The organism is Streptomyces sp. NPDC088553 (assembly GCF_044752965.1).
GTDB lineage: Bacteria > Actinomycetota > Actinomycetes > Streptomycetales > Streptomycetaceae > Streptomyces.
Genome location: NZ_JBIVMG010000008.1, coordinates 201,706 through 257,351, shown reverse-complemented (window position 1 = coordinate 257,351; position 55,646 = coordinate 201,706). Strand labels below are relative to the sequence as shown.

General features: G+C 73.2%; 50 protein-coding genes and 2 pseudogenes (1 of these 52 running past the window's edge). 19 read left to right on the top strand and 33 right to left on the bottom strand.

Annotation, left to right across the window (positions count from 1 at the left end):
- Nucleotides 1-336, bottom strand: partial view of a glycerophosphodiester phosphodiesterase gene (locus ACIP8Z_RS27510; RefSeq protein ID WP_402087973.1) — the 5' portion only. The gene continues 864 nt to the left of window position 1, outside the view; only the first 336 of its 1,200 coding nucleotides appear in the window; it begins with the start codon at nt 334-336; its stop codon lies off the left edge, out of view.
- 219 nt (nt 337-555) lie between these two features.
- Between ACIP8Z_RS27510 and ACIP8Z_RS27505 the strand changes: the two genes are divergently transcribed.
- Nucleotides 556-1,227 carry a lysophospholipid acyltransferase family protein gene (locus ACIP8Z_RS27505; RefSeq protein WP_402087970.1) on the top strand — a complete coding sequence of 224 codons (672 nt, stop codon included), beginning with the start codon at nt 556-558 and terminating at the stop codon, nt 1,225-1,227.
- Nucleotides 1,228-1,357: 130 nt separating this feature from the next.
- Here ACIP8Z_RS27505 and ACIP8Z_RS27500 read toward each other — a convergent pair whose 3' ends face one another.
- Nucleotides 1,358-2,902, bottom strand: coding sequence for an MFS transporter (locus ACIP8Z_RS27500; protein ID WP_402087967.1), 1,545 nt, complete (start codon nt 2,900-2,902; stop codon nt 1,358-1,360).
- On the bottom strand, nt 2,899-3,450 hold the full coding sequence (locus ACIP8Z_RS27495; protein ID WP_402087965.1) for a TetR/AcrR family transcriptional regulator: 552 nt from the start codon (nt 3,448-3,450) through the stop codon (nt 2,899-2,901). The genes ACIP8Z_RS27500 and ACIP8Z_RS27495 overlap by 4 nt, the downstream gene beginning before the upstream one ends.
- Nucleotides 3,451-3,534: 84 nt before the next feature.
- Between ACIP8Z_RS27495 and ACIP8Z_RS27490 the strand changes: the two are divergent.
- Nucleotides 3,535-4,044, top strand: a pseudogene (locus ACIP8Z_RS27490) (HAD domain-containing protein).
- A gap of 27 nt (nt 4,045-4,071) precedes the next feature.
- On the opposite strand, the gene argH reads toward ACIP8Z_RS27490, so the two are convergent.
- Complete coding sequence (gene argH / locus ACIP8Z_RS27485; protein ID WP_402087964.1) at nt 4,072-5,499, bottom strand: argininosuccinate lyase; 1,428 nt, start codon at nt 5,497-5,499, stop codon at nt 4,072-4,074.
- A gap of 298 nt (nt 5,500-5,797) precedes the next feature.
- Here argH and ACIP8Z_RS27480 point away from each other — a divergent pair, with 298 nt between their 5' ends.
- Together ACIP8Z_RS27480 and ACIP8Z_RS27475 are read left to right on the top strand one after the other, a co-directional pair.
- A complete protein-coding gene (locus ACIP8Z_RS27480; protein ID WP_402087961.1) occupies nt 5,798-6,403 on the top strand; it encodes a pyridoxamine 5'-phosphate oxidase family protein in 606 nt (201 codons plus the stop codon).
- A gap of 72 nt (nt 6,404-6,475) precedes the next feature.
- A pseudogene (locus ACIP8Z_RS27475) lies at nt 6,476-6,961 on the top strand (L,D-transpeptidase family protein); the annotation flags it as partial.
- Between the two features lie 7 nt (nt 6,962-6,968).
- On the opposite strand, the gene ACIP8Z_RS27470 reads toward ACIP8Z_RS27475, so the two are convergent.
- The 5 genes from ACIP8Z_RS27470 to argC form a co-directional block, all read right to left on the bottom strand.
- Nucleotides 6,969-7,499, bottom strand: coding sequence for an arginine repressor (locus ACIP8Z_RS27470; protein ID WP_030316147.1), 531 nt, complete (start codon nt 7,497-7,499; stop codon nt 6,969-6,971).
- 7 nt (nt 7,500-7,506) lie between these two features.
- A complete protein-coding gene (locus ACIP8Z_RS27465; RefSeq protein WP_402087959.1) occupies nt 7,507-8,721 on the bottom strand; it encodes an acetylornithine transaminase in 1,215 nt (404 codons plus the stop codon).
- Complete coding sequence (argB, locus tag ACIP8Z_RS27460; RefSeq protein WP_402087957.1) at nt 8,721-9,659, bottom strand: acetylglutamate kinase; 939 nt, start codon at nt 9,657-9,659, stop codon at nt 8,721-8,723. Before argB ends, ACIP8Z_RS27465 begins: the two co-directional genes overlap by 1 nt.
- Nucleotides 9,656-10,834, bottom strand: a complete 1,179-nt coding sequence (gene argJ, locus ACIP8Z_RS27455) for a bifunctional glutamate N-acetyltransferase/amino-acid acetyltransferase ArgJ (protein ID WP_402087955.1) — start codon at nt 10,832-10,834, stop codon at nt 9,656-9,658. Before argJ ends, argB begins: the two co-directional genes overlap by 4 nt.
- 88 nt (nt 10,835-10,922) lie before the next feature.
- Nucleotides 10,923-11,951 (bottom strand): N-acetyl-gamma-glutamyl-phosphate reductase, encoded by a 1,029-nt coding sequence (argC, locus tag ACIP8Z_RS27450; protein WP_402087952.1) that lies wholly within the window; start codon nt 11,949-11,951, stop codon nt 10,923-10,925.
- Between the two features lie 117 nt (nt 11,952-12,068).
- Between argC and ACIP8Z_RS27445 the strand changes: the two genes are divergently transcribed.
- The 5 genes from ACIP8Z_RS27445 (at nt 12,069) to ACIP8Z_RS27425 (ending at nt 16,663) form a co-directional block, all read left to right on the top strand.
- Nucleotides 12,069-12,983, top strand: coding sequence for a metalloregulator ArsR/SmtB family transcription factor (locus ACIP8Z_RS27445; RefSeq protein WP_402087950.1), 915 nt, complete (start codon nt 12,069-12,071; stop codon nt 12,981-12,983).
- Nucleotides 12,980-13,579 (top strand): dihydrofolate reductase family protein, encoded by a 600-nt coding sequence (locus tag ACIP8Z_RS27440; protein ID WP_402087948.1) that lies wholly within the window; start codon nt 12,980-12,982, stop codon nt 13,577-13,579. The genes ACIP8Z_RS27445 and ACIP8Z_RS27440 overlap by 4 nt, the downstream gene beginning before the upstream one ends.
- A gap of 110 nt (nt 13,580-13,689) precedes the next feature.
- A complete protein-coding gene (argG, locus tag ACIP8Z_RS27435; protein WP_319318188.1) occupies nt 13,690-15,144 on the top strand; it encodes an argininosuccinate synthase in 1,455 nt (484 codons plus the stop codon).
- A 191-nt stretch (nt 15,145-15,335) separates the two neighbouring features.
- Entirely contained in the window at nt 15,336-16,169 is an 834-nt protein-coding gene (locus ACIP8Z_RS27430; RefSeq protein WP_402087945.1) for a sigma factor-like helix-turn-helix DNA-binding protein, read from the top strand.
- A gap of 89 nt (nt 16,170-16,258) precedes the next feature.
- On the top strand, nt 16,259-16,663 hold the full coding sequence (locus tag ACIP8Z_RS27425) for a VOC family protein (protein ID WP_402087942.1): 405 nt from the start codon (nt 16,259-16,261) through the stop codon (nt 16,661-16,663).
- A gap of 52 nt (nt 16,664-16,715) precedes the next feature.
- Here the strand turns inward: ACIP8Z_RS27425 and ACIP8Z_RS27420 are convergent, their stop codons facing one another.
- The 4 genes from ACIP8Z_RS27420 to ACIP8Z_RS27405 all read right to left on the bottom strand — a co-directional run bounded on the left by ACIP8Z_RS27420 (nt 16,716) and on the right by ACIP8Z_RS27405 (nt 20,662).
- Complete coding sequence (locus ACIP8Z_RS27420) at nt 16,716-17,879, bottom strand: methyltransferase (protein ID WP_402087939.1); 1,164 nt, start codon at nt 17,877-17,879, stop codon at nt 16,716-16,718.
- 135 nt (nt 17,880-18,014) lie between these two features.
- Nucleotides 18,015-18,590 (bottom strand): histidine phosphatase family protein, encoded by a 576-nt coding sequence (locus ACIP8Z_RS27415; protein ID WP_402087936.1) that lies wholly within the window; start codon nt 18,588-18,590, stop codon nt 18,015-18,017.
- 69 nt (nt 18,591-18,659) lie between these two features.
- Complete coding sequence (locus ACIP8Z_RS27410; protein WP_402087934.1) at nt 18,660-19,112, bottom strand: GNAT family N-acetyltransferase; 453 nt, start codon at nt 19,110-19,112, stop codon at nt 18,660-18,662.
- 113 nt (nt 19,113-19,225) lie between these two features.
- On the bottom strand, nt 19,226-20,662 hold the full coding sequence (locus ACIP8Z_RS27405) for a PLP-dependent aminotransferase family protein (RefSeq protein WP_402087931.1): 1,437 nt from the start codon (nt 20,660-20,662) through the stop codon (nt 19,226-19,228).
- Here ACIP8Z_RS27405 and ACIP8Z_RS27400 point away from each other — a divergent pair.
- Nucleotides 20,661-21,734: a DMT family transporter gene (locus tag ACIP8Z_RS27400; RefSeq protein ID WP_402087928.1), complete on the top strand. Its 1,074-nt coding sequence runs from the start codon at nt 20,661-20,663 to the stop codon at nt 21,732-21,734. The genes ACIP8Z_RS27405 and ACIP8Z_RS27400 overlap by 2 nt on opposite strands.
- A gap of 83 nt (nt 21,735-21,817) precedes the next feature.
- Nucleotides 21,818-22,021 (top strand): DUF1918 domain-containing protein, encoded by a 204-nt coding sequence (locus ACIP8Z_RS27395; protein WP_383870642.1) that lies wholly within the window; start codon nt 21,818-21,820, stop codon nt 22,019-22,021.
- Between the two features lie 13 nt (nt 22,022-22,034).
- On the opposite strand, the gene ACIP8Z_RS27390 is transcribed toward ACIP8Z_RS27395, so the two are convergent.
- Nucleotides 22,035-23,327 carry a glycoside hydrolase family 10 protein gene (locus ACIP8Z_RS27390; RefSeq protein WP_402087925.1) on the bottom strand — a complete coding sequence of 431 codons (1,293 nt, stop codon included), beginning with the start codon at nt 23,325-23,327 and terminating at the stop codon, nt 22,035-22,037.
- A 196-nt stretch (nt 23,328-23,523) separates the two neighbouring features.
- On the opposite strand from ACIP8Z_RS27390, the gene ACIP8Z_RS27385 reads away from it, so the two are divergent.
- A complete protein-coding gene (locus tag ACIP8Z_RS27385; RefSeq protein ID WP_073915461.1) occupies nt 23,524-24,384 on the top strand; it encodes a 3-hydroxybutyryl-CoA dehydrogenase in 861 nt (286 codons plus the stop codon).
- A 99-nt stretch (nt 24,385-24,483) separates the two neighbouring features.
- Here ACIP8Z_RS27385 and ACIP8Z_RS27380 read toward each other — a convergent pair whose 3' ends face one another.
- The 10 genes from ACIP8Z_RS27380 to infC form a co-directional block, all read right to left on the bottom strand.
- A complete protein-coding gene (locus ACIP8Z_RS27380) occupies nt 24,484-25,014 on the bottom strand; it encodes an NUDIX domain-containing protein (RefSeq protein ID WP_402087922.1) in 531 nt (176 codons plus the stop codon).
- 62 nt (nt 25,015-25,076) lie between these two features.
- Nucleotides 25,077-26,417 carry a transcriptional regulator gene (locus ACIP8Z_RS27375; protein WP_402087920.1) on the bottom strand — a complete coding sequence of 447 codons (1,341 nt, stop codon included), beginning with the start codon at nt 26,415-26,417 and terminating at the stop codon, nt 25,077-25,079.
- A 357-nt stretch (nt 26,418-26,774) separates the two neighbouring features.
- Nucleotides 26,775-27,842 (bottom strand): PP2C family protein-serine/threonine phosphatase, encoded by a 1,068-nt coding sequence (locus ACIP8Z_RS27370; protein WP_402087917.1) that lies wholly within the window; start codon nt 27,840-27,842, stop codon nt 26,775-26,777.
- Between the two features lie 288 nt (nt 27,843-28,130).
- Nucleotides 28,131-30,659, bottom strand: coding sequence for a phenylalanine--tRNA ligase subunit beta (pheT, locus tag ACIP8Z_RS27365; protein ID WP_402087914.1), 2,529 nt, complete (start codon nt 30,657-30,659; stop codon nt 28,131-28,133).
- The gene (gene pheS, locus ACIP8Z_RS27360) at nt 30,659-31,786 is read right to left on the bottom strand and encodes a phenylalanine--tRNA ligase subunit alpha (RefSeq protein ID WP_189832412.1); all 1,128 of its coding nucleotides are present in this window, start codon (nt 31,784-31,786) and stop codon (nt 30,659-30,661) included. The genes pheT and pheS overlap by 1 nt, the downstream gene beginning before the upstream one ends.
- A 177-nt stretch (nt 31,787-31,963) precedes the next feature.
- The gene (locus ACIP8Z_RS27355) at nt 31,964-33,133 is read right to left on the bottom strand and encodes an ATP-binding protein (RefSeq protein ID WP_402087911.1); all 1,170 of its coding nucleotides are present in this window, start codon (nt 33,131-33,133) and stop codon (nt 31,964-31,966) included.
- An 81-nt stretch (nt 33,134-33,214) separates the two neighbouring features.
- Complete coding sequence (locus ACIP8Z_RS27350; protein WP_030316091.1) at nt 33,215-34,054, bottom strand: RNA methyltransferase; 840 nt, start codon at nt 34,052-34,054, stop codon at nt 33,215-33,217.
- Between the two features lie 311 nt (nt 34,055-34,365).
- Nucleotides 34,366-34,752, bottom strand: a complete 387-nt coding sequence (rplT, locus tag ACIP8Z_RS27345) for a 50S ribosomal protein L20 (protein ID WP_015032398.1) — start codon at nt 34,750-34,752, stop codon at nt 34,366-34,368.
- Between the two features lie 107 nt (nt 34,753-34,859).
- Nucleotides 34,860-35,054 carry a 50S ribosomal protein L35 gene (gene rpmI / locus ACIP8Z_RS27340; RefSeq protein ID WP_030316087.1) on the bottom strand — a complete coding sequence of 65 codons (195 nt, stop codon included), beginning with the start codon at nt 35,052-35,054 and terminating at the stop codon, nt 34,860-34,862.
- Between the two features lie 124 nt (nt 35,055-35,178).
- Entirely contained in the window at nt 35,179-35,943 is a 765-nt protein-coding gene (gene infC, locus ACIP8Z_RS27335) for a translation initiation factor IF-3 (protein ID WP_383870665.1), read from the bottom strand.
- 272 nt (nt 35,944-36,215) lie between these two features.
- Between infC and ACIP8Z_RS27330 the strand changes: the two genes are divergently transcribed.
- The gene (locus ACIP8Z_RS27330) at nt 36,216-36,602 is read left to right on the top strand and encodes a DUF1844 domain-containing protein (protein ID WP_318206869.1); all 387 of its coding nucleotides are present in this window, start codon (nt 36,216-36,218) and stop codon (nt 36,600-36,602) included.
- A 34-nt stretch (nt 36,603-36,636) separates the two neighbouring features.
- Here ACIP8Z_RS27330 and ACIP8Z_RS27325 read toward each other — a convergent pair whose 3' ends face one another.
- From ACIP8Z_RS27325 to ACIP8Z_RS27315, 3 genes are all read right to left on the bottom strand, one after another.
- Entirely contained in the window at nt 36,637-37,368 is a 732-nt protein-coding gene (locus tag ACIP8Z_RS27325) for an SseB family protein (protein WP_402087909.1), read from the bottom strand.
- A 66-nt stretch (nt 37,369-37,434) separates the two neighbouring features.
- On the bottom strand, nt 37,435-38,601 hold the full coding sequence (gene mycP / locus ACIP8Z_RS27320) for a type VII secretion-associated serine protease mycosin (protein ID WP_402087906.1): 1,167 nt from the start codon (nt 38,599-38,601) through the stop codon (nt 37,435-37,437).
- Nucleotides 38,598-39,929, bottom strand: coding sequence for a hypothetical protein (locus ACIP8Z_RS27315; RefSeq protein ID WP_402087903.1), 1,332 nt, complete (start codon nt 39,927-39,929; stop codon nt 38,598-38,600). Before ACIP8Z_RS27315 ends, mycP begins: the two co-directional genes overlap by 4 nt.
- A 796-nt stretch (nt 39,930-40,725) precedes the next feature.
- Here ACIP8Z_RS27315 and ACIP8Z_RS27310 point away from each other — a divergent pair.
- Entirely contained in the window at nt 40,726-41,928 is a 1,203-nt protein-coding gene (locus ACIP8Z_RS27310; protein ID WP_402087901.1) for an amino acid deaminase/aldolase, read from the top strand.
- 35 nt (nt 41,929-41,963) lie between these two features.
- Here the strand turns inward: ACIP8Z_RS27310 and ACIP8Z_RS27305 are convergent, their stop codons facing one another.
- From ACIP8Z_RS27305 to ACIP8Z_RS27290, 4 genes are all read right to left on the bottom strand, one after another.
- Entirely contained in the window at nt 41,964-43,244 is a 1,281-nt protein-coding gene (locus ACIP8Z_RS27305; protein WP_402087898.1) for an HAD family hydrolase, read from the bottom strand.
- 104 nt (nt 43,245-43,348) lie between these two features.
- On the bottom strand, nt 43,349-44,143 hold the full coding sequence (locus ACIP8Z_RS27300) for a 3-oxoacyl-ACP reductase (RefSeq protein WP_319318260.1): 795 nt from the start codon (nt 44,141-44,143) through the stop codon (nt 43,349-43,351).
- 6 nt (nt 44,144-44,149) lie between these two features.
- The gene (locus ACIP8Z_RS27295; protein ID WP_402087895.1) at nt 44,150-45,550 is read right to left on the bottom strand and encodes an aldehyde dehydrogenase family protein; all 1,401 of its coding nucleotides are present in this window, start codon (nt 45,548-45,550) and stop codon (nt 44,150-44,152) included.
- A 16-nt stretch (nt 45,551-45,566) separates the two neighbouring features.
- Nucleotides 45,567-46,931 carry a glutamine synthetase family protein gene (locus ACIP8Z_RS27290; protein WP_402087892.1) on the bottom strand — a complete coding sequence of 455 codons (1,365 nt, stop codon included), beginning with the start codon at nt 46,929-46,931 and terminating at the stop codon, nt 45,567-45,569.
- An 89-nt stretch (nt 46,932-47,020) separates the two neighbouring features.
- Here ACIP8Z_RS27290 and ACIP8Z_RS27285 point away from each other — a divergent pair, with 89 nt between their 5' ends.
- The 3 genes from ACIP8Z_RS27285 to ACIP8Z_RS27275 all read left to right on the top strand — a co-directional run bounded on the left by ACIP8Z_RS27285 (nt 47,021) and on the right by ACIP8Z_RS27275 (nt 50,094).
- On the top strand, nt 47,021-47,749 hold the full coding sequence (locus ACIP8Z_RS27285; protein WP_073914967.1) for a FadR/GntR family transcriptional regulator: 729 nt from the start codon (nt 47,021-47,023) through the stop codon (nt 47,747-47,749).
- A 117-nt stretch (nt 47,750-47,866) separates the two neighbouring features.
- Nucleotides 47,867-49,321, top strand: a complete 1,455-nt coding sequence (gene eat, locus ACIP8Z_RS27280) for an ethanolamine permease (protein WP_402087890.1) — start codon at nt 47,867-47,869, stop codon at nt 49,319-49,321.
- A gap of 83 nt (nt 49,322-49,404) precedes the next feature.
- Nucleotides 49,405-50,094, top strand: a complete 690-nt coding sequence (locus tag ACIP8Z_RS27275) for a gamma-glutamyl-gamma-aminobutyrate hydrolase family protein (protein WP_402087888.1) — start codon at nt 49,405-49,407, stop codon at nt 50,092-50,094.
- Nucleotides 50,095-50,152: 58 nt separating this feature from the next.
- Here the strand turns inward: ACIP8Z_RS27275 and ACIP8Z_RS27270 are convergent, their stop codons facing one another.
- Nucleotides 50,153-51,385 (bottom strand): C45 family autoproteolytic acyltransferase/hydolase, encoded by a 1,233-nt coding sequence (locus ACIP8Z_RS27270; RefSeq protein ID WP_402087886.1) that lies wholly within the window; start codon nt 51,383-51,385, stop codon nt 50,153-50,155.
- Complete coding sequence (locus ACIP8Z_RS27265) at nt 51,382-52,836, bottom strand: purine-cytosine permease family protein (RefSeq protein WP_402087883.1); 1,455 nt, start codon at nt 52,834-52,836, stop codon at nt 51,382-51,384. Before ACIP8Z_RS27265 ends, ACIP8Z_RS27270 begins: the two co-directional genes overlap by 4 nt.
- Nucleotides 52,837-52,905: 69 nt before the next feature.
- Between ACIP8Z_RS27265 and ACIP8Z_RS27260 the strand changes: the two genes are divergently transcribed.
- Together ACIP8Z_RS27260 and ACIP8Z_RS27255 are read left to right on the top strand one after the other, a co-directional pair.
- On the top strand, nt 52,906-53,556 hold the full coding sequence (locus tag ACIP8Z_RS27260; RefSeq protein WP_402087881.1) for a TetR/AcrR family transcriptional regulator: 651 nt from the start codon (nt 52,906-52,908) through the stop codon (nt 53,554-53,556).
- A gap of 255 nt (nt 53,557-53,811) precedes the next feature.
- Nucleotides 53,812-55,440, top strand: coding sequence for an amidohydrolase (locus ACIP8Z_RS27255; protein WP_402087878.1), 1,629 nt, complete (start codon nt 53,812-53,814; stop codon nt 55,438-55,440).
- The last annotated feature ends 206 nt before the right edge of the window (nt 55,441-55,646 follow it).

The following is a 55,646-nucleotide window of genomic DNA, read 5'->3' as shown; positions in this document are numbered from 1 at the left end:
ACGGCAGACCAGGTGCCCGTCCTTGGTGGGGACGAGGTCCTGCTCGATGACGTGGGCGCCGAGGTCCAGGGCGTGCCGGTAGGAGCCGAGGGTGTGCTCGGGGCGGTAGCCGCTGGCGCCCCGGTGGGCGATGACGGTGGGGACGGGGAGGGAGCGGTAGCCGCGGCCGTGACCGCGGCTCCGGCCCGCCGCGGGGGACGGGACCTCGGCGGTGCCCGACGCCGCCTGCGCCGCTCCGCTGCCGGCGGCGAGGGCCGTGGAGGCGCCGAGGACGGTGGCGCCCGCCGCTCCGAGAACCGTGCGCCGGGCCGGGATCCGGCGTTCGCCCTGGGTCATGTGGTGTCCTCCTGTGTCATGTCCCGCTCCTGTCGACGGGTGCCCCCGACGCTAGGCATCGGGGCCCTACGGGCGGCAGACCTACGCCGAACATGGCGGAAACACACGTCAACACTGCGTATCCACTCGGTGAACCCGATGTGCGCACGGACGTGACCCGCGAGTATCGTCGCCAGCTGCACCGTCAGCTCGGCTGACCCGCATCCCACCGGAGGAACCTTGTCCCGTCTCGCGATCATCAAGGCAGTGCTCGGGCCGGTCATGCGCCTGATGTTCCGCCCCCGCGTGGAGGGCGCCGAGAACATCCCGGGGACCGGTCCCGTCATCCTCGCGGGCAATCACCTGACCTTCATCGACTCGATGATCATGCCGATCTGCCTGGACCGTCCGGTCTACTTCATCGGCAAGGACGAGTACGTGAAGGGCAAGGGCGTCAAGGGCCGGGCGATGGCCTGGTTCTTCACCAGCGTCGGCATGATCCCGGTGGACCGGGACGGCGGCCGCGGTGGTGTGGCGGCCCTGATGACCGGCCGCAGGGTCCTGGAGGAGGGCAAGATCTTCTCGATCTACCCGGAGGGCACCCGCTCCCCCGACGGCCGTCTGTACCGGGGCCGTACGGGCATCGCGCGACTGACCCTGATGACGGGCGCGCCGGTGATCCCGTTCGCGATGATCGGCACCGACAAGATCCAGCCGGGTGGCGCGGGCTTCCCGCGTCCGGGCCGGGTGACGGTCCGCTTCGGCGAGGCGATGGAGTTCTCGCGGTACGACGGGATGGACCGCGACCGCTATGTGCTGCGGGCGGTGACGGACTCGGTGATGGCCGAGGTCATGCGGCTGTCGGGGCAGGAGTACGTGGACATGTACGCCACGAAGGCGAAGGCCGCGTAGCCCGCTTTCCGGGCGGCGACGCTCCTGGGGTCGCGTGGTCCCGGAGACAGCCGCCCGGTCCCCACGGACATGTGACGGTGCCCCCGTACGGCCAGGAGGCCGTACGGGGGCACCGTCGTTTCCGCGGGCGTCAGTGCTCGACGCCGTCCTCCAGCTTCTGGCCCTTGAGCAGGAACCAGGCCGCGACCGCCGTCGCGAGGAGGACCGCCGCGCCGACGCCGGCCGCGATCCGCAGACCGTCGACGAAGGCTTCCTGGGCGGCCGACACCAGGGCCGTCGCCGTGTCCGGGGCGAGGGCGCCGGAGGCCTCGACCGCGCCGCCGAGCGACTCGTGGGCGGCGGACGCGACGTCCGAGGGGACATCGGCCGGGGTGGCGAAGCCGCGGTAGACGCCGGTCACGATCGAGCCGAGGACGGCGATGCCGAGCGCGGCGCCCAGTTCGTACGCGGTCTCGGAGACCGCGGAGGCGGAGCCGGCCTGGTCCTTCGGGACGCTGGACAGGATCACGTCGGCGGTGACGGTGAAGGCGAATCCGGCGCCCACACCGACCACCAGCAGGGCGGCGCCGAGCAGCGGGTAGCCGGTGTGCTGGTCGAGCGTCGTCAGCACCGCGAGCGAGAGGCCGACCGCCGCGAGACCGCCTGCCACCACGGACCGCACGGAGAAGCGACGGGCCACCAGACCCGCGATCAGACCGGCCGTGACCGCGCCGACCGCCGCCGGGAGTTCGGCGAGTCCGGCCTCCAGGGGCTGCCTGCCCTGGACCAGCTGGAAGAACTGGGACAGGAAGAACACCAGGCCGGAGAGGCCGAGGATGGTCAGCAGGTCGGCGAGGACGGCGCCCGAGAAGCCGCGGTGGCGGAAGAGCCGCATGTCCAGGAGCGGCGCGGGCAGGGTCAGCTGCCGACGGACGAACCAGGTCAGGGCACCGGCACCGATCAGTGCGGCGACGCCCGCGTCCGGGGAGAGCCCGTGCGAGGCCAGTTCCTTGATCGCGTAGACGACGCCGATCAGGCCGACGAGGGAGAGCGCGACGCTGGGCAGGTCCCAGGGACCCGGGGCGGGGTTCTTGGACTCGGGGATCAGCTTGATGCCGACGAGGACGAGGACCGCCATGACGGGCAGGTTGATCAGGAAGACCGAGCCCCACCAGAAGTGCTCCAGGAGGAAGCCTCCGACGACCGGTCCGACGGCGGCGCCGGCCGAGGCCATGGCACCCCAGATGCCGATGGCGAGGCTGCGCTCGCGCGGGTCGTGGAAGAGGTTCCGGATGAGCGCCAGGGTGGACGGCATCAGGGTCGCGCCGGCGACGCCGAGCAGGGCGCGCGCCACGATCATCATCTCGGGGCTGGTCGCGTAGGCGTTCAGCACGGAGACGGCGCCGAAGGCGGTGGCACCGATCAGGAGCAGCTTCTTGCGCCCGATGCGGTCGCCGAGGCTGCCCATGGAGACCAGGAGTCCGGCGATGACGAAGGAGTAGACGTCGCCGATCCAGAGGAGCTGGGTGCCGGAGGGCTTCAGGTCCTCGGAGAGGAACGGGGTGGCGAGTCCCAGCACCGTGGCGTCGACCGCCACGAGGAGGACGGCCAGGACGAGAACGGAGAGGGCGAGCCACCGGCCGGGGCGGCGCACGCCCTCGGTATGGTCCGTGGTGCTGAGGGTGCTGACGGTCACTTCTCCACGCTCCTGCGCGCTCCGCCGAGCAGCAGCTCGGCGATCATGTACTGAAAGTCCTTGGCGGCGACCCGGCCGTCCTGTACGGCCCAGGCGCCGGAACCGACGAGCCCGTAGAAGGCCTCGGTGAGCCAGGCGGGGGTCAGATCGATCCGGAAGACGCCGCTCTCCTGTCCGCGCCGGAAGAGCGCCGAGACGCGGGCGTCGGCGTGGGCCCAGCCCTCGTGCTGCTGCTCGCCCTCGAAGAGCTGGTTCTCGGTGACGAGGAACGACAGCAGGGGGGCGACGCGCTCGACCTCGGCGATGAGCCGGCGTACGACCTCGTCCTCGGGCCCGTCGTCGAGCCCGGCCCGGTCGAGCGCCGCCTCCATCTCCTGGAGCCCGAGCTCCTCGAGCGCCCGCACCAGGGCGTCCCGTCCGGCGAAGTGCCGGTGCAGCGTGGCCCGGCCGATCCCGGCGGACCGGGCGACCTCGTCCATCGTGGCGGTCGCCTTGCGGGAGAGCAGGGCGGCGGCTGCGTGGAGCACCTGGGTGCGATCGACTGACATGAGACGACCATACACCGAATGAGACATCAATGTCTCATTTGATAATTCGACGCCTCACGGGGGCGGGAACGGAATGCTGCGATCATGACGAAGCCACTGCTGCTCATCGACGTCGACGGGCCGCTGAATCCGTACGCGGCGCAGCGCGAGCGACGCCCGGAGGGATACACGACCCACCGGATGCGGCCGGGCGGCTGGTTCGAGACGAAGCCGCTGCGGGTCTGGCTGAACCCCGCGCACGGGGGTGAGCTGCTCGCGCTGGCGGAGTCGTAGGAGCTGGTCTGGGCGACGACCTGGAAGGGCGAGGCGAACGACTGGATCGGGCCGCATCTCGGGCTGCCCGAGCTGCCGTTCATCGACTGGCCCCAGATGCACGGAAGGGCCCCTCGCGGGACCTTCTGGAAGACGCAGTACATCCTGGAGTACGCGGAGGGGCGGCCGTTCGCCTGGGTCGACGACGACATCACCGCGTACGACCACGAGTACGTGGCGCAGAAACACCTCGCCGCCGCCCTGTTGCTGCACGCCGACCCCCGGCTCGGACTGCTCCGGCCGGACTTCGACGCGCTCGCGGACTGGGCGGCGGCGCTGTGACGCTCTGAGGACCGTGGGGCGCGGGGGCTACTTCTTGGCCTCGGCCCAGGCGTGCTGGATCACCAGGTCGGCCTTGACCTCGACGAGCTGGACGGCGACCGCCGACGGGGCGGTGCCACCCCGGCCGTTGCGGGAGGCGAGGGCGCCGGGGACGTTGAGGACCGTGCGGACCTCGGGGGTGAGGTGCTCGGAGATCTTGGCGAACTGCTCGTCCGTCAGCCCGTCCAGCTCCTTGCCCTCGGACTCGGCGACCTTCACGCACTCGCCGGCCACCTCGTGCGCCACCCGGAACGGCACACCCTGCTTGACCAGCCACTCCGCGATGTCCGTCGCGAGCGAGAAGCCGGCCGGGGCCAGCTCCTCCATGCGCTCCCGGTTGACGGTGAGCGTGGCCATCATGCCGGTGAAGGCGGGCAGCAGGACCTCGAGCTGGTCGCAGGAGTCGAAGACCGGCTCCTTGTCCTCCTGGAGGTCACGGTTGTAGGCGAGCGGCAGCGCCTTGAGCGTGGCCAGGAGGCCGGTGAGGTTGCCGATGAGACGGCCGGACTTGCCCCGGGCGAGCTCGGCGATGTCCGGGTTCTTCTTCTGCGGCATGATCGACGAGCCGGTGGAGAAGGCGTCGTGGAGGGTCACGAAGGAGAACTCCTTCGTGTTCCAGATGATGATCTCCTCCGCGATCCGCGACAGGTTGATGCCGATCATCGCGGTGATGAAGGCGAACTCGGCGACGAAGTCGCGGGAGGCCGTGCCGTCGATCGAGTTGCCGACCGAACCGCGCTCGAAGCCCAGGTCCTTGGCGACCGCCTCCGGGTCGAGCCCGAGGGAGGAGCCGGCGAGGGCGCCGGAGCCGTACGGGGAGACGGCCGTCCGGGTGTCCCACTGCCGCAGCCGCTCGGCGTCCCGGGAGAGGGACTGGGCGTGGGCCAGGACGTGGTGGGCGAAGAGCACCGGCTGGGCGTGCTGGAGGTGCGTACGGCCGGGCATGGCGACGTCCGGGTGCGCCTCTGCGAGGCCGACGAGGGCGTCCTGGAGGTCGGCGACGAGGCCGCCGATGATCCGGGCGTGGTCGCGCAGGTACATCCGGAAGAGGGTGGCGACCTGGTCGTTGCGGGACCGGCCGGCGCGCAGCTTGCCGCCGAGGTCCGGGCCGACGCGCTCCAGGAGTCCGCGCTCCAGGGCGGTGTGGACGTCCTCGTCGGCGATGGTGCCGACGAGGGTGCCGTCGGCGACGTCCGCCTCCAGTCGGTCGAGACCGGCGAGCATGCGGGTCAGCTCGTCCTCGGTGAGCAGGCCGGCCTTGTGCAGCACGCGCGCGTGGGCGCGGGAACCGGCGATGTCGTACGGCGCGAGGCGCCAGTCGAAGTGGACCGACGCGGACAACTTCGCCAGGGCCTCGGCGGGCCCGTCGGCGAACCGTCCGCCCCAGAGCCGGACGTCACCGTTGTTGCTGCTCACAGCTGCTGCTCCTCGGGAGAATGGGTACTGCCGCCACCGCCTCGCCCACGATCGGGGACGGGCGGCGACCTGTTCAACGGGGGCGGGTCACGCCAGGGTCGGCGGCGGGGCCGACGGCATCCTGCCGTAGGCATAACTATGCAATGCACCGTATGCTTTGTCAACGCGCTGCTCCGGCGCCTCCTCTCCGGTGGCGGCGCCGCTGGACCGCCACCGCGAGAGCGGTCGACCGGCCCCGGCCGCCCGCGACGCGAGACGCGCCCGCCGCGGGCAGGGCGGACGGAGCAGTATGGGCGGCATGGGAAAAACGTATGAGCGTATCGACAGACGACTCCGTGCCTTCATCGAGGACCAGCCCGTCTTCTTCACGGCGACCGCTCCCCTCGCCGGCGACGGACACGTCAATCTCAGCCCCAAGGGACGCCGGGGCACCCTCGTGGTGCTCGACGAACTGACCCTCGCCTACGTCGACTTCGGGGGCAGCGGCGCCGAGACCGTCGCTCATCTGCGGGAGCCGGGGAACGGGCGGATCACCCTCATGTGGACCGCGTTCTCGGGGCCGCCGACCGTCGTGCGGGTGCACGGCACCGGCGAGGCCGTGCTGCGGGACGATCCGCGCTGGGGCGAGCTGTTCGCGCGGTTCCCGGCCGAGGCCGTCGAGGGCCAGGGCAGCGCGCGGGCGATCGTCCTCGTCCACGCGCGACGGATCAGCGACGCCTGCGGGTACGCCGTACCGCTGATGGAGTACCAGGAGGACCGGGGCCTGCACGCCGAGTACTTCAACCGGAAGACGGACGACGAGTTCAACGCGTACTGCGCGCGCAAGGACCACATCGCGACCAGCCTCGACGGGCTGCCCGCGCTGCCGCTCCCCCTGCCGCCCCTGCCGCAGGCCGCCGACTAGCCGCGCCCCGCGCGCGTGGCGCGGCCGGCGCCCCTAGGGGGCGTCTTGCCGATCAGGCCGGATCAGCCGCGAGCCCGGTTCGGGGCGAAGGGGCTGGCCGAGGGCGCGCGACGGCGGCAGGGCACGAACACCACGCCCACCGGGCTCTACCGGCTGCCGTACGACTTCGGGATCGAGCCCGCGCCCGCGGGGACCTCGTACCGCTACGCGCGCGTGACCCGGCGGTCCTGGTGGTGCCAGGACAACGACTCCCGCTCGTACAACCGCCGGGTCGAGGGCCTGCCCCGGGACTGCCGGGCGGCCCGGGCCGAGCACATGGTCACGTACCGCCGCCAGTACGCCCACGGGCTCGTCATCGGCTTCAACTACGACCGGCCGGTGCGCGGGCGCGGGGCCGGGATCTTCCTGCACGTCAACGGGAGCGGGGCGACCGCCGGTTGTGTCTCCGTCCCCGCGGACGCGATGCGCGCGGTGCTCGCCTGGGCCGATCCCGCGCGCCGACCGCACATCGCCGTCGGCACCCGGGGCGGCGGGCCGACGGCGATCACGCGCTCCTGAGACGCGGCTACTTCTGCGCCAGCTTCAGCAGGTGGTCCGCGAGCGCCTGGCCGCCCGCCGGGTCGCGGCTGATGAGCAGCAGGGTGTCGTCACCCGCGATCGTGCCGAGGATCGCGTGGAGTTCGGCCTGGTCGATGGCCGACGCGAGGAACTGGGCGGCGCCCGGCGGGGTCCGCAGGACCACCAGGTTGGCGGACGCCTCGGCGGAGATCAGCAGTTCGCCGGAGAGGCGCCGCATGCGCTCCTCCTTCGCGGACTCGCCGAGCGGGGCCTGCGGGGTGCGGAAACCGCCCTCGCTGGGCACCGCGTAGATCAGCTCGCCGCCGGTGTTGCGGATCTTCACCGCGCCCAGCTCGTCGAGGTCGCGGGAGAGCGTCGCCTGGGTGACGCTCAGCCCGTCGTCCGCGAGGAGCTTGGCGAGCTGGCTCTGCGAGCGCACCGGCTGCCGGTTGAGGATGTCGACGATCCTGCGGTGGCGAGCGGTGCGGGTCTGCGGAACCGACGGCCCTCCGTGCTCGTTCTCCTGCGCGTCGGTCATCGTCGTCTCATTCTCCGGTTCGTCCTTGCCCGTTCGCCACGTCGAGGACTCCGGGCAGGGCCTGGAGGAAGGCGTCCGCCTCGGCGTCGGTGAGGACCAGCGGAGGCATGATCCGTACGACATCGGGGGCGGGCGCGTTCACCAGGAGGCCGGCGTCCTGAGCCGCCTGCTGCACCTGAGGTGCGAGGGACTCCGTGAGCACGATACCCAGCAGGAGGCCCGCACCACGGACGTGGGAGACCAGCGGGTGCCCGAGACCTTCGATTCCCTGCCTCAGCCGCTCCCCGACCGCCTTCACGTGGTCGAGGGCCGCGTCGGCGCCCAGGGTGTCGAGAACGGCGATTCCGGCGGCGCAGGCCACCGGGTTGCCGCCGAAGGTGGTGCCGTGGTGACCGGGCCCGAAGAGGTCCGCGGCGGGACCGAAGGCGACGGTCGCACCGAGCGGGAGGCCGCCGCCGAGGCCCTTGGCGAGGGTCACGACATCGGGCTCGACGCCCTCGTGCGCCTGGTACTCGAACCAGTGGCCGCAGCGGCCGACGCCGGTCTGCACCTCGTCGAGGACGAGGAGGGTTCCGGTGGCGCGGGTGATCTCCCGGGCCGCCTCGAGGTAGCCGGGGGGCGGGACGACGACGCCGTTCTCGCCCTGGATGGGCTCGATGATCACGAGGGCGGTGTCCTCGGTGACGGCGGCGCGGAGTGCCTCGACGTCCCCGTAGGGCACATGTGTCACGTCGCCGGGCAGCGGCAGGAACGGGGTCTGCTTGGCGGGCTGGCCGGTGAGCGCGAGGGAGCCCATGGTCCGGCCGTGGAAACCGCCCTGGGTGGCGACCATGTGGGACCGGCCGGTGAGCCGGCCGATCTTGAAGGCGCCTTCGACGGCCTCGGCGCCCGAGTTGCAGAAGAAGACCTTGCCGGGCCGGCCGAAGAGCGCGAGGAGCTTCTCGGCGAGGGCGACGGGCGGTTCGGCGACGAACAGGTTGGAGACGTGGCCGAGGGTCCGGATCTGCCGGGTGACGGCCTCCACGATCGCCGGGTGGCCGTGGCCGAGGGCGTTCACCGCGATGCCGCCGACGAAGTCCAGGTACTCGTTGCCGTCGGCGTCCCAGACCTTCGCGCCCTCACCGCGGACGAGGGGCAGCCGGGGGGTGCCGTAGTTGTTCATCAGCGAGTCCTGCCACCGCTGGGTCAGCCGCTCGTTGCCGGGCTGCGTGGTGCCGCTCATCAGTCCCCCTGTCCGTCCGGCACGACCATCGTGCCGATGCCCTCGTCGGTGAAGATCTCCAGCAGGATCGAGTGCTGGACCCGGCCGTCGATCACACGGGCCGTGGTGACCCCGTTCCGTACGGCGTGCAGGCAGCCCTCCATCTTGGGGACCATGCCGCTGGAGAGCTCGGGCAGCAGCTTCTCCAGCTGGCTCGCGGTGAGCCGGCTGATGACCTCGTCGCTGTGCGGCCAGTCCTCGTAGAGGCCCTCGACGTCGGTCAGGACCATCAGCGTCTCGGCGCCCAGCGCCGCAGCGAGTGCCGCAGCCGCCGTATCAGCATTGACGTTGTAGACATGTCCGTCGTCCTGGGAGCGGGCGATGGAGGAGATGACCGGGATCCGGCCGTCCTCCAGGAGCGCCTGGATGGCGCCGGTGTCGATGGCGGTGATCTCACCGACCCGGCCGATGTCGATCTGCTCGCCGCCCACGACCGGCCGGTGCCGGGTGGCGGTGATGGTGTGGGCGTCCTCGCCGGTGAGACCGACGGCGAGCGGACCGTGCTGGTTGAGCAGCCCGACGAGCTCGCGCTGGACCTGGCCGGCGAGGACCATCCGTACGACGTCCATGGCGTCCTCGGTGGTGACCCGCAGGCCCGCCTTGAACTCGCTGACGATGCCGTGGCGGTCGAGGGCGGCGCTGATCTGGGGGCCGCCGCCGTGCACGACGACCGGCTTGAGACCGGCCTGGCGCAGGAAGACGACGTCCTGGGCGAAGGCGGCCTTCAGGTCCTCGTCGATCATGGCGTTGCCGCCGAACTTGATGACGACCGTCTTGCCGTTGTGCCGCGTGAGCCAGGGCAGGGCCTCGATGAGGATCTGGGCCTTGGGGAGCGCGGTGTGCTTCCGGGTCGTGCTCTCGGGGTTCTCGGGGTTCTGGGGGGCCTGGGGGTCGCTCATGACGAGTACGCGCTGTTCTCGTGGACGTAGTCGGCGGTGAGGTCGTTCGCCCAGATGACGGCGGACTCGGTGCCGGCGGCGAGGTCGGCGGTGATGGTGACCTCCCGGTAGCGCATGTCGACCAGGTCGCGGTCCTCGCCGACGGAGCCGTTCTTGCAGACCCAGACGCCGTTGATGGCGACGTTGAGCTCGTCGGGCTCGAAGGCCGCCGCCGTCGTGCCGATGGCGGAGAGCACCCGGCCCCAGTTGGGGTCCTCACCGTGGATGGCGCACTTGAGGAGGTTGTTACGGGCGATGGACCGGCCCACCTCGACGGCGTCGTCCTCGGTGGCGGCGTTGATCACCTCGATGCGGATGTCCTTGCTGGCGCCCTCGGCGTCGCCGATGAGCTGGCGGGCGAGGTCGTCGCAGACCTCCCGTACGGCCCCGGTGAACGCGTCCTGCTCCGGCGTCACGCCGGAGGAGCCGGAGGCGAGGAGGAGGACGGTGTCGTTGGTGGACATGCAGCCGTCGGAGTCGACGCGGTCGAAGGTGACGCGGGTGGCACCCCGCAGGGCGCTGTCCAGGCCCGCGCTGTCGACGTCGGCGTCGGTGGTGAGGACGACGAGCATGGTGGCGAGGCCGGGGGCCAGCATCCCGGCGCCCTTGGCCATGCCGCCGACCGTCCAGCTGCCGCCGGGGCCGTCCTTCGTCACCACGGAGGTCTTGTGGACGGTGTCGGTGGTCTTGATGGCGATGGCGGCCTTCTCGCCGCCGTGCTCGGACAGCTCGGCCGCGGCCTTCTCGACGCCGGGGAGGAGCTTGTCCATGGGGAGCAGGATGCCGATGAGGCCGGTGGAGGCGACGGCGATCTCGCCCGCGCCGACGTCGGCGCCCTTGGCGCTGAGGACCTCGGCGACCTTCTCGGCGGTGGCGTGGGTGTCCTGGAAGCCCTGGGGGCCGGTGCAGGCGTTGGCGCCGCCGGAGTTGAGGACGACGGCGGTCAGCTCGCCGTCGGCGAGGACCTGCTGGGACCAGACGACGGGGGCGGCCTTGACGCGGTTGGAGGTGAAGACTCCCGCGGCGGCGCGGCGGGGCCCGGTGTTGACCACGAGGGCCAGGTCCGGGTTGCCGTTCGTCTTGATCCCGGCGGCGATGCCCGCCGCCGTGAATCCCTTCGCTGCGGTGACACTCACTGTGTTTCTCCGTTCGCTTCTCCGCCCGCGCAGCGCAGAGGTGCGGGCTTCGTCGTCGTCTGCGGACCGGTGGCTGCGCACGCGTCGCTCACGGAGCCACTCCGATCGTGGAAAGTCCGGTGCTCTCGGGGTACCCGAGGGCGATGTTCATGCTCTGGACCGCGCCGCCGGCGGTGCCCTTGGTGAGATTGTCGATGGCGCTGATCGCGATGATCCGGTTCGCCGCCGCGTCGTACGCGACCTGCACCTGAACGGCGTTGGAACCGTAGACGGACGCCGTCGCCGGCCACTGTCCCTCGGGGAGCAGATGGACGAAGGGCTCGTCCGCGAAGGCCTTCTCGTAAGCGGCCCGTACGGTCTCGGCGGTGACGCCCGGCTTCGCGGTGGCGGTGCAGGTGGCGAGGATGCCGCGGGGCATCGGTGCCAGGGTCGGCGTGAAGGAGACGGTGACCCGCTCCCCCGCCGGTCCGCTGAGGTTCTGGATCATCTCGGGGGTGTGCCGGTGGCCGCCGCCGACGCCGTACGGCGACATGCTGCCCATGACCTCGCTGCCGAGCAGGTGCGGCTTGGCCGCCTTGCCGGCGCCGGAGGTGCCGGAGGCCGCGACGATCACGGCCTCGGGCTCGGCGATCCCGTTCTCGTACGCGGGGAAGAGCGCGAGCGAGACGGCGGTCGGGTAGCAGCCGGGCACGGCGACCCGCTTGGACCCCTGGAGGGCGGCGCGGGCCCCCGGCAGTTCGGGGAGGCCGTACGGCCAGGTGCCGGCGTGCGGGGAGCCGTAGTACGTCTCCCAGTCGGCGGGCTCCTTGAGCCGGAAGTCGGCGCCCATGTCGACGACGAGGACGTCCGGGCCGAGCTGCTCGGCGACGGCGGCGGACTGCCCGTGCGGCAGGGCCAGGAAGACGACGTCGTGGCCGGCGAGCTCGTCGGCCGTGGTGGGCACGAGGACGCGGTCGGCGAGCGGCAGCAGATGGGGCTGAAGGGCCCCGAGTCGCTGGCCGGCGTTGGAGTGGCCGGTCAGGGCGCCGATCTCCACGTGGGGGTGGGCGAGAAGGAGGCGCAGGAGCTCTCCGCCCGCGTATCCGCTCGCACCCGCCACTGCTACTCGTACCGTCATCGAAACCCTCCTCATGGATGGCATGACTATACGTATCTCAGCAGGTTTATGCAACGACACTCCGGACACCGGCATATTCCTTGACGAGAATATTCTCGACGGAGAATACTCGCCCTCATGGACGACGCAGACCCGCTCCTCACCGCACTGGCCGACCCGGCCCGCTGGCGCCTCGTGCGCCTGCTGGCCGAGCGGCCCCGCCCCGTCGGTGTCCTCGCCCAGCTCGCCGAGGCGCGGCAGCCGCAGACGACCAAGCACCTGCAGACGCTCGAACGGGCCGGGGTCGTCACCTCCCAGCGCTCGGGACAGCGCCGGGTCTACGCCCTGCGGCCCGGCCCGCTGCGGGATCTGGCGGCCACGCTCGGGCGGCTCGCCGACACCGCGGACCGGGCCGGCGGGTCGCGCGAGACGTACGACCGTCACGGGCGCGGCCTCGCGAGCGAGCGGCTCGCGGCCAAGGGGCCGGGATGGGCCGACGAGCGCTCGTTCCGGTTCCACCGGTCGCTGGCCGGGGACCCCGACGCGGTCTGGCGCCACCTGACCGAGACCGCCCTGCTCAGCCACTGGTGGGCACCCGACGACCTGCGCGTCTCGGACCTCGCCTTCGAGGCCCGGCCGGGCGGGCGGATCCTCCTGGAGTACCGCGACGCCGAGGACAGCGGGGACACCGGGCACTCCGGGGATCCCGAGGACTCCGAGCCGGTCGCCGGGCGCGGGGACGGCGTCGTCGACGTCGCCCGCCCCGGCGAGCGGCTCGCGTACCGGCTCTCGCCCCGACTCCCCGACGGCGGCGCCGCCTTCACGGCCCACGTCGACCTCACCCTCCGGCCCACCGGCGCCGGCACGGACCTCGACGTCCACTACCTGATCGCCGACAGCACGGTGGAGTCCGCCGACTTCATCGCGGGCCTCGAGATCGGCTTCGGCCAGTGCCTCGACAAGCTCGCCACCGCCGTCGGCACCGCCCACGGCACGGCTCCCGACGCGTCTCCCACCTCGACCCGCACCGAAGGAAAGCAGGTACAGCCATGACCCACTCCACCGGACGCAAGGTGGCCGCCAACATCGCCCTCACCCTCGACGGGCGCTACAACGGCCCCGGCGGACCGGGAGACATGTCCGCGATCGTCCCGTACGCGACCACGGAGGTGGCCCGTGACCACCTCACCCACATCTGGGAGAACGCGACGACCGCGCTGCTCGGCCGCGTCAACGCCGAGGGCTTCCTGGGGTACTGGCCGGCGGTCGCGGCCGACGAGAACGCCGACCCGCGCGACCGCGGCTACGCGAAGTGGCTCGTCGACACGGAGAAGGTGGTCCTGTCGACCACCCTGACCGCATCCCCGTGGGACCGCGCCCGGGTGGTGAACGCCCCGGCCGCCGAGGTCGTCGCCGAGCTCAAGAGCCACGGCGAGGGCGACATCCTGGTCAACACCAGCCCGAGCATCACCAAGGAGCTTCTCGCGGCGGACCTGGTGGACCGGCTGTACCTGCTGATCTGCCCGGAGATCGCCGGGGACGGGGAGCGGCTGTTCGACGACGGCCTGCCGGGTTCGCGGTGGCGGCTCACCCGCCGGGAGACCGGCGAGCTCGGCGAGCTGGCCCTGGTCTACGACCGGGTGCGCTGAGCGCCACGGCCGCGCACGCCGATCGCGCGCAGGGTGCCGGAAGGGGCGATTCCACACTCTCTCGCCGGCACCCCTTTGCATGACCATGCGAGATGATGCATACTCTTCCTATGTCCAAGGTCCTCACCTCCCTGCCCGCCGGCGAGCGCGTCGGCATCGCCTTCTCCGGCGGCCTCGACACCTCCGTCGCGGTCGCATGGATGCGCGACAAGGGCGCCATCCCCTGCACCTACACCGCCGACATCGGCCAGTACGACGAGCCCGACATCGCCTCGGTGCCCGGCCGCGCCAAGACCTACGGTGCCGAGATCGCGCGCCTGGTCGACTGCCGCGCCGCGCTGGTCGAGGAGGGCCTTGCCGCACTCACCTGCGGGGCGTTCCACATCCGCTCCGGCGGCCGCGCGTACTTCAACACCACGCCGCTCGGCCGTGCCGTCACCGGCACCCTCCTCGTGCGGGCGATGCTCGAGGACAACGTCCAGATCTGGGGCGACGGCTCGACCTTCAAGGGCAACGACATCGAGCGGTTCTACCGCTACGGCCTGCTCGCCAACCCGCACCTGCGGATCTACAAGCCCTGGCTGGACGCGGACTTCGTGACGGAGCTCGGCGGCCGCAAGGAGATGTCGGAGTGGCTGGTCGCCCACCAGCTGCCGTACCGCGACAGCACGGAGAAGGCGTACTCCACCGACGCCAACATCTGGGGCGCCACCCACGAGGCCAAGACGCTGGAGCACCTCGACACCGGCGTGGAGACCGTCGAGCCGATCATGGGCGTCCGCTTCTGGGACCCCTCGGTCGAGATCGACACCGAGGACGTCACGATCGGCTTCGCGCAGGGCCGGCCGGTGTCCATCAACGGCAAGGAGTTCGCCTCCGCCGTCGACCTCGTCATGGAGGCCAACGCCATCGGCGGCCGCCACGGCATGGGCATGTCGGACCAGATCGAGAACCGGATCATCGAGGCCAAGAGCCGCGGCATCTACGAGGCGCCCGGCATGGCCCTGCTGCACGCCGCGTACGAGCGGCTGGTCAACGCCATCCACAACGAGGACACCCTCGCCCAGTACCACAACGAGGGACGGCGTCTCGGCCGGCTGATGTACGAGGGCCGGTGGCTGGACCCGCAGGCGCTGATGGTCCGTGAGTCGCTCCAGCGCTGGGTCGGCGCGGCCGTCACCGGCGAGGTGACGCTGCGGCTGCGGCGCGGCGAGGACTACTCGATCCTCGACACGACGGGCCCGGCGTTCAGCTACCACCCGGACAAGCTGTCCATGGAGCGCACCGAGGACTCGGCCTTCGGACCGGTGGACCGGATCGGGCAGCTCACCATGCGGAACCTCGACATCGCCGACTCGCGCGCCAAGCTGGAGCAGTACGCGGGCCTCGGCCTGCTCGGCACCGGCAGCCCCGCGATCGGTGCCGCCCAGGCGGCCGCGACCGGTCTGATCGGCACCCTGACGGAGCTCCCGGAGGGCGGTGCGGAGGCCATCGCGTCCCGCGGCGAGGCCGCCGACGAGGACGAGATGCTGGACCGCGCCGCGATGGAGTTCGGCACCGACTGACCCGCGCCCGCCCGACTGCCCCACCCCCGTCGAGCGCCACGCGCTCGACACCCCAGGAAGGCCGGCTCGACGTCCCCCGCGTCGAGCCGGCCTTCCGTCGCACGCCCCGGGCCGGGGCCCGGCCGGTGCTGTCACATCGTGGCGGGGCCTCGCGTCAACGCGGTGACGGAACCGACGAGGAGTGAGGCGCCATGCACGACGACACCTTTCCGGCCGCCCTGGCCGGGCGTTTCGACGCCCACGAGGAGCAACTGCGGCGTGTGGCCCTGCGGATGACGGCTTCGGAGGCCGAGGCCGAGGAGGCGCTCGCGGCGGTGCGGGCGGGGCTGGGGCGGGACGACGGTCCGTCGGTACGGGCCTGGCTGGCGGCCTTGGTCACGCAGGAGTGTGTCCGGGGGCGCCAGAGGCGGCGGGCGGGCGAAGGACCCGGGCGCGGGGGCGCGGCCGGAGGCGAGGGCGGAGTCGGGGCCGGGCGCGAGTTCGTGTGGCTCGCGCTGTTCCTCGTACTGGATTCCCTGGGGGCCGAGGAGCGGCTCGCCTATGTGCTGCACGACGTGTTCGGGCTGCCGTCGTCCGAGACGGCCCGCATCACCGGCGACTCCCCCGAGGAGGTGGCACGGCTGGCCCGGCGGGCCCGGGAGCGGGTCAGGGGCCACGGGTCGGCCCGTACCGAGGGAGGCGTCGGGCGGCAGCGAGCGGTGGTGGACCTGTTCCTGGCCGCCGCACGCGCGCGTGACGCCCGTACGCTCGCGGCCGTCCTCGACCCCGACGTGGTCGCCCACTCGGAGCGCGGCCCGGTGCACGGCGCGCCCGCCGTCGCCGAGGGCGCGGCCGCGTTCGCGCGGTTCGCGGACGTGGCCCGGCCCGCGCTGGTCGGCGGGGCCGTCGGGGCGGTCGCCTTCGTCGACGGGCGGCCCGTCTCCGCCGTGGCGTTCACCCTCCGCAGGGACCGGATCGTCACCGTGTCCGTGACCACGGGGGAGGACCGGGTACGCGCCCTGGACCTGGTCTTCTCCGACGGGTGACGAGTGACGGGGCCGGGTCCGCGCGGTCGGGCGCTGGTCCCGGGGGGTTCTTTCGATGAGGCGTCACCCAGGTCGCCTAGCCTGACGACATGATCATCGATGCGCGGACCCACGTACGGGTCGCCCGCCCCTCGCGGGATCTGGCCGCCGCCGAGCGGTTCTACGTCGACGGGCTCGGCCTCGAAGTGCAGTGGCGGACCACCGAGCGGGTGTCCGGCAAGCACGACCTGCTCATGGTCGGTCCCACGGGCGGCGGTTGGCACTTCGAGCTGACCCGTGACCCCGAGCACCCTGTGGAGCCGACCCCGACCGTCGAGGACCTGTTCGTGGTCTATCTCGGGGCGCCCGTCGAGGAGGCGCAGGTGGAGCGGCTGCTCGCCGCCGGCGGCACGCGGGTGGCCGCGCACAACCCGTACTGGGACGAGTACGGCGTGACCGTCGAGGACCCGGACGGCTATCAGCTCGTCCTGTGCTCCCGCACCTGGGGCGCATGACGACGGGGCGCGGCCGGAAGGCCGCGCCCCGTCCGTCCGGCCGGTGGCCCGACTAGGCCTGCCGCACCGCGCGCAGGACCACGAACTTGGCGTCGCTCGCGACCAGTTCGCTGTTGCCGAAGATCCGGCGGAGGGTGACGTGGTAGCCGAGGTGACGGTTGCCGATGACCCACAGTTCGCCGCCCGGCCGCAGCGCGCGCCGCGCGTCGGTGAACATCCGGCGGGCCGTGCGGTCGGTGGTGGCCTGGTGGCTGTGGAACGGCGGGTTGTTGAGGACGAGGTCCACCGAGCCGTCGGGCACGTCGGCGAGCCCGTCGCCGACGAGGAACTCGGCCTTGCGCCCGTCGCCCACGTGCGTGCGGAAGTTCTCCTCGGCCGAGGCGACCGCCTGGTACGACTCGTCGGTGAAGATCAGTTCCGCGTCGGGCTCGTGCAGCGCGATGGCGAGGCCGACCACGCCGTTGCCGCAGCCGAGGTCGGCGACGCGGACCCGGCCGATGCCGCCGGGCAGGTTCGCGAGGAGGAAGCGGGTGCCGATGTCGAGGCGGTCGGCGCAGAAGACCCCGGCGTGGTTGGTCACGGTCAGACCGGGCAGCCCGGGCGCGGGGGTGTCGGCCGGCAGGTCGTACCGGTGCGGCCAGGGGTTCGGGCGCGGGGTGACGGCCGGGTCGGGCGTGGTGTGGATCAGCCGCGCCTTCTTCACCGCGAGCGAGGTACGGGTGGGCCCGAGGATCCGCTCGAAGAGCCGCAGGGTGGAGGTGTGGATCTCCTTGACCATGCCGGTGCCGAGGACCACGGTGCCCTCGTGCACGGCGGGTGCGAGCCGGTGCAGCTGGTCCTCCAGGAGTGCGAGGCTCTTGGGGACGCGGACGAGGAGGACGTCGATCCGCTCGGGCGGCGGGTCCTGGGTGGTGAGCAGCCGGACGGCGTCCGGGGCGGCACCGGCGCGCGCGAGGTTGGCCCGCGTGGCCTCCCGGCCGAGGTACGAGTCGGAGATCTGGACGAGCTCCCCGGGACCGGCGGCCTGGAGTGCGGTGACGAGGGCTCCCCAGCGGTCGCCGAGAACGGCGACGGTGCCGGACAGGTCGGTGCCGTCCTCGGCCAGCCGGCCCAGGAGGTACTCGTCGGACGCGTCCCAGGCGCGCAGCTGATCGCGCGGGTCCTCGGGATGGCGGGTCAGCGTGAAGGCGCCCCATGACGTGGTCAAACGGTTCATCGTGCTCTCAGGCTAGCCGGTCGCGGGCGGTCCCTCCCCCCGCCACGTGCGCATCGGTGGGTTCGGGGAGCCCGTGCCGTGCCGGGCGACGCCGTTCGGCACGGGGCCCGGCCCGCCGGCGCGGGCCGGGGCCGCTCAGCGCAGGGCCGCGTCGAGCTGGAGGTGCCAGAGGCCGGGGCGGCCGGTGAGGGTGACGGTGGAGAGCGGGCGGACGTCGACGTTCCAGTACGTGGCGGGCGGCGCCTTCAAGGCGTACACGAGGGCGGCCCGTACGACGGAGGGTTCGGCGACGGCGACGATCTCGCCGTCCTCGGCGGGGCGGGTGTCGAGCCAGTTCCCTATCCGGGTGATGAAGGCGAGGAGGGGTTCGCCGCCGTGCGGGGCGGTGCGGGCGTCGGTGAGCCAGGCGTCGACGGCGGCCGGTTCGACGGCGGCCACCTCGGCGAGGGTCAGGCCGCGCCAGCGGCCCATGTCGCAGTCGCGGAGCGCGGGCTGGGCGAGGGGGGCGTAGCCGAGGGCGGTGCCGGTGGCGCGGCTGCGCGGGGTCGGCGAGCAGTAGCGCAGTTCGGCCGCGCCGAGCGGGACGAGCGCGGGCGCGGCCTGCTGCACCTCGTACCAGCCGGCCTCGTCCAGTGGCCGGTCGTCGTCGAAGCGTTCGGCGAGCAGGGAGGAGCTGCGTGCCGCCGTGACGAGCGTCACCCGAAGACCCATGGGCGCGATCGTGAGGCCGAAGGCTCCGCAGGTCAAGGGGTCATTCCCCGGGGCCGGAGGGGCCCGGGTTCACTGCTGCCCGAGAGCCATCCACTTGTCCGGATTCTGTAGTGGCGTGAAACCGACCTTCTCGTACACACCGTGCGCGTCGGCCGTGGCGAGCAGGACGCGGCGCAGTCCGTACGGCGCGAGGTGGTCGCGGACGGCGGTGACGAGCGCCGTGCCGAGGCCGGTGCCGCGGGCCGGGCGGTCGACGTAGACGTCGCAGAGCCAGGCGAAGGTGGCGTAGTCGGTGACGACGCGCGCGTAGGCGGCCATCTCGCCGGTCTCCCGGTCGTAGGCACCGAGGTTGAGCGAGCCCGCGATGGCGCGGTCCTGCTTCTCCCGAGGTCGGCCGTGGGCCCAGTAGGAGTCCGTGGACAGCCAGTGGTGCACCCGGGCGGCGTCGATCCGCGCGGGGTCGGCTGAGATCTCGTACGCCCCGTGCATGACGGGGGTGTCCGTGGTGGCACTGTCGCTCATGCCCGAAGCGTTCCAGTGACACGGGGGCTTGTCAGGTGAATTTGCCCGGACCGGAGGGAGCCCGCGCCGCGCTCGGAGTCCGCCGGCTCCCCCGCGCGGCCCGCCGCCGACGCTCAGGGGGTGAGCTCGTCGACCGCCGTCCGCAGCCGGCGCACCCCCTCCGCGATCTCCGTGGGGCCCGCGACACCCGCGAAACTCAGCCGGATGTGACCGGCGGGGGGTTCGGCGCAGAAGTACGGGCGGCCCGGGGCCGCCGCGACACCGGCCCGCAGGGCGGCGGCGACCAGGGCCGCCTCCGGGACGCTGTCGGGGAGCCGGAGCCAGAGGTGGTAGCCGCCGTACGGGATGCGCGGCAGGGCGAACGCGGGCAGCTGCTGGGCGAGAGCGCCGCTCAGCAGGTCCCGCCGGCCCTTGAGCTCCTGGGCGACGGCCCGCAGATGGCGGTGCCAGGCCGGCGAGCCGACGAGTTCGAGCGCGGCCTCCTGGAGCGGCCGGGGGACGAAGAAGCTGTCGACGACCTGGATGGCGCGGAGGCGTTCCAGGACGGGGCCGCGCGCGGCGAGGGCGCCGACCCGCAGGCTCGGCGAGGTGGCCTTGGTGAGGGAGCAGACGTGGACGACGACACCGTCGGGGTCCTCGGCGGCGAGCGGCGCGGGGAGCGGCGGCGCGCCCTCGTGGACGAGCCGGCGGGCGAAGTCGTCCTCGACGACGAAGGCTCCGGCGGCGCGGGCGATACGGAGCACCTCATGGCGCCGCTCGGGGCCGAGCACCGCCCCGGTGGGGTTCTGGAAGAGCGGCTGGCAGACGAAGACACGGGCGCCGGTGGCGCGGAAGGCGGCTTCGAGGAGCTCGGGGCGGACCCCCTCGGCGTCGACGGGCACGGGGACGGGGCGCAGTCCGGCCGCGCGGGCGACGGCGAGCATGCCCGGGTAGGTCGGCGACTCGACGAGGACGGGTGTGCCGGGCGGGGCGAGGGCGCGCAGGGCGGTGGTGATGGCGGACTGGCCGCCGGCGGTGATGAGGAGGTCGGCGGCGGTGACGCTGCCGCCGATCTCGCGGGCGAACCACTCGCGCAGCTCGGGCAGGCCGTCGGTGGGCGGCCTGCCCCAGGCGCCCGGACGGCGTCCGGCGCGGGCGAGGGCGGCGGCGAGGGCCCGCTCCGGCTGCAGGGAGGGGTGGAGGTAGCCGCCGTTGAACTCGACCACGCCGGGCGGCGGGGCGGCCAGGGTGACGAGGACACCGGAGGCGTCGACGGCCCGGGGGACGAGCTCGGTTGCCGTGTCGGCGCTGAGGGCGACCTCCTGCCACGAGGTGTCGCCGGCGTCGGGGGTGGCGGTGCGGGGCTCGGCGCGGAAGGCACCGGCGCCGGGGCGGGTGACGACGAGCCCCTCGGCGGCGAGCTGTGCGAGGGCCCGGGTGACGGTCACCGGGGAGACCCGATAGCGCTCCACGAGGACACGGCTCGACGGCAGCTTTCCACCAGGTGAGTAGCGGTTCAGCTCCGCTCTCAAGGAATGCGCTAGTTCCGCGACACTGCTACGCTCACTCATGAGAGCACAGGATAGCGCTACTACCGCCACGACGATAGCGGTCACCACGTCGGACCGCCCCGGCGACACCGTCCGCACCAGCGGCGACGTCCGCATCAGCGGCACTGCCCGTACCGTCGGCACGGAGACCACCGCCGGCGCGCGAAGCACCGGCGGCGATGCGGCGGCCCCCGCCCGCGGCGCCGCCGCCGACACGAGCGGGAGCCGCACCGACCCGCTCCCCCGCGGCACCCTGCTCGCCGCCCTCGGCGTGCTCTCCTTCTCGCTCACGTTCCCGTCGACCGTCTGGGGCCTGGAGAGCTTCGGCCCCTGGTCGCTCGTGGCCGTGCGATCCACGCTCGCCGCCCTCGTCGCGGGCGCGTTCCTCCTCGTCGGCCGGGTGCCGCCGCCGGAGCGGCGCCATTGGGCGGGTCTCGCCGTGGTCGCCGGCGGCGTCGTCATCGGCTTCCCGCTCCTGACGACCCTGGCCCTGCAGACCTCCACCACCTCGCACGCCGCCGTCGTCGTCGGCCTGCTGCCGCTCACCACGGCGGCCTTCGCCGCGCTGCGGACCAAGCGCCGGCCGTCCCGCACCTTCTGGTGCGCGGCCGTGTCGGGCGCGGTCGTCGTGCTCGCCTTCACGGTCCAGCAGAGCGGCGGGGCGGTGTCGAAGGGCGACCTGTACCTGTTCGGCGCGCTCCTCGTGTGCGCGGCCGGCTACACCGAGGGCGGCCGGCTCGCGCGGCTCATGCCGGGCTGGCACGTCGTCGGCTGGGCCCTGATCCTCTGCCTGCCGCTGATGGCGGTCGGCTCGGCCGTGGCCCTGTCCCTGGAGCCGGTCCACCTGAACGCCCACGGCGTCATCGGCCTGGTCTGGGTCGCGGCCGGTTCCACCTTCTTCGGCCTGTACGTCTGGTACCGGGGCATGGCCTCGATCGGCATCCCCAAGGCGAGCCAGCTCCAGCTCGCGCAGCCGCTCCTCACCCTGGTCTGGTCGGTCGTGCTGCTCGGCGAGACCCTGCCGCTCGCCGCCCCGCTCGCGGCGGTGGCGGTGCTCGTCTGCATCGCGGTGACCCAGCGGGCGAAGAGCTGACGCGACGGATCGGGGCGATCCGGGACACAATGGCAGACAGAGGCCCCGAACAGCACCAGCCCGGTCGCGAGGAGGTCCCCCCGATGCAGGCGAACGTGGGCGACAAACTGTTGATGCACGGCCGGACCGTCGGTCACCACGACCGTACGGCCGAGATCCTTCAGGTACTGGGGGAGAACGGCACGCCCCCGTACCGCGTCAAGTTCGACGACGACGGTCACGAGGCCCTGATGTCCCCGGGCCCCGACACCGTCGTACGCCATCACCCCGAGGCGGGCGCGAGCTGACCCCCTCTCCGCGTCAGCCCCGTCCCGGTGCCCGGACCCTGGTCGGGTAGTGATCCGCCACCACGGTGGCCATCGCCCCGATCGGGTCCTTCGCGACCTCCAGGGCGGAGAAGAAGCAGTGGCCGCCGACCGCCGGATGGGCGGCGGCGAGGTCCAGGTGCCGTGACAGCTCCCGCGGGTCCTGCCAGGCGGCGGGCTGGGCGGGGTCGCCCGCCTTGTAGAGCGCCTCACCGATGTAGAGGGCGACGCCGGTGCCCCGTACCACCGCGTCCCACCAGGGCAGCAGCGTGGCGTAGTCGGCGGCGGGCAGGCCGATGTGCCAGTACAGCTGCGGGACGACGTAGTCGATCCAGCCCTCCCGGATCCACTTCCGGGTGTCGGCGTACAGGTCGTCGTAGGTGGCGACGCCGGCCCGGGTGTCCGAGCCCTCCGGGTCCTCCGCGATGTTCCGCCAGACCCCGAAGGGGCTGACGCCGAAGGCCACGTGCGGCTTGGCGGCCTTGATCCGGACCGACATCTCCGAGACCAGCAGATCGGTGTTGTTCCGGCGCCAGGACGCCTTGTCGGGGAAGTCCGCGCCGTACCGCGCGTACGTCTCGTCGTCGGCGAAGGCCTCCCCGGCCACCGGGTACGGATAGAAGTAGTCGTCCCAGTGCACGGCGTCGATGTCGTAGCGCCGCAGCGCGTCCAGCATCGCGTCCTGGGTGAACCGCCGGACCTCCGGCAGCCCGGGGTCGTAGTAGAGCTTCCCGCCGTACGGCAGCACCCACTCGGGGTGGAGCCGGGCCGGGTGGTCGGCGACGAGCCGGGCCGGGTCCGGGTGATTCGCCACGCGGTACGGGTTGAACCAGGCGTGCAGTTCGAGCCCCCGCGCATGGGCCTCTTCGACGGCCGTGCCCAGCGGGTCCCAGCCGGGGTCGCGGCCCTGCGTCCCGGTGAGGAACTCCGTCCACGGTTCGTACGGCGAGGGCCAGAGCGCGTCGGCGGTCGGCCTGACCTGGAGGACCACCGCGTTGAGCCGGCGCTCGACGGCGGTGTCCAGGTGGGCGAGGAGCTCGGCGCGCTGCGCCTCGGCGGTCAGGCCGGTACGGGAGGGCCAGTCGCGGTTGAAGACCGTGGCGATCCACACACCGCGGAAGCCGGACCGGGCGGTCGGGCTCCCGGGCCCCTCCGGTGCGGCGCCGGCGGCCGTTCCCGCGTCCGCGCCCGTGCCCGCCCCGGATTCCTCGCCCGTTCCCGCGTCCGTGCCCGCCGCCGCTCCGGCGCCCGTCACGGCCAGCGCCGCCCCGGCAGCCGCCCCCGCCACGAAGCCTCTTCTGCCGATAGGCCGCACTTGTACCCCTCCTGTGTCGGATACGTCACACCCACCCGGACAGCATGCCCGCCCCGGACGATCGATCATCGGTTAATGAGCGGTAACGTCGTGGGGTCGAGGCGGACGCACCGGAATCACACGGGCCCCGCCGCCAGAGAAGAGCGAAAGGCACGAGGTGACGGACTCCATGGCCGACATTGAGCGCGTCGGAGTGGTGGGCTGCGGCCAGATGGGCGCGGGCATCGCAGAGGTGTGTGCCCGGAGCGGCCTTGAGGTGAAGGTCGCCGAGACCACCGGCGAGGCGCTGGAGATCGGCCGCACACGGCTCTACAACTCGCTGGCGAAGGCCGCCGAACGCGGCAAGATCAGCGAGGAGGAGCGGGACGCGACGCTCGCCCGCCTCAGCTTCACCACCGACCTGGGCGAGTTCGCCGACCGCGACCTCGTCATCGAGGCGGTCGTGGAGAACGAGCAGGTCAAGACCGAGATCTTCCAGGTCCTCGACCAGGTGATGACCCGGCCGGACGCCATCCTGGCCTCGAACACCTCCTCGATCCCGCTGGTGAAGCTGGCGGTGGCGACCTCCCGCCCCGACCAGGTCATCGGCATCCACTTCTTCAACCCGGCCCCGGTGCAGAAGCTCGTCGAGCTGATCCCCGCCCTCACCACCTCCGAGGGCACGATCAGCCGGGCCCAGGCCTTCGCGGAGAAGACCCTCGGCAAGCACGCGATCCGCGCCCAGGACCGCTCCGGCTTCGTGGTCAACGCGCTGCTCGTGCCGTACCTGCTCTCCGCGATCCGGATGTTCGAGTCGGGCATCGCGAGCCGCGACGACATCGACAACGGCATGGAGTTCGGCTGTGCCCACCCGATGGGCCCGCTGAAGCTCTCGGACCTGATCGGTCTCGACACGATCGCGTCGATCGCCGACTCGATGTACGCCGAGTTCAAGGAGCCGCTGTACGCCGCTCCCCCGCTGCTCCAGCGCATGGTGGACGCGGGCCGGCTCGGCCGGAAGACGGGCTCGGGTTTCTACCCCTACGCCTGATCCCCCCAGGACACCGGACGGCCCGTACACACGCACAGGTACGGGCCATCCGGCTGCTCACCCGCGTCTCGGCCGGCCGCGTCGGCCCGGGCGGGTGCCTCAGCCCAGCCGCAGATGGTGGAGCATCAGCAGCCCCGCGGCCATGTTCGCGGCCGGGATCTCTCCCCGGGCGATCATGTCGGGGACCTGTTTCAGCGGCACCCAGGCCCGCCGTGAGGACTCGAAGGCGTCCGCGGGCGGTCCGGTGTAGGTGGCCGTCTCCGCCCAGTAGAGGTGGTGGCGGGCGTCGGTGAGGCCGTTGGACGGCTCGACGGTGAGGAGATGGCGCAGCGGCCCCGGCCGCCAGCCGGTCTCCTCCTCCATCTCGCGCGCGGCGGCGGCTTCGATCGCCTCGCCGTCCTCGACGACTCCGGCGGCCAGTTCCCAGCCCCAGCTGTCGGTGATGAAGCGATGGCGCCAGAGCATCAGGACTTCGTCGGCCTCGTTGACGGCCGTCGCGACGGCGACCGGGCGGAGCCGGATCAGATAGTGGTCGAGGTGGCGGCCGTCCGGGAGTTCGACGTCCGCGAGGTTCACCTGGAACCAGCGATTCACATAGACAGAGCGTTCGCTCAGTTTCGTCCACTGCACGTTCTTGCCACCTTCCGACTGGTCGGTGCTTGTTTGGTGGCAATATCGCAGCAGTTCGCGGCTCACAGGGGAACGCGCAGCGCCCCGTCAATGAGCGCCGCCGCCTCCCGGGCGTCGCCTCCGCCGCTGGCCAGGAGGTGCTCCCGCACCTGCCGCAGCCGGTCACGCAGCCGCCGCGACTCCATCCCCCGCGCCCGCTCGGTCATCTCCACGGCCGTCCGCGCCGCCCCGTCGGATTCCCCCTGGCGCAGCTCGATCTGACACAGCATGGCGAGCCGGTGCACCCGGCCCCGGTCGTGCGAGGGCACCCCGACGGCCATCGACGCGTGCTCATGGGCCGCGGTGAGATCACCCAGACTGAGCAGGGCCTCGGCGACCTGGACGTTGACGAGTCCCGGCTGGACATAGCCCGTCTCGGCCGGCTCGTCCCCCGGGCGGATCCGCTCGGCCGCCGCCTCGGCCCGCCGGATGCAGGCCAGCGCGGCCGCCCCGTCACCCAGATGCGCGTACGCCTTCGCCTGCATCGCCGTCAGATCGGCGGCGAGCGCCGGGGTGATCTGCCGCCCGGCCGTCCGCAGCGCCGCCTCCGCGAACGCCACCGCCTGCCGGTACTCCCCCATGAACAGCGACTGGTTGACCAGGAGTGCGATCACATAGGCGCCGAGCCCCCGGTCCCCGCTCGCCTTCGCCAGCCGCAGGGCCTGGTGGAAGTAGCGCTGGGCGAGGCCGTGCGCGTCGGCGTCGTACGCGCAGATGCCGGCCACCGCCACGAGTCCCCCGGTGGCGCGGTGCAGCCGCCGGCCGAGGGCGTCGTTGTACGAGCCCCGCAGCAGCGGCGCCGTCTCGGCGGTGAGGAAGCCGACGATCCGGGCGCGGGTCGCGATGCCCCCGGCCTTGCGGTACATCTGCTCGTAGTGGGACCGGGCGGCGCTCAGCACGGTGATGTCGGCGGCGGAGACCGTCGTCCGGCCGATCCGCGAGACGTCCACGTCCTCCGGCGGGTTCTCCCACTCCCAGACGGGCATCACGGCCGGGGTGCCGGTCACGGCGGGCGCGGCGACTATGTGGGGCCGCTGCTGCTCGTCGGACCGCCACAGGGCGGCCGCGCGCTCCACGAAGCCGGAGAGCGGTGAACCGACCGCGAGCACGGGCCCGTCGGGCACCCCGAAGCCGATGTCGTCCAGCGTCACCTGCCGGTGCAGCCGGGCGGCGAGCACCTCGCAGATCAGGTCGGGCACCTGGCCGCGCGGCCGCTGGCCCTTCAACCAGCGGGCCACGGCGGTGTGTTCGTAGCGCAGGGTGAGTCCCCGGGCCCGGCCGGCCCGGTTCACGTGGGCGGCGAGGCCGGCGTTCGAGACGCCCGCTTCGTCGAGCAGGGCGTCGAGCAAGGTGTTGGGCTGCATGACCGCTCCGGTCGCTCCGGTCCGCTCCGGCCGCTCGGCTCGTGCGCGGTGAACTCAGCGTAGCGGTGGCCGAATTCGTACGGACCGAACCAGTGCGGAGAATCCCTTCGGCTCACCTCTCCCCCACGGCCACGGGGGATTTCGCACGGGGTGTGAATGAAGTACTCGTTCTTCCGGTCCGCGTACTCTGCCGTTCTCGTCCTGGTGCCGCTTGACTGTGCTTCTCGCCGCAAGGCGAAGACCGGGCCGCCGGCTCCCCCCTCAAACAGTGCGGCCGCCCGGTCCGTGTCGCCCGCCCCGCTGATCTGCCCGACACTCCGTGGCGGGGCGGGCGACGCCGGTCCCGGACCCCTCCGCTCAGCAGTGGGAGGAGGGGGCGGGCCGGGGGCGGCGCAGCCCGGGTTCGGCGGGCTGCGCCGGCACCCGGACACGGTCGTTGCGCACGACGAGCAGGGCGACGTCGTCGGTGAGCCGCCCGCCCGTGTGGTGCAGCAGGGCGGTGTGGACCTCGCGGACGAGCGTCTCGGGCGCCGCGCCGGCCATCCCGGCCAGCACGGTGTCGAGCGCGAAGAACCGGCCCCGGTGGTCGCGGGCCTCCTCGGCGCCGTCGGTGTGCAGGACGAGCGTCTCGCCGGGCGGCAGCCCGGCCGCGGTGTACGGCGCGAGGGCGGCGGGCAGCGGCAGGACCCCGAGCGGGGGCAGCGGGTCGCCGACGGGCAGCCGCTCCACGGCGCGCCCGATGCGGTACGGGCCGGGGTGGCCGCAGTTGAGCACGGAGAGCCGTCCGTCGGACCGGATCTCCAGGAGCAGCAGGGTCACGAACTCCTCCGCCGCCGGGTGTTCGGGCGCCGTCCCGGTCCGCGCCGGATGCTCGTCCCGGGCCCGCTCCCGCAGATGCCGCTCCAGGGCCCGCTCAAGACGCCGCAGCACCCCGCCGAGCTCGGCCTCGTCGTGCGCGGCCTCACGGAAACTCCCGAGCACGGCGACCACGGCGCCCAGCGCGGCGAGACCATGACCCCGTACGTCCCCGATGACGATCCGCACGCCGTACGGGGTGGCCACCGCCTCGTACAGATCCCCGCCGACGGACGCGCCCCGGGAGGCGGACAACTGCCCCGCGGCGAGGGCGAGTCCGTCGAGCCTGGCGGGCGGCGGGCGCAGCAGCACCTGCTGGGTGGCGTCGGCGACGGCCCGCACGAGCGCCAGCTCGCGCGCGAACCCGCGCCGCAGCCCGAGCACCAGCCCGATGCCGACGGTGAGAAAGACGACACTGGTGGCGATCCTCATCGGCAGCCCGGGCTGCCGGGCCAGCGGACAGCCGAACTTCCATGCCACGGCCACCGCACCCCACGCGGTGGGAAGAGCGAGCGGGGCCAGCCGGCGGAGCCGGGAGCCATCGGAGACCAACGACCTCGTACGGATCATGCACGGCCCTTCCCGAGCCCCGACAGCGCCCGAAGGCCCTGCGGCCCACAGGTCCGCCCCTGCGGCCGCGTCGATTCTGCCGACCGTACGGTCCACCGGGGAACACCCCCCGACGATCTCACCCGAAGGAGTGAGCACCCCCGGCGCGCCGCCCCCCGCCAGGCCTCCGCCACGCGAACGCGCGGACGGACACCGTCCTCACGTACGGCACTTCGGGTTCCGGAAACGACGGAGGGCCGCCCCGGGGAATTCCGGGGCGGCCCTCCGCGTGGTCCAGTGCTACGGCGTTCAGGCGCCGCGCAGCACCGCTCCCGTGCGTTCGGACGCCAGGGCGACCGCCGCGTCGCGGGCCGCGGTGGCCTCCTCGACCGTGAGGGTGCGGTCCGGGGCGCGGAACTTCAGGGCGTACGCCAGGGACTTGGTGCCCTCGCCGAGCTGGTCGCCGGTGTAGACGTCGAACAGCCGGATGGACTCCAGGAGTTCACCCGCGCCCTCGGTGAGGGCGGCCTCGACCTCGGCGGCCGGGACGTTGCCCGCGACGACCAGGGCGACGTCCTGGGTGGCGACCGGGAAGGAGGAGATCCGAGGGGCCTTCACCGGGCCCTCGTTCGCCTTCTCCAGGCGGTCCAGGTCGATCTCCATCGCGCAGGTGCGGGCCGGCAGGCCGAAGGCCTTGACCACGCGCGGGTGGAGCTCGCCGGCGTGGCCGACGAGGACCTTCTCGCCGTCCACCTCGACGTGGAACGCGGCGCAGCGGCCCGGGTGCCACGGGGCGTGCTGGTCGGCGCTGATGATCAGCTCGACGCCCGCCTCGGCGGCCACGGTCCGGCCGGCCTCGACCGCGTCCGCCCAGTCGGCCGGACGGCCCTTGCCCCACCAGCCGGCCTGCTCGCGCGCACCGGCGAGGACGACGGCGGCGCGGCGCGGCTGCGCGGGCAGCACGGCGTTGACCGAGGCGATCTCCTCGTCGGTGGGACGACGGTCGACCGGCAGCCGGACGGCGACGCCCGGCTGTCCCTCCGGCCGGAAGACCAGGCCGGTCTCGAAGAGCGCCAGGTCGTGGCTGCCGCGGCTGTCGTTCCGGCGCAGCGCGCCGAGCAGGCCCGGCAGCAGCGTCGTACGGAGCGCGGGCTCCTCGTCCGAGAGCGGGTTGACCAGCTTCACGAGCCGACGGCGGGCGTCGTCCGCGTCGAGGCCGAGGTTGTCGAGGGCCTGCTCCCCGATGAACGGGTAGTTCAGCGCCTCGACGTAGCCGGCGCCGGCCAGGGCGCGGCCCACTCGGCGGTGGACGCGCTGGCGCTCGGTGAGCCCGCGGCCGGCCGGCGGCTTCGGCAGCGTGGAGGGCAGGTTCTCGTAGCCCTCCAGCCGGATGACCTCTTCGGCGAGGTCGTTCGGCTCGTTGAGGTCGGGGCGCCACGACGGCACGGTGACGATGAGCTCGTCCTGGCCGTAGACGTCGCAGCCGACCTCCTGGAGGCGGCGGACGACGGTCTCGCGGCCGTAGCCGACGCCCGCGACCTTGTCCGGGTGGTTCGCCGGCATGGTGATCGTGCGCGGCGCGGACGGGGCGCTGATCTCGGTGACGCCGGCCTCGGCCGTGCCGCCCGCGAGCAGCACGAGCAGGTCGACGCAGCGCTGGGCGGCGGCGGCCGCGGCCTGCGGGTCGACACCGCGCTCGAAGCGCTTGGACGCCTCGGAGGCCAGCTTGTGGCGGCGCGCGGTGCGGGCGATCGAGATCGCGTCGAAGTGCGCGGCCTCGATGACGATCTCGGAGGTGCCGGTGACGACCCCGGTCTCCGGGTCCGTCTCGGGGTCGGCGATCTCCGTGTTGGCACCGCCCATGACGCCGGCGATGCCGATAGGACCGCGGTCGTCGGTGATGACCAGGTCCGCCGCGTCCAGGACGCGGACGGTGCCGTCGAGCGTGGTGATCTTCTCGCCGGCCTCGGCGCGACGCACCCCGATGGGGCCGTCGAGACGGCTCCGGTCGTAGGCGTGCAGCGGCTGGCCGAGTTCGAGCATCACGTAGTTCGTGACGTCGACCGCGAGCGAGATCGGACGCATGCCGGCCTTCTGGAGGCGGCGGCGCAGCCAGATCGGGGACCGGGCCTCGGGCTGCAGACCGACGACGGTGCGCGCGGTGAAGCGGTCGCAGCCGATCGGGTCGGTGACCCGGACCGGGTAGCCGTACGAGTTGGGCGCGGGCACGTCGAGCAGCGCCGGGTCGCGCAGGGGCAGGCCGTACGCGATGGCGGTCTCGCGGGCGACGCCGCGCATCGAGAGGCAGTAGCCGCGGTCCGGGGTGACGGCGATGTCGAGGACCTCGTCGTACAGCTCCAGGAGCTTCGTGGCGTCGATGCCGATCTCGAGCTCCGGCGGCAGCACGATGATGCCGTGGGTGCCGTCGTCGCCCATGCCGAGCTCGTCGCCGGAGCAGATCATGCCCCGGGAGACCCGGCCGTACGTCTTGCGCTCGGCGATCCGGAAGTCACCGGGGAGCACGGCGCCGGGCAGGGCCACGACGACCTTGTCACCGGCGGCGAAGTTCCGGGCGCCACAGATGATCTCCTGGGGCTCGCCGGTGCCGTTGGCCTGGCCGACGTCGACGGTGCAGAAGCGGATGGGCTTCTTGAACTCCGTCAGCTCCTCGATGGTGAGGACCTTGCCGACCACCAGCGGGCCGGTCAGGCCGGCGCCGAGCTGCTCGACGGTCTCGACCTCGAGGCCTGCCGAAATGAGCTTGGCCTGGACGTCGCGGCCGGTCTCCGTCGCCGGCAGGTCGACGTACTCCCGCAGCCAAGAAAGCGGGACCCGCATCAGATCTCCATCCCGAACGGCCGGGTGAACCGGACGTCACCCTCGACCATGTTTCGCATGTCGTCGACGTTGTGGCGGAACATCAGCATCCGCTCGATGCCGAACCCGAAGGCGAATCCGCTGTACTTCTCGGGGTCCACACCGCAGGCGACGAGCACCTTCGGGTTGACCATGCCGCAGCCGCCCAGCTCGATCCAGCCCTCGCTGCCGCAGGTGCGGCAGGGGCGGTCCGGGTTGCCGACGGACTCGCCGCGGCAGACGTAGCAGAGCATGTCCATCTCGGCGGACGGCTCGGTGAAGGGGAAGAAGTTCGGGCGCAGCCGGGTCTTCATGTCCGGGCCGAAGAGCGCCTGGACCATGTGGTCCAGGGTGCCCTTGAGGTCGGCCATGGTCAGGCCCTCGTCGACGGCGAGCAGCTCGATCTGGTGGAAGACCGGGGTGTGCGTGGCGTCGAGCTCGTCGGTGCGGTAGACGCGGCCGGGGCACACGACGTAGACCGGGGGCTCCCGGTCGATGAGGGTGCGGGCCTGGACCGGCGAGGTGTGCGTGCGCAGCACGACACCGGACTCGTCGCCCGTGGTGCCTTCCGGCCCCTCGACGAAGAAGGTGTCCTGCATCTGGCGCGCCGGGTGGTCCGGTACGAAGTTGAGGGCGTCGAAGTTGAACCACTCCGCCTCGACCTCGGGGCCCTCGGCGACCTCGTACCCCATGGAGACGAACACGTCGGAGACGCGCTCCATGAGCGTGGTCAGCGGGTGGCGGGCACCGGCCGGGACGCGGTCGTACGGCAGGGTGACGTCGACGGCCTCCTCGACGAGGACGCGCGCGTCGCGCTCGGCCTCCAGCTCCGTCTGGCGGGCGGCGAGCGCCTTGGAGACGATGCCGCGGGCCTGGCCCACGATCTTTCCGGCGGCGGCCTTGGCCTGCGGGGGCAGGGCACCGATCTCCCGGTTGGCGAGCGCCAGCGGCGAGGTGCCACCGGTGTGCGCCGTCTTCGCGTGCGCGAGCGCGTCGAGGTCGCCCGCGGCGGCGAAGGCGGCGAGCGCCTCGTCCCGCATGCGCTCGATCTCTTCCGGTTTCAGTGCCTCGACCTCAACCGGGTCGTACGACTTATTGGGTGCGGACATCTCTTCCCGTGCTTCCGTTGGCTTGGCTGGGCGGCCCCGCTCGACGTCAAGGGCGCAAACGTGCCAAAGGACGAGTCTAACGGGGTGGGGGGACGCGAATGAGCCCGTGGGCGGCCCGGGCGGCTTTCGATCTCGTCCGATCCTGTCCGATCCGGTCGGACTTCGTGCTGGATCTCGTCAGGCGAGATGGGCCGGGGTGCCGACGGGCAGCATAAATCGGAACTCGGCCCCGCCTCGGGGGCCCCTGCCGACGGTGATGGTTCCGCCGTGGGCCTCGACGACGCCCTTGACGATGTAGAGGCCGAGCCCGGTGCCGCCGCGCTTGCTGCCCCGCCAGAAGCGGGTGAAGACGCGGCTCATCGACTCCTCGGGGATGCCGGGGCCCTCGTCGCTCACGGTGACCTCCGTCCCCTCTTCTCCGTCGGCGCACGTCCTGGCGGGTGCCACCTCGATGGTGACGGTTCCCTCGCCGTGGCGCACCGCATTTTCGAGGAGGTTCCCGAGGATCTGGTCGATCTTGTCGGGGTCGGCCCAGAGCGCGGGCAGCCCGGGCATGATCCGGACGAAGAACCGGTCCGGGGGCTGGCCGCCGGTGATGTGCACCTGGACGTGCCGGCCGATGGCGGCGGCGATGTCGACGGGCTGGCGCCGTACCTCGAGCCGGCCGGAGTCGATCCGGGAGATGTCGAGGAGCTCGGCGATGAGCCGCTTGATGCGGCCCGCGTCGGCGTCGACGGTCTCCAGCATCAGCCGCTTCTGCTCGTCGTTGAACCGCTCCCACTTGGTGAGGAGGGTGGCGGTGAAGCCCTTGACGGAGGTGAGCGGGGAGCGGAGTTCGTGGGCGACCGTGGCGATGAGCTCGGCGTGGCTGCGCTCGGTGCGGCGGCGTGCCTCGGTGCCGCGCAGACAGACCACGACCCGGCGGACCGGTCCGGTGGGGTGCTCGCGGATGTACCGGGCGGAGACGAGGACCTCACGGCCGCCGGGCAGCAGCAGATTGCGCTCGGGCTGGCCGCGGCGGGTGGCGAGGCCGCCGTACGGGTCGGTCAGGGCCCACCAGCGGCGTCCCTTGAGGTCTTCGAGCGGCAGCGCCTGGTCGAGGGGGAGGCCGAGGGCCTTGTCGCCGGGGACGGCGGTGATTCGGCTGGCGGCGGCGTTGAAGGTGACGACCCGGCCGGTCTCGTCGGCGACGACGAGCCCGTCGGGCAGGTCGTCGGGCAGCACACCGGCGAACCCGTCGGCGTCGGCCCGGTCCCGGGCGTCCGGTGCGGGCGCCCGGCCCGGTGGCTCCTGGGCGTGCGGCTCGGCGCTCCGTGCCTGTGCGGGACTGTCCGTGCCGACCGTCATCCCCGTACCCCACCCCTCCGTGTAGCGCAGTGGGCCCCCGAGTGCGTCACTCTACTGGGCGGGGAGGGCGGAATGGACCCCTCAGGCGGAGGTTCGGGGCCGCTGTGCGCGAGCGGAGGCGTACAGGCAGACCGCGGCGGCCGTCGCGAGGTTGAGGCTCTCGGCCTTGCCGTGGATCGGGACGCGGACGACGGCGTCGGCGAGGGCCCGGGTCTCCTCGGGCAGCCCCCAGGCCTCGTTGCCGAAGATCCAGGCGGTGGGCCCGCCCATGGTGCCGGCGTCCAGCTCGGCGTCGAGGTCGTCCTGACCGGCCCCGTCCGCGGCGAGGATCCGTACGCCCGCGCTCTTCAGCCCGGCGACGGCCTGCTCGACGGGGACACCGACGGCGACCGGCAGGTGGAAGAGCGAACCGACGGAGGCCCGGACGGACTTGGGGTTGTACAGGTCGACGGAGGCGTCGGTGAGGACGACCGCGTCGGCGCCGGCCGCGTCGGCGCAGCGCAGCACCGTGCCGGCGTTCCCGGGATCGCGTACGTGGGCGAGGACGGCGACCAGCTTGGGGCGCGCCGCGACGATCTCCTCGAACGGCGAGTCGAGGAACCGGCAGACACCGACGAGCCCCTGCGGGGTGACGGTCTGGGAGACCTCGGCGAGGACGGCGTCGGAGGCGTGGTGGACGCGGGCCCCGGCGGCGAGGGCGGCCTCGATGATGGCGCTGTAGCGCTCGGCGGCCTCGACGGTGGTGAAGAGCTCGACGAGCGTGGGCTCTCCGGTGGAGCCGCGGTGCTCGACCGCCTCACGGACGGCCTGCGGGCCCTCGGCGATGAAGAGGCGGTCCTTGCCCCGGAAGTTGCGCTTGGCGAGCCGCCGGGCGGCGACGACGCGCGGGGAACGCGGGGAGATCAGCTCGGGGGTGACCATGAGGTGCGGCGGTTCTCTCTTCGTGCCGGGTGGCTTCGGGATCCGGGGCTTCGGGGGTCCCGGCTTCAGAGGCCGGGGCTTCGGGGTCCGGTCGCGTGACCTGCGGTGGCCGGTCTCGGGACCGGGGCCGGTCGCGGAGGCGGGGGCGGTCTCGGGGCCGGAGGCGGGGTCGGTCTCGCGGCCGGAGGTCGGTGGCGCTTCGGGCCTGGGCGGCCCACCTCCACCGAACACCCTTCAGGGGGCAGACGCACCCGGACCCGCAGACGCGTGCGCGCCTGCGGGTCCGGGCAGAGGTACTGCGGCCTGGAAGATCAGGCGGCGGCCTTCGGGGCGTTGACGTCGGCCGGCAGAGCCTTCTGCGCGACCTCGACCAGCGCGGCGAACGCGTTGGCGTCGTTGACGGCCAGCTCGGCGAGGATCTTGCGGTCCACCTCGATGTTGGCGGCCTTCAGACCCTGGATGAGGCGGTTGTACGTCATGCCGTTCAGACGGGCAGCCGCGTTGATGCGCTGGATCCACAGCTGACGGAAGTCGCCCTTGCGCTTCTTGCGGTCGTTGTAGTTGTAGACCAGCGAGTGGGTGACCTGCTCCTTGGCCTTGCGGTACAGGCGCGAGCGCTGACCGCGGTAGCCGGAGGCCGCCTCGAGGATCGCCCGGCGCTTCTTGTGGGCGTTGACTGCCCGCTTGACGCGTGCCACTTGTTAACTCCTTGTAGCGGGGTCGTGGTGGTCCTCACACGACCCGAAAAACGGATGGTTCCCGGACTTGGCCGGAAGCTCTCGTCGCCGAGAGCGGGAGATCAAACTCAGATGCCCAGCATCTTCTTGATCTTGGCGGCGTCACCCGGGGCCATCTCGGCGTTGCCGGTGAGGCGACGCGTCAGCTTGGACGACTTGTGCTCGAGCAGGTGGCGCTTGCCGGCGCGCTCGCGCAGGATCTTGCCGGTGCCGGTGACCTTGAAGCGCTTCTTGGCACCGGAGTGCGTCTTGTTCTTCGGCATCGCGCCGTATCTCCTCGTCAGTGGCGCTCCCCACCGGTGCGGGCACCGGAGATCCGGGAGCGTCAATTCTTCGTTTGGTGGTTCCGGGCGGGGCCCGGGGCTGCCTGGGTGGCAGCCCCGCGGGTCACGCCTCGGGGGTCTCGGCCGGGGCTTCCGCCTCGGCCTCGACGACCGGAGCCTCAGCAGCCTCGGTCTCGGCGACCGGAGCCTCGGACGTCTCCTCGGAGGTGACGCCCTGGCGCTCGGCCTTGCGTGCGGCCTGGGCCTCACGCGCCTCGGCCATGGCCTCGGTCTTCTTCTTGTGCGGGCCGAGAACCATGATCATGTTCCGGCCGTCCTGCTTCGGGTTGGACTCGATGAAGCCAAGCTCCTCGACGTCCGACGCCAGCCGCTGCAGCAGCCGGAAACCAAGCTCGGGACGGGACTGCTCACGACCACGGAACATGATCGTGATCTTGACCTTGTCACCCTGCTTGAGGAACCGGACGACGTGACCCTTCTTGGTGTCGTAGTCGTGCGGGTCGATCTTCGGCCGGAGCTTCATCTCCTTGATGACCGTGTGCGCCTGGTTCTTGCGCGCCTCACGGGCCTTCATGGCCGACTCGTACTTGAACTTCCCGTAGTCCATGAGCTTGCACACGGGCGGACGGGCGTTCGCCGCGACCTCGACCAGGTCGAGGTCGTACTCCTGTGCGAGCTCCAGGGCCTTGGCAAGCGGAACAATCCCGACCTGCTCGCCGCTGGGTCCGACAAGTCGCACCTCGGGAACGCGAATCCTGTCGTTGATGCGGGGCTCGGCGCTGATGGATCCTCCTCGGTAGCACCACGCGACCGCCTGGCGGACGGACGCGCATGTCTGTTTCTGGTGAGACCAACCGAGCCGGCACATGAAAAACGCCCCGGACGGGACACAGGCGGGGCTCCAAAGAAATACCGGAGCACCGCCGCGGTCAACCGCGGGGCGCGCATCGGGCGGCTCCATCGTCCGTACGGAACGATGGGCGCCACCTGACCGGTGACCCGCCACCCGTGAGGGTGGTCAGGTGGGAGTACGGAGCCTCCACTTGTGGGCCGGGCACACACGTGTCCGGCCGGTCGTTACACAAGGTTAGCAGGACCCGGCGGTCTCCGCTAACCGAGGACCGGCATATCGTATGAGGCATGAGCGAGACGCCCCAGAACGAGTCCCCGGACTCCCCCGACACCGCCGATGCCCCCGACTTCGACGCCATGACCCGCGACATCGCGGAGGTCCCCGCGGTCGAGGTGATCGTGACCGTCGCCGTCAACCTGATGAGCGCCGCCGCGGTGAAGCTCGGGCTCACCGAGGAGGGCGACAAGTACAAGGACCTCGACGAGGCCCGCAAGCTGGTGCACGCGCTCGCGGGCCTGCTCGACGCCGGCGCGACGGAGGTCTCGTCCTTCCACGCGGCTCCCCTGCGGGACGGCCTGAAGTCCCTCCAGCTCGCCTTCCGCGAGGCGTCCCTGATCCCGGACGAGCCGGGCCAGGGACCGGGCGAGAAGTACACCGGACCGGTGTACGGCTAGGAACCGTTCGGGGGCGGGGGTCCGCCCCCGTCGCTCACTTCCTCACGTAGAAGGGCTCGCCCGGAGGGGTGGCCGAGGCCGGCAGGAGTGCCAGGTCGAGGCCCCGCACCAGGCGGGCCCTCAGTGTTTCGTCGGCGGCCAGGGCGCGGGCCACGCGCTGGGCGGCCTCCGCCGGGGAGCCGCTCTCGGCGAGGACCAGGGCGAGGGTGCCGTCGGCGGCGCCGGGGCCCAGGTGGGCGCGGAGCACCGCGGGCTCGGCGGCGACGGCGGCCCGTACCGCTTCCCGTACGGCGGGGTCGTCGAGCGGGTCGGCGCTGGTGCGGCCCTCGGCGAGGGCGAGCAGGGCCGGGCCGGTCAGCTGGTACGGCACCGGGCCCGCGAGGTCGAGGACGACCGTGTCGGCCTTCTCGTGCGCGGCCGCCTGGAGCGCCTGGTGGAGCGGGACGGCGACGGGCCGGGCCTCCGGGTCCCACAGGGCGAGCGAGGCGATCGAGGTGAAGGCGGGCAGGGCGCGCCGGTCACCCGCGGTGAGGGTGGGGACCGCCATGTCGCTGGTCTTCTCGCGCCGCAGGCCGTTCTCGTCGGTCTCGACCTCGCCGAGGACGGCGACGACGGGGACGAGCAGCCGGGCCTCCCGCAGCGCGTCGAGGACGGGGCCGTGGGCGGTTCTGTCCTCCGCCCAGGCCGCGAGGGCCGCGGCGAGCCGCGGGTCGGCAGTGCCGTCGTCGTCGGAGAAACCGGGGTCCGGGATGTTCTTGAGCGCCACGCACCGAGCCTAACCGCCGGGCGGGCGCGGTCGGTCCGCCGGGTCCTGGCGCGGGTCCTGGCGGGTCTATCGGGTGCGGTGGGCGCGGCGGAGGATCACGGCGGTGAGGAGGAGCAGGGCGCCGAGGCCGCCGGTGAGCGGGGCGAGCAGGCCGACGGGGCGGCTCTCCTCGGGAGCGGGGAGGGGTCCGGGGCCGAAGTAGCGGCCCTGGTAGCCGGTGGCCGTGGTCGTGGGGTCGCCGCCCTTGATCTTCGCGCCGGCCTCGATCGCGGCGGCCGGGTCGACCGTTCCGTACCCCTTGGCGTCGCTGCGGCCGCCCTTGGGGCGGCTGCGGGCGGTGTCGATGAGGAGCCGCTTGACCTGCGCCGGGGTGAGGTCGGGGTGCGCGGAGCGGACGAGGGCGACGGCGCCGGAGGCGAACGCGGCGGCGGCGCTGGTCCCCCACCCCTCGTAGTACCGCCGGTCGGGGTCGGCGATGGCGATGTCGACCCCGGGAGCACTGACGGTGGCGTACCAGCGGCGGGTGGAGAAGGAGGCGTGGGTGCCGTAGCGGTCGACCGCCGTGACGGCGATGACGCCGGGGTAGGCGGCGGGGTACGAGATGTGGTCGCCCTTCTCGCCGCCGTTGCCGGCGGAGGCGACGACGGAGACGCCCTTCGCGAGCGCGTACTGGACGGCGGCGTCCTCGCCGGCGTCCGGGTGGGCGGACTTGGAGTCGTCGCCCAGGGACATGTTGATGACGTCGGCACCGTGGTCGGCGGCCCACCGGATGCCTTCGGCGAGGGCGGTGCCCCGGGTCTTGCGGGCCTTGTCGCGGGACTTGTCGGTGCCTTCGAGGATGACCCGGACGGGCAGGATCCTGGCGTCGGGCGCGATGCCGAGGACGCCGTCGCCGCCGTCGGGGCCGTGGCCGTGCCCGGCGATGATCCCGGCCATGGCGGTGCCGTGCCGGGCCCAGGCGCGGTCGCCCCGGGAGGCGCCGAAGCCGACGAGGTCGCGGCCGGTGAGGACCGAGCCCTCGAGATCGGGGTGCTGGGCGTCGACGCCGGTGTCGAGGACGGCGACGGTGATGCCCTCGCCCTTCGTGGTCCGCCAGGCCTCCGTGGTGTGGAGGGCCTGGAGGCCCCACTGCCGGGCCCGGATGGTGTCGGCGTACGCGGGTGTGGTGGTGGCGGGGAGGACGGCGAAGGCGGTGGCGAGGAGGACGGCCGCGGGGGTACGGAGGCGGGTCACCGGGCGTCCTTCTCCTCGTCCTTCTTCGGCGGGGCGACGGCCGTGCGCAGCAGCTGCTCGAACCGGAGGGTGATGTTCTTGGCCTCGTGGCCGAGGCCGGACTGCGCGGTGGCGTCGGTGCGACCCGCGGTCATGGCACGGTCGGCGGGCTGCGGGGCGTCGACGGCGCGGCCGTCGGCGAAGCCGGAGACGGCGGTGACGACGACGGGGAGGTCGGCGGGGGCGTTCAGCCACCAGCCGGCCCGCTGCTTCGCGCCGAAGCGGGCGGCGACGGTGCCGGGGCCGGCGAGCGCCGGGGGGACGTCCTGGCCGAGGCGGCTGGTGAGGCCCTGGCCGAGGGTGCTCTGCGTGGTGGCGTCGGCGCGGGTGAAGACGATCCCGACGGTGATCACGCTGCTGGCGGTGGCGTCGGTGTACGTGGCGCGCAGGACGCGCTCGCAGCCGAGCGGCCCGAGGGTGGCGAGGAGGCCCTTGGCCAGGACGGCCGGCGAGCAGGCGGCGTCGGGGGCGACGACGATCCGGGTCCAGGTACGGGCGGCGCCGCCGGGTCCCGCGCCGGGTCCCGCGAGGGTGCGGGGGAAGAGGGTGTCGACGGGGGCGTTGTGCCAGAGGTCCTTGGCCTCGGTGTACCCGGCGGGTTCGGCGGGCTCCCCCGGCTCGGCGGCGGCCAGCCACATGCCGGTGAGCGCCCCGCCGATGAGCCCGATGCCGAGCACGGCGCAGACGCCGACGGCGATGGCCCGCCCGGTCCGCCGCTCCCGCACCGGCCGGAGCCGCGTGGTGGTCTCGACGGGGGTCTCGGGCGGCGGGGCGGTGGTGGTGGCCCGGTGGGCCCCGTGTCCGTGGGGGTGGCCGAACGGGGTGGCGTGGGGCCGGGCGTGGTGGGGCACGGCGTGCGGGAGGGGACCCGCGTGCGCGGGAGCGCTCGCGTGCGCGGGTGCGACCGGGGCGGGGCCCGCGGCGGCGGGCGCGGGGATCGTCCGGCTCGCGTGGGCGGGAGCGACCGGGGCGGGGCCCGCGGCGGTCGGCGCGGAGTTCGTCCGGCGGGGCGCCGGCCGGGCGGGCGCGGGGGCCGCCTGCGCGGGCTGCGGACGGGGGGCGGTGGGCCCCGCGGCCGGCCGCGGGAGGGTGGTGGGCGCGGGGCGGGACGGGGCCGGGGGCGCGGGCTGCCAGGGGGCGCCGGGCGCCGGAGCGGCGGGACCGGACGTCGGCCGGCCCGGAGCGGCGGCCGCCGGACCCGTGGCGGAGGCGGGGGCGGGGGCTGAAGGAGCGGGCGTCGACCGGGGCGAGTCGCCGGTCTCGCCCGAGGCCACCGCGGCGGAGGCCACCGCGGAGACCGGGGAGCCCGGAGGAGCCGTCGGGCGGGACGGCGCAGCCGGAGCGGTGGTCGGGCGGGACGGCGTGGTCGCCGGCCGGGACGGAGCGGTCGTCGGGCGGGGCGGCGTGGCCGCCGGCCGGGACGGCGTGGTCGGCGTCGAACCCGCGGAACCCGCCAACGGAGGCATCGGCTGCGAGGCCGCCGCGCTCGCCCGGGGCGGAGCCGTCGGGCCGGAGACCCCACCGGACGGGGTCGCCGGGCGTGACCCGGCCGCAGGAGGGGCCGCCGGGCCGGGCGTCGCCGATGCGGGGCGCCCTGGAGCCGTACCCCCAGGCGGGCTTGCGGGGGCCGCGGGCCGCACCGGAGCCTCGGGCGCTCGGGACGCCGGGCCGGACTCCGGGCGCACCGCAGGCGTCGAGGCCGCGCGCGGCGGTGCCGTCGGTGCGGCCGTGGGGCGGGGCGGGGTCCCGGTCCGCGGGGCCGTGGGCCCCGCCGCCGGGCGGGGCGCGGTCTCGGCGGGCCTCGGCAGGGTCCCCGGGGCCACCGGTCCGCCCCCTGGCGTCGGCGGCGCGTCCCCCGGCCTGATCGGTCGCAGCCGCGTCGTCATCTCCATCTCGGGCGGGGCCGGGGCCGGGTCCGGTCGGAGGAGGGCGTCCGTGATGCGGGAGGTCGTGCCGGGGCGCTGTTCGCCGGTCATCCCCGTCCCCCCGCTCGTGTCGACAATGCCCGTCACTCTACGGGCTGTTCCCCCTGGTACGGGAACCCAGGGGCTACCCACCCGTAAACCTGTCTGGCAAGCTCGGGCCATGACTCCCCGTGCCGCCGACCGGGCCCGCTACGACCGGGCCACCGCTCATCTCGACGCGCCCGTGGCGATCGTCGATCTGGAGGCCTTCGACGCCAACGCGGACGACCTCGTGCGCCGGGCCGGCGGCAAGCCCGTCCGGGTCGCGAGCAAGTCCGTGCGGTGCCGGGCACTCCTGGAACGGGTGCTGGCGCGCGAGGGCTTCGCCGGGATCATGTCGTTCACGCTCGACGAGTCGCTGTGGCTGGCCCGTGCCGGGTTCGAGGACGTGCTCCTCGCCTATCCGTCGGCGGACCGCACCGGCTTCGGTGAGCTGGCGCGCGATCCGAAGCTGGCCGCCGCCGTGACGGTGATGGTCGACGACGTGGCGCAGCTGGATCTGATCGACGCCTCCCGCGCGGGCGGGACGGAGGAGGTCCGGGTCTGTCTGGAGCTGGACACGGCGCTCAGCCTCCTCGGCGGCCGGATCCGTGTCGGTGCCCGTCGCTCCCCGCTGCGCGAGCCCGCGCAACTCGCGGAGCTGGCCCGTTCGGTGGTGCGGCGTCCCGGGTTCCGGCTGGTCGGGATCATGGCGTACGAGGGGCATGTCGCGGGGGTCGGGGACGCGATCGCGGGCCGGCCGCTGCGGTCGCGGGCGATTCGGCTGATGCAGGCGGCGGCCCGCAGGGAGCTGGCCGAGCGCAGGGCGGCCGTGGTGCGTGCCGTACGGGCCGTGGCGCCGGACCTGGAGTTCGTGAACGGCGGCGGCACCGGCAGCGTGCAGCACACGGCCGCCGAGGACGCGGTGACGGAGATCGCCGCGGGTTCGGGGCTCTACGTGCCGCGGCTCTTCGACAACTACACCTCGTTCACCGGGCGGCCCGCGGCTCTCTTCGCGCAGCCCGTCGTCCGGCGGCCGGGGGTCGGGGTGGTGACGGTCCTCGGGGGCGGCTATCCGGCGTCCGGGGCCGCCGGGCCCGACCGGCTGCCCGTGCCGTATCTGCCGGAGGGGCTCGCGTACGACCCCCAGGAGGGTCCGGGCGAGGTGCAGACCCCGCTGATCGGCTCGCCCGCCGACGATCTGCGGATCGGCGACAAGGTGTGGTTCCGGCACGCGAAGGCGGGCGAGCTGTGTGAGCGGTTCGCGAGTCTGCGGCTGATCGAGGGTGACCGGATCACCGCCACCGTCCCCACCTACCGGGGCGAGGGCCAGACCTTCCTCTAGGCCCTCACCCCAGGCCCTCCTCCAGGCCTTCCTCGTCAGAAGACCTTGTCCGGCTGGTCCGGGATCACGCTTCCGTCGGACCGCCGGACCGGCTCCGCCGTGCCGTCGCCCGCCGTGTAGCCGGTGCCGGCGCAGGGGTACGGGGTGGCCTTCCGCTGCTTCGGCTCGATGAACATGGGGTTGACGATCCAGCGGCCGTCGCCGTTCTCGTAGGCCCGGCACATGAGTTCGTTCTTGTTGCGGTTGAGGACCAGACGCAGGCCGGTGGCGTCGCGCAGGAACGAGACGTCGGTGTCGGAGTCGCCCGCGGCGAACACCTGGCGCCGCGAGGCGGGCTGCACCCGCTCGGCGGCGGGGCCGCGGACGCCGAAGATCTCCTGGTTGATCCAGCAGCGCTTGCCGTCGATGTAGGTGATCATCGTGTCCTCGCCGTCCCGTACCGTTCCGCAGCCCTTGAGGTGGGCGGTGAGCCGACCGCGCTCGGTGGTGTTGCGGATGCCGATGGCGTGGGAGGCGGCGACGCCGACGCCCTTCGCCCAGACGTCGACGACGGGTTCGGGCGAGGCGGAGACGATCCAGACGTCGAAGCCGGCGTCCTGGAGGGTGCGGATCAGGTCGCGCTGCTGCGGGTAGTAGCGGACCCAGCCGGTGACCTGGGAGGTGCCGACGCGCTGGGTGGCGCCCTGCGGGGCGGCGAGGTTCTCGGCGCGGGCGGCGGCGGCGAACGACTCGACCTGTCGGGTGGTCCAGCCGCGCAGGAGCTGGGCGAGCCAGGCGTACTGCGGCTCCGTCCGGCGTCGGTCGTGGCCCGTGAAGGCGGTCTTCCCGGCCGTGGTGGCGCCCGAGGCGTAGACGGAGAGGAGCTCGTCGGCGCAGCGGGTGTCGGTGGCCGTGGGCAGGACGCGCACTCCGGTGGGACAGGCCGCGCCGAGGGCGGTGGCCGCCTCGGGGGTGAGGTGGCGGCTGGTGGTGGACCAGTCGCCGTTCCGGGGCGGGCGTACCCGGTCGTTGCGGAGGAGCCAGTGGAAGGTGGCGTCGCCGACGTCGTTCTTGATGACGGTGTTGTCCCAGTCGAAGACGGCGACGGGCTTTCTGCCCTTGTCGTGGCAGTGCTCGGCGACGAGGGCGTCGATGCGGGCCTTGTTGTCGCCGTACCAGCCCTCCGAGATCGTCAGGGTGGGGCAGGGCCGGGGCGGGCGGTGGTTCCGGGGGCTCGCCTCGGCGGCGCCGGCGGAGGCGAGGCCCGTCGCGGCGAGGGCGGTGACGGCGGTGACGGCGGTGACGGCGGACGAACGGAGCCGGGCACGCTGGTTCATGATCACTCTCCGGTCGGGGCAGCTGCGGACGCCGGACAGCCGGGCGCCTCGCGACGCCCGGCTGCCGGGTGGGGATGTGGGGGTGTGGGGGGTGTGGCGGCGGTCTAGAGGGGCGTCACGTACGCGCCCGCGATGCCTCCGTCGACCAGGAAGTCGCTGGCGTTGACGAAGGACGAGTCGTCGCTCGCGAGGAAGGCGACCGCGGCGGCGATCTCCTCGGCCTCGGCGAAGCGGCCGACCGGGATGTGGACCAGGCGGCGGGCGGCCCGCTCCGGGTCCTTGGCGAACAGCTCCTGGAGGAGCGGGGTGTTCACCGGGCCGGGGCACAGGGCGTTGACGCGGATGCCCTCGCGGGCGAACTGCACGCCCAGCTCGCGGGACATCGCGAGCACGCCGCCCTTGGAGGCGGTGTACGAGATCTGGCTGGTGGCCGCGCCCATGATCGCGACGAAGGAGGCGGTGTTGATGATGGAGCCCTTGCCCTGGCGGCGCATGTACGGCAGGGCGGCCTTGCAGCACAGGTAGACCGAGGTGAGGTTGACGTCCTGGACGCGCTTCCAGGCCTCCAGGCCGGTCTCCAGGATGGAGTCGTCGTCGGGCGGCGAGATGCCGGCGTTGTTGAAGGCGATGTCGACGGAGCCGTAGGTGTCGAAGGCGGTCCTGAACAGCGCCTCGACCTGCTCGGGGTCGGTGACGTCGACCTTCACGAAGGTTCCGCCGACCTCCTCGGCGGCGGCCTTGCCGGCGGTCTCGTCGATGTCGCCGCAGACGACGTGGGCGCCCTCGGAGGCCAGGCGGCGGGCGGTGGCGAGGCCGATGCCGCTGCCGGCTCCGGTGATGACGGCGGTGCGGCCGACGAGCCGGCGGCAGACGATCTCTTCGGTGCGGGTGCTGGTCATGGGTGCTCAGGCCTCCGTGCTGATGAAGACGTTCTTGGTTTCGGTGAAGGCGGTCAGTGCGTCGGGTCCGAGTTCGCGGCCGAGGCCGGACTGCTGGTAGCCGCCGAACGGGGTCCAGTAGCGGACGCTGGAGTGGGAGTTGACGGAGAGGTTGCCGGCCCGGACGGCGCGCGAGGCGCGCAGGGCGCGGCCGACGTCCCGGGTCCAGATCGAGCCGGACAGGCCGTACTCGGTGGCGTTGGCGAGGCGGATCGCGTCGGCCTCGTCCTCGAAGGGGAGGACGACGGCGACGGGTCCGAAGACCTCCTCCACGGCGCAGGGGGCGTCCTCGGAGAGGCCGGTGAGGACGGTCGGCGGGAACCAGAAGCCGGGGCCCTCGGGGGCCTTGCCGCGGACGCCGGGGAGGTCGTCCGGCACGTAGGAGCGGACGCGGTCGAGCTGGGCGCGGGAGATGAGCGGGCCCATCTGGGTGCGCTCGTCAGCGGGGTCGCCGACGACGATCTCCTCGATCGCGGGGGTGAGCAGCTCCATGAAGCGGTCGTACGCGCTCCGCTGGACGAGGATGCGCGTACGGGCGCAGCAATCCTGGCCGCTGTTGTCGAGGAACGACATGGGCGCGGCCGCGGCGGCGGCTTCGAGGTCCGCGTCGGCGAAGACGATGTTGGGGCTCTTGCCGCCGAGTTCGAGGGTGACCCGCTTCACCTGGCCGGCACACTTCGCCATGATCGACTTGCCGACCCTGGTGGAGCCGGTGAAGACGATCTTGGCGACACCGGGGTGTTCGACGAGGGCGTTGCCCGCGACCGGGCCGGTGCCGGGGAGGACCTGGAAGAGGCCTTCGGGCAGGCCCGCCTCCAGGGCGAGTTCGGCGAGCCGGAGCGCGGTGAGCGGTGTGGTCTCGGCGGGCTTGAGGAGGACGGCGTTGCCGGCGGCGAGGGCGGGTGCGGTGGCCCAGGCGGCGATCGGCATCGGGAAGTTCCAGGGGGCGATGACGCCGACGACCCCGAGCGGTTCGAGGATCGTGATGTCCAGGCCGCCGGCCACCGGGATCTGGCGTCCGTTGAGGCGCTCCACTCCCCCGGCGGAGAAGTCGAGCAGGTCGCGGACGTTGCCGGCCTCCCAGCGGGCGTTGCCGATGGTGTGGCCGGCCTCGGTGACCTCGAGGCGGGCCAGTTCCTCGACGTGGTCGTCGACGACGGCGGCGAAGCGGCGGAGCAGCCGGGCGCGGTCGGCGGGCGCGGCGGCGGCCCAGCCGCGCTGGGCGGTCGCGGCCCGTGCGACGGCGGCGTCCACGTCGGCCGGGGTGGCGGCGGGGACGGTGGCGACCGGCTCCTCGGTCGCCGGGTTCAGTACCTGGAGCAACTCGTTCCTCTCGGCGGTGTGCGGGTCGGAGGGGTTCGCGTCCACGGGGTCGGCGGTCGCGTCAGTGGCGTTCGAAGGAGCGCCGCAGTTCCCAGTCCGTCACGGCCGCGTCGAAGGCGTCGAGTTCGACGCGGGCCATGTTGCGGTAGTGGGCGACGACCTCGTCCCCGAAGGCGGCCTTGGCGATCTCGCTCGTCTCCCAGAGTTCGGCCGCCTCGCGCAGGGTCGTCGGGACGTGCGCGTACTCGGCGGTGTAGGCGTTCCCGGTGCAGGGCTCCGGGAGTTCGAGCTGCTGCTCGATGCCGTACAGGCCGGCGGCGACCAGGCCGGCGACGGCGAGGTACGGGTTGACGTCGCCGCCGGGGAGGCGGTTCTCGAAGCGGGTGGAGCGGCCGTGGCCGACGACCCGGAGCGAGCAGGTGCGGTTGTCGTGGCCCCAGGCGACCGCGGTGGGTGCGAAGGAGCCGGGCTGGAACCGCTTGTAGGAGTTGATGTTGGGGGCGTAGAGGAGGGAGAAGTCACGGAGGGCGGCGAGCTGTCCGGCGAGGAAGTGCCGCATGATCGCGGACATCCCGTGCGGGTCGTCCCCGGCCATCACGTTCCTTCCCTCAGCGTCCTGGAGGGAGAGGTGGATGTGACAGGAGTTGCCCTCGCGCTCGTTGTACTTCGCCATGAAGGTGAGCGAGTAGCCCTCCTGGGCGGCGATCTCCTTGGCGCCCGTCTTGTAGACGGCGTGTCCGTCGCAGGTGACGAGGGCCTCGTCGTACTTGAAGGCGATCTCGTGCTGGCCGGGGTTGCACTCGCCCTTGGCGGACTCGACGGTGAGTCCGGCGCCGGTCATCTCGTTGCGGATGCGGCGCAGGAGGGGTTCGATGCGTCCGGTGCCGAGGACGGAGTAGTCGATGTTGTACTGGTTGGCGGGGGTGAGGCCGCGGTAGTTCGCGTCCCAGGCCCGCTCGTAGCTGTCCTTGAAGACGATGAACTCGAGCTCGGTGCCGACGTGGGCGGTGAAGCCGTGCTCCGCGAGACGTTCCAGCTGGCGCCGGAGGATCTGGCGGGGCGCCGCGACGACGGGGGTGCCGTCGCCCCACGCGAGGTCCGCCGTCACCATGGCGGTGGCCTCGTTCCAGGGGAGTCGGCGGAGGGTGGTGAGGTCGGGGTGCATCGCGAAGTCGCCGTAGCCGCGGTCCCAGGAGGACATCTCGAAGCCGTCGACGGTGTTCATCTCGGTGTCGACGGCCAGGAGATAGTTGCACCCCTCGGTGCCGTGGCCGAGTACCTCGTCCAGGAAGAACGGGGCGGCGAACCGCTTGCCCTGGAGCCGCCCCTGCATGTCGGGGAAGGCCAGGACGACGGTGTCGATCTCGCCGCTCGCGACGAGGGCGCGGAGCTCCTCGACGGTGAGCGGGGGTTTGCGGTCTGCCACGGGATTGCTCCTCCTTCGGCCTGCCGGAAGCCATAAGGTATTGCGGAAGACCATTGCTTGGGAAGTGCTGACGAGAGGGAATCGACAACGTGGCCAGTACGAGTGAATCGGCGGACCGGCTGACGCCCGTGCTGCGGCCGGTCCGGGCGGGCAACGGCTTCGAAGAGGCCCTGGAGCAGATCCTCCAGGTGGTACGGCTCGGACTCGTGCCCGGCGGGGAGCGGCTGCCCGCCGAGCGGGAGCTCGCCGACCGGATGGGGATCAGCCGGGTGACCCTGCGCGAGGTCCTCAAGGTCCTCCAGGAGCAGGGCCTCGTGGAGAGCCGGCGCGGCCGCTACGGCGGAACGTTCGTGCTCCCCCGCGTCCAGACCGCCGACGAGGACGAGCTGCGCCGCCGGATCGCCACGGTCGACATGGAGGACACCCTGCGCTTCCGCGAGGTCCTTGAGGTCGGGGCCGCCGGGCTCTGCGCGGCCCACGGTCTCGACGCGGCGGGTGCCGAGCGGCTGCGGACCGCCGTGGCGGCGACCCATGACGCCCCGCTGGCCGACTACCGCCGCCAGGACACCCTGCTCCACCTCACGCTGGCCGAGCTCTCCGGCTCGCCGACGCTCACCGCGCAGTACGCCGCCGTACGGGCGACCGTGAACGATCTCCTTGACTGCATCCCGCTGCTCGTACGCAACCTGGAGCACTCCCAGCACCAGCACACCGCCCTGGTGGAGGCGGTCCTGGACGGGGACGCGGACGCGGCGCGCGAGGTGATGCGGGAGCACTGCTCGGGGACGGCGGCGCTGCTGCGGGGGTTCCTGACATGAGACGGGCGTCCCCGGGTACGTAACCCGAAAGTAACGCACGGGGGTTGCGCTCTCCCGTCGGCACCGCAAAGGTATGGCTCCAATCCATTGGGCCTGTTGCGGGGAGCTGACGCTGCCATGACGCTCGAAGAAACCACCGGGAGTTCCGGAGGCACCACCCCTCCCCAGGACGACTATCTGGAGCGCCGCGCCCTGCGCCGCGGCAGCGCCGGATGGCTGCTGCTCACCGGGCTCGGCGTCGCCTACGTCGTCTCCGGGGACTTCTCCGGCTGGAACATCGGCCTCTCCAAGGGGGGCTTCGGCGGACTCGCCATCGCCACGGTCCTGATGGGCGCGATGTACGCCTGCCTGGTCTTCGCCCTCGCCGAACTCTCCGCCATCCTGCCCACCGCAGGCGGCGGTTACGGCTTCGCCCGCCGGGCGCTCGGCACCTGGGGCGGGTTCCTCACCGGAACCGCGATCCTCATCGAGTACATCCTCGCGCCCGCCGCGATCTCCATCTTCATCGGCGACTACGTCGAATCCCTCGGCCTGTTCGGCCTGGAGTCCGGCTGGCCCGTCCATCTGGTCTGCTTCGCCCTCTTCATCGGGATCCACCTGTGGGGCGTGGGCGAGGCCCTTCGCTTCAGCCTGATCGTGACGGCCGTCGCGGTCGCGGCGCTCGTCGTCTTCGCGCTCGGCGCCCTCACCGACTTCCACGTCGACGGACTGAACGACATCCCGGTCGACGGCGAGGCCTTCGGGGCCACCTCCTGGCTGCCGTTCGGTCTGCTCGGGATCTGGGCGGCGTTCCCCTTCGGCATGTGGTTCTTCCTCGGCGTGGAGGGCGTGCCGCTCGCCGCCGAGGAGGCCAAGGACCCGGTGCGGTCGATGCCGAAGGCGCTCGCGATCTCCATGGGCATCCTGGTGCTGCTCGCCGTGATGACCTTCTTCGCCGCGACCGGGGCGCGCGGCGCCGCCGCCGTCCAGGAGGCGGGAAACCCGCTGGTCGTGGCGCTCCAGGGCGACGGCGAGCCGACCGCGCTGAGCCGTTTCGTGAACTACGCGGGCCTCGCCGGTCTGGTCGCCTCCTTCTTCTCCCTCATCTACGCCGGCTCGCGTCAGCTGTTCGCCCTCTCCCGGGCGGGCTATCTGCCCCGCTTCCTCTCCCTCACCAGCCGCCGCAAGTCTCCGTACCTGGGGCTCCTCATCCCCGGCGCGATCGGCTTCGCGCTGGCCGCCGGGACCGGGGACGGGGCCCGGATGCTGAACATCGCCGTGTTCGGCGCCACGATCTCGTACGCCCTGATGGCGCTCTCCCACATCGTGCTGCGGCGCCGCGAGCCGGGCCTGCACCGGCCGTACCGCACACCCGGCGGCATCGTCACCTCGTCGGTGGCCTTCGTCCTGGCCCTGTCGGCGCTCGTCGCGACCTTCCTGGTGGACCGGACGGCGGCGTTCATGGCGCTCGGGGTGTACGCGATCGCCCTCGCCTACTTCGCGTTCTACAGTCGACACCATCTGGTGGCCAGGGCGCCCGAGGAGGAGTTCGCCGCGCTCGCGGCCGCCGAGGCCGAACTCTCCCGCGACTGACCGCCCGCACCCGATCCCCCCGCCCCGACCACACCCCGCCTCCTTCCCCCGCTCCCGTACACCGCTCTCCCGGAGGACGTTCCGTGTCCAAGCCGCTCATCGGCGTGACCACCTATCTGGACCAGGCCCGCTGGGGCGTGTGGGACATGCGTGCCGCGCTGCTCCCCGCGCCGTACCCACGGCTCGTCCAGGAGAGCGGGGGCATCGCGGTGATGCTGCCGCCCGACGCGCCGGAGGCCGCCGCGGCGGTCGTGGCCCGGCTCGACGGACTGGTGATCGCGGGCGGGGCGGACGTGGAGCCCGTGCGGTACGGGGCCGAGCCCGACTCCCGTACCGGCCCGCCGGCCCGGGAGCGGGACGGCTGGGAGCTGGCCCTGATCGCCGCGGCCATCGCCTCCGGGACCCCGCTGCTCGGCATCTGCCGGGGCATGCAGCTCCTGAACGTGGCCCGGGGCGGGACGCTGATCCAGCACCTGGACGGGCACGTCGAGGCGGTCGGGGTGATCGGCCGGCACGCGGTGAAGCCGGTGCCGGGGAGCCGGTACGCCTCCCTGGTGCCCGAACTCACCGACGTCCCGACCTACCACCACCAGGCCGTGGACCGGCTGGGCGCGGGGCTCGCGGTCTCCGCCCACGCGGAGGACGGCACGGTGGAGGCGGTCGAGCTGGCCGACCCGGCCTGGGTCCTGGGCGTCCAGTGGCATCCGGAGATGGGCGAGGACCTGCGGGTGATGCGGGGCCTGGTCGAGGCGGCGGGAGCACGCCGGGGCTGAGGGTCCCGGCGCGGTACCGGTTCGCGGTTGTGGGCGCGCCCCGCGTCAGCGCCCCCTGTCAGCGCCGGGGCGCGGTGAGCGGGGTCCAGGTCTCCGGGCCGGCCGAGCAGGGGCCGCCGCCGTGCACCCTGAGGGATCGCTCGGCCGGGTCGACGGCCACGGTGGCGAGGGTCGCCCACCGGCCGCCGAGTCGGCCTTCGGCCGGGGCGTGGCAGCACACCTCGGCACCGTCGTCCCGATGGGCGGCGAGCAGGCGGACGAGCGCGTCGGGGCCGAGCGCGCTCGGGCCTGGCGCCACGCCGTGGGACGCGTCCGGGCCGGGCGTCGCCGCGTCGGGCGCCGCCGGGCCTGACACCTCCGAGCCGGATGCCTCCCGGCCGTACGTCTCCGCGTCGGACACGGCGGACGCGTCCGTGCCGGGCCCGCCGTCGTGGGTGAGCACGCGTTCCGTGAGCAGCCGGTGGCGGTCGTACGTCTCCGCTTCCCGGCGACCGCGCAGTTCCCCGGCGGCCAGGGCCGGGGCGAGGAAGTGGTTGGTGCGCACGAGCCAGCCCCGGTCGTCCGGGGCGACCACGGCCGAGCCTGCCGGGGCGAGTTCCACGGACGCGGCCCGGTCCGCGGTCACCACGGTGATGACCGTGGAGGCCGAGACGGGGGCTCCGGTCAGCATGCCGACCGCCTCGGCGAACGACGCGGCCGCGCCGAGCACCTGACGGGCGACGAGATGGACGGGCACGCCGGTCGCGGCGTCGTCCGTGTGGCCGAGGATGTTGAAGAGCACGCCGACGCCGGCCTCGTTGACGCCGATCTTCGCGAGGATGCCGTGCTCGGTGATCCCGGCGAAGCCCTGGGTGTCCCCGGTCACGGTCTGGAGGTGCCAGGCGTCGGCGAGTTCCTGGTGCCAGTCCCAGCACTGGCCGCCGGTGGTCCGGGGGCCGGTGCGGACGAGGGTGGAGCACTCGCCCGTGCGGGGTGCGCCGGCCTCGGCGAGGATCTCGGTGCGGGCGTTGAGCGCGGCGATCGTCCAGAACGGCATTCCGGCGCCCTCGGCGACTCCCTCCATCTCGGCGACGAGCTCCGGCGCCCAGGCCCGGGTCGCCCGGACGGTACGCAGGGCGAGGGCGGGTACGTCGAGTGTCCGGGCGTTCCCGGCGGCGACGGTCGCGAAGAGCTCCTCGTACACCCGCCACGCGCGCGTGATCCCGGCGCGGGCCTGCCGGCCGCGGTCCTCGCCCCGCCGGCGGGGCGTGTCCCCGGTGATCCGGAGGGTCGTACGGCGCGGGTTGTTCACGCCTCCGCCCGGGCGGCGAGCAGGGTGCGGTCCTTGCGCATCAGGAGGGCGTAGAGGCCGGCGGCGACGACCATGCCGACGGGGAGGGAGAGGTCGACACCGTCGAGGGCGGCGGCGATCGGGCCCGTGTAGAGGGTGTTGACGCAGAGGGCCGCCGCGGTGACCCCGGCGACGAGGGCGACGGCACCGGCCGGGTTGACGCCGGCGGTGTACCAGAAGGGACTGCCGGGGGTCTCGTCCGAGAGCGCGGGACCGTCGTAGCGGCAGCGGCGGAGCAGGACGTCGGTGGCGTACACCGCCATCAGGGGGCCGATCAGGACGGTGATCACCTGGAGGGCGTTGCTGACGGTGTCGAGGAAGTCGGAGACGAGGAGCCCGTAGAGGGTGAGGGCGACGGCGACGGCCCCGTCGAAGAGGACGCTGACGGAGCGTCGGATGCGGAGGCCGACGGCCTGGAGCGCGAGTCCCGCGCTGTACGCGGTCAGGGCGTTGATGGAGATGGTGCCGAGGACCAGGGCGAGCAGGAAGACCGGGACGAACCAGCCGGGCAGGATCTCCTGGAGCGCGGTCTGCGGGTCGGTCATGTCGACGGCCGTGGCGGCGAAGGCGCCGAGCGAGCAGACGACGACGCTGGGCAGGAAGGCGCCGAGCGCGTTCCAGCCGATGATCGCCTTCTTCGAGGCGGTGCGGGGCAGGTAGCGCGAGAAGTCGGCGCTCGTGGTGTACGAGAGCGGGCCCGAGGCGATCATCGTGGTGCCGGCGAGGAGCAGGGCCCAGAGCTCGACTCCGCCGGGCCGCTCGGCGGGGGCGTACGAGAAGTCGGCGTGCCGCAGGACGGCGAACGCGACGACGGTGAAGGCCGCGGCGAGGACCAGGGTGATCGGCAGGTACAGCGTGATGATCAGGCCGTGCCCGTAGACGCTGATGATCAGCGTGAGCGCGGCGATGACCACGATGACGGCCACCTTGACGGGGGTGGTGGCCGTGACGCCCGCCTTCTCGACGAGCGCGAAGGTGGCGGTGGCCGCGGCGGCCAGGTTGAGCGCGAAGTAGCAGACGGAGACCAGCCAGCCGCCGACCGCGTTGTTCACGCGGTTGCCGAGGACGCCGTAGACGGCCCGGGTGATCACCTCGCTGGGTGCGCCGGCGGCCGGGCCCGAGGTGGCGAGAAGGCCGGGGAACAGCCAGAACAGGTTGCCCACGACGGTCACGGCGACGGCCTGCCAGAGGTTCAGGCCCATCAGGACGAGGGCCCCGCCGATGACGAGGCTGAGGTAGTTGACATTGGCCGCCGCCCACACGGAGAAGAGCTCGCGGGGGTGGCCGTGGCGCTCGGACTCGGGGATGTGGTCGATGCCGTGCGCCTCGATGCGGCCCGGCCGATCGGTGTCCCGCAAGGCGGCCTGTGCGCCCTGAGGGCCTGGGAGCGGGTCGGGGATCGTGGAAGCCATGCGGCCCTCCGGATGCGTGTGGTGCCCACCTGGTTGCTTATTGGTCGCACACTCAATAGCATCGCGGTTATGTCGTCAAGCGTCCAGCGCAAGAGAGTTCGGAAAACACCCGAAGCCCGGCGGGCGGAGATCGTGGAGACCGCCGCACGTGTGGCCCTGACCGAGGGGCTCGAGTGCGTCACCCTGCGGCGGATCGCCGAGGAGCTCGCCGTGCGACCCGGCCTGATCAGCCACTACTTCCCCTCGGCGGAGGATCTGGTGGGCGAGGCGTTCAGCGTGGCCGCCACCGGCGAGCTCGACGGGCTGCTGCCCGCGGAGCGCCCCCACGGGACGCCCACGCAGTGGCTCGCGCGCTACTTCGCCCTCTCGGCGGGCGAGGCGTACGACGACATCAGCCGCCTCTGGATCAACGCCCGGCACCTCAGCCGCTACCGGCCCGTCCTGCGCGACCGGGTCACCGAACAGGAACTCGCCTCCGACGACCGGCTTGAGCAGCTCATTCGCGAGGGCGTCGCCCGCGGCGAGTTCCGCACGGACGACCCGCGGGCCACCGCCATCCAGATCCTGGTGGTGCTCGACGGCCTCGGCGCCCACGCCAACTCCGACCGGACCGACCGGCCGCAGGCCGTGACCCGGATGGCCCTGACCACGGCGGAACGCGAACTCGGACTGCCGCACGGCGCGCTGACCGACGTACCGCCACCGGCCGAGCCCACCTGACCGACCCTTCACCGAGGGCCCCGGCGAGCCAGCCCCGCCGAGCCCTGACCGAGGCCACGCGCGCGCCCGTCCGACCGAACCCCGGACCAAGGCCACCCACGAGCCCGCCCGCCTCCGTCACCGAGGCCGGCCACGAGCCCGTCCGACCGCCTCCTTCACCGAGGCCACCGGCCGAGCCCGCGCCCGACCGCCCCTTCACCGAGGCCCCCCGCGGGCCTCCGCACCCGCCCCCTTCCTGGAGCCCTGGAGCCACCCGTGCGCACCCGACTCGTCCTGCTGTCCGCCCGTCTGCTCGACCCCGGCACGGGGGCGTTCCTGCCCGAGACCGCGCTCGCCGTCTCCGACGACGGCCGGATCGCCGCCCTCGGCGACGACCGCGAGATCCGTGCGCTCGCGGGACCCGCCACCACCGTCGTGGACCTCAAGGGCGCCGTCGTCACCCCCGGTCTCGTCGACGGCCACCTGCACCCGGTGTCCGGCGCCGAACTGACCCACGGCCTCGACCTGTCGTACTGCACGGACCTCGACGACGTCCGCGAGGCCCTCGCCCGCGAGGCCCGGGCCCTCGGCCGCGGCGACTGGCTCTTCGGCTGGGGCCTCGACCCGAACGTCTTCGGCGACCACCCCGTCGGCATCGCCCCCTTCGACCAGGTCCTCGACGGCGTCCCGGCGTTCCTCCTGCTCTTCGACGCCCACTCGGCACTCGCCAGCCGGCGGGCGCTCGAACTCGCCGGGGTCGACGGCCCCCGCACCTTCGACCAGGCCTCCGCCGAGGTCGTCTGCGACGCCGACGGGCGCCCGACCGGACTGCTCCAGGAGGACGCCGCCTGCGAGCTCGTCGAGCGGGTCGCCCCGCGCCCGACGCCCGAGGAGAGCCGCGAGCGGCTGGCGGCGGCCCTGCGGTCCATGGCCGCGGCCGGACTCACCGGCGGTCACGCGATGGACGCGAACGGCGAGAGCCTCGCGCTGTACGGGGAGCTCGACAGGGCCGGTGAACTGGCCCTGCGGCTCCGGGTGGCGCCCTGGTGCCAGCCCGGCACCGACGCGGACGGCGTCCGGGACCTCATCGCGCTGCAGGGCACGGGCGGGGCGCTGTGGCGGGTCGCGGGCGTGAAGCTCTTCATGGACGGGACCATCGACAACGGCACCGCGTGGCTGGAACGGCCCGACTGCCACGGCGAGTCCACGCACGCCTTCTGGCCGGACCCCGACGCGTACACCCACATCATCGGGGAGCTGCACCGGGCCGGGATCGCCACCGCGACGCACGCCATCGGCGACGCGGCCGTACGGCACGTGCTCGACGCCGTCGAGAAGGCGCGCGCGGGCGGCGGGAGCGGGGTGCGGCACCGGGTCGAGCACATCGAGACGGTCCCGGACGACACGCTGCGCCGCTTCGCGAAGCTGGGCGTGCTCGCCTCCATGCAGCCCACGCACTGCTGCGACTTCACCCGGGCCGACCACACCGACAACTGGTCGCGCCGCCTGGGCGAGGAGCGCGCCTCGCGCGCGTGGCGCTGCCGGGACCTGGCGGACTCCGGGGCCACGGTGGTCCTCGGCTCCGACTGGCCGATCGCGCCGTTCCCGCCGCTCGGCGTGATGGCCGGCGCGCGGCACCGGCGCCCGAGCCGCGACCTCGGACAGGCGCCGCACGGTCCCGAGCAGGCGCTGACGGCGCTGGAGGCGCTGCGGGGCATGACGACGGCGGCGGCGTACGCGGCGGGCGAGGAGCACGAGGCGGGCCGGCTCGCGCCGGGCTTCCGCGCCGATCTGACGGTGTTCGCGGACAGCCCGCTGACGACGGCGTCGACGGACCTGCCGGACCTGCCGGTCCTGCTGACGGTCCTGGACGGACGGATCACGCACCGGGCTGCGGGGGTCTGAGCCACACCTCCCGTTCAGCCCGTCGAAAGGCCCGGGCGCTCAGCCCGCCGAAGGGCCCGGGCGTTCAACCCGCAGGCCGGAAACGGGCGTTCACCCCGCAGGCCGACCCCGGGCGTTCACCCCGCAGGCCGACCCCGGGCGTTCACCCCGCAGGCCGACCCCGGGCGTTCACCCCGCAGGCCGACCCCGGGCGTTCACCCCGCAGG

What these genes read in the sequence shown, in the direction of transcription:
- ACIP8Z_RS27350 (WP_030316091.1), bottom strand. Translation starts at nt 34,054, where the DNA reads ATGGTCACCCCCGAGCTGATCTCCCCGCGTTCCCCGCGCGTCGTCGCC.
- argB (WP_402087957.1), bottom strand. Translation starts at nt 9,659, where the DNA reads ATGAGCGACCCCCAGGCCCCCCAGAACCCCGAGAACCCCGAGAGCACG.
- ACIP8Z_RS27305 (WP_402087898.1), bottom strand. Translation starts at nt 43,244, where the DNA reads ATGAACCAGCGTGCCCGGCTCCGTTCGTCCGCCGTCACCGCCGTCACC.
- ACIP8Z_RS27260 (WP_402087881.1), top strand. Translation starts at nt 52,906, where the DNA reads ATGTCGTCAAGCGTCCAGCGCAAGAGAGTTCGGAAAACACCCGAAGCC.
- ACIP8Z_RS27495 (WP_402087965.1), bottom strand. Translation starts at nt 3,450, where the DNA reads ATGTCAGTCGATCGCACCCAGGTGCTCCACGCAGCCGCCGCCCTGCTC.
- ACIP8Z_RS27375 (WP_402087920.1), bottom strand. Translation starts at nt 26,417, where the DNA reads ATGCAGCCCAACACCTTGCTCGACGCCCTGCTCGACGAAGCGGGCGTC.
- ACIP8Z_RS27395 (WP_383870642.1), top strand. Translation starts at nt 21,818, where the DNA reads ATGCAGGCGAACGTGGGCGACAAACTGTTGATGCACGGCCGGACCGTC.
- argG (WP_319318188.1), top strand. Translation starts at nt 13,690, where the DNA reads ATGTCCAAGGTCCTCACCTCCCTGCCCGCCGGCGAGCGCGTCGGCATC.
- rpmI (WP_030316087.1), bottom strand. Translation starts at nt 35,054, where the DNA reads ATGCCGAAGAACAAGACGCACTCCGGTGCCAAGAAGCGCTTCAAGGTC.
- ACIP8Z_RS27470 (WP_030316147.1), bottom strand. Translation starts at nt 7,499, where the DNA reads ATGACCGACGCGCAGGAGAACGAGCACGGAGGGCCGTCGGTTCCGCAG.
- ACIP8Z_RS27415 (WP_402087936.1), bottom strand. Translation starts at nt 18,590, where the DNA reads ATGGGTCTTCGGGTGACGCTCGTCACGGCGGCACGCAGCTCCTCCCTG.
- ACIP8Z_RS27385 (WP_073915461.1), top strand. Translation starts at nt 23,524, where the DNA reads ATGGCCGACATTGAGCGCGTCGGAGTGGTGGGCTGCGGCCAGATGGGC.
- ACIP8Z_RS27440 (WP_402087948.1), top strand. Translation starts at nt 12,980, where the DNA reads ATGACCCACTCCACCGGACGCAAGGTGGCCGCCAACATCGCCCTCACC.
- pheT (WP_402087914.1), bottom strand. Translation starts at nt 30,659, where the DNA reads ATGCGGGTCCCGCTTTCTTGGCTGCGGGAGTACGTCGACCTGCCGGCG.
- ACIP8Z_RS27410 (WP_402087934.1), bottom strand. Translation starts at nt 19,112, where the DNA reads ATGAGCGACAGTGCCACCACGGACACCCCCGTCATGCACGGGGCGTAC.
- eat (WP_402087890.1), top strand. Translation starts at nt 47,867, where the DNA reads ATGACGCTCGAAGAAACCACCGGGAGTTCCGGAGGCACCACCCCTCCC.
- ACIP8Z_RS27370 (WP_402087917.1), bottom strand. Translation starts at nt 27,842, where the DNA reads ATGATCCGTACGAGGTCGTTGGTCTCCGATGGCTCCCGGCTCCGCCGG.
- infC (WP_383870665.1), bottom strand. Translation starts at nt 35,943, where the DNA reads ATGTGCCGGCTCGGTTGGTCTCACCAGAAACAGACATGCGCGTCCGTC.
- ACIP8Z_RS27400 (WP_402087928.1), top strand. Translation starts at nt 20,661, where the DNA reads ATGAGAGCACAGGATAGCGCTACTACCGCCACGACGATAGCGGTCACC.
- ACIP8Z_RS27445 (WP_402087950.1), top strand. Translation starts at nt 12,069, where the DNA reads ATGGACGACGCAGACCCGCTCCTCACCGCACTGGCCGACCCGGCCCGC.
- ACIP8Z_RS27420 (WP_402087939.1), bottom strand. Translation starts at nt 17,879, where the DNA reads ATGAACCGTTTGACCACGTCATGGGGCGCCTTCACGCTGACCCGCCAT.
- ACIP8Z_RS27465 (WP_402087959.1), bottom strand. Translation starts at nt 8,721, where the DNA reads ATGAGCGGCACCACGCAGCCCGGCAACGAGCGGCTGACCCAGCGGTGG.
- ACIP8Z_RS27265 (WP_402087883.1), bottom strand. Translation starts at nt 52,836, where the DNA reads ATGGCTTCCACGATCCCCGACCCGCTCCCAGGCCCTCAGGGCGCACAG.
- pheS (WP_189832412.1), bottom strand. Translation starts at nt 31,786, where the DNA reads ATGTCCGCACCCAATAAGTCGTACGACCCGGTTGAGGTCGAGGCACTG.
- ACIP8Z_RS27310 (WP_402087901.1), top strand. Translation starts at nt 40,726, where the DNA reads ATGACTCCCCGTGCCGCCGACCGGGCCCGCTACGACCGGGCCACCGCT.
- ACIP8Z_RS27430 (WP_402087945.1), top strand. Translation starts at nt 15,336, where the DNA reads ATGCACGACGACACCTTTCCGGCCGCCCTGGCCGGGCGTTTCGACGCC.
- ACIP8Z_RS27330 (WP_318206869.1), top strand. Translation starts at nt 36,216, where the DNA reads ATGAGCGAGACGCCCCAGAACGAGTCCCCGGACTCCCCCGACACCGCC.
- ACIP8Z_RS27425 (WP_402087942.1), top strand. Translation starts at nt 16,259, where the DNA reads ATGATCATCGATGCGCGGACCCACGTACGGGTCGCCCGCCCCTCGCGG.
- ACIP8Z_RS27355 (WP_402087911.1), bottom strand. Translation starts at nt 33,133, where the DNA reads ATGACGGTCGGCACGGACAGTCCCGCACAGGCACGGAGCGCCGAGCCG.
- ACIP8Z_RS27405 (WP_402087931.1), bottom strand. Translation starts at nt 20,662, where the DNA reads ATGAGTGAGCGTAGCAGTGTCGCGGAACTAGCGCATTCCTTGAGAGCG.
- argC (WP_402087952.1), bottom strand. Translation starts at nt 11,951, where the DNA reads ATGACGGTACGAGTAGCAGTGGCGGGTGCGAGCGGATACGCGGGCGGA.
- ACIP8Z_RS27480 (WP_402087961.1), top strand. Translation starts at nt 5,798, where the DNA reads ATGGGAAAAACGTATGAGCGTATCGACAGACGACTCCGTGCCTTCATC.
- ACIP8Z_RS27300 (WP_319318260.1), bottom strand. Translation starts at nt 44,143, where the DNA reads ATGACCAGCACCCGCACCGAAGAGATCGTCTGCCGCCGGCTCGTCGGC.